Origin of the sequence: Shewanella sp. SM29, from assembly GCF_025654245.1 — a bacterium.
Classification (GTDB): Bacteria; Pseudomonadota; Gammaproteobacteria; order Enterobacterales; family Shewanellaceae; genus Shewanella; species Shewanella oncorhynchi.
Genome location: NZ_JAKKRN010000018.1, coordinates 1 through 57,671, shown reverse-complemented (window position 1 = coordinate 57,671; position 57,671 = coordinate 1). Strand labels below are relative to the sequence as shown.

42 protein-coding genes and 1 pseudogene (1 of these 43 running past the window's edge) are annotated in these 57,671 nt (G+C 46.7%); 25 read left to right on the top strand and 18 right to left on the bottom strand.

What is annotated here, in order from left to right; all coding sequences use genetic code 11:
* The 3 genes from metB to metF form a co-directional block, all read left to right on the top strand.
* On the top strand, positions 1–216 hold the final stretch of the coding sequence (gene metB / locus L5L77_RS13700; RefSeq protein ID WP_105251320.1) for a cystathionine gamma-synthase. Its footprint begins 948 nt before the window's first position; the window shows 216 of its 1,164 coding nt (coding positions 949–1,164); its start codon lies beyond the left edge, outside the window; it ends in the stop codon at positions 214–216.
* Between the two features lie 11 nt (positions 217–227).
* Positions 228–2,621 carry a bifunctional aspartate kinase/homoserine dehydrogenase II gene (locus tag L5L77_RS13695; protein WP_131524363.1) on the top strand — a complete coding sequence of 798 codons (2,394 nt, stop codon included), beginning with the start codon at positions 228–230 and terminating at the stop codon, positions 2,619–2,621.
* Positions 2,622–2,838: 217 nt separating this feature from the next.
* A complete protein-coding gene (gene metF / locus L5L77_RS13690; protein ID WP_263222929.1) occupies positions 2,839–3,726 on the top strand; it encodes a methylenetetrahydrofolate reductase in 888 nt (295 codons plus the stop codon).
* Between the two features lie 56 nt (positions 3,727–3,782).
* Here metF and L5L77_RS13685 read toward each other — a convergent pair whose 3' ends face one another.
* Positions 3,783–5,684: a methyl-accepting chemotaxis protein gene (locus L5L77_RS13685; RefSeq protein WP_263222963.1), complete on the bottom strand. Its 1,902-nt coding sequence runs from the start codon at positions 5,682–5,684 to the stop codon at positions 3,783–3,785.
* Between the two features lie 223 nt (positions 5,685–5,907).
* Between L5L77_RS13685 and slyA the strand changes: the two genes are divergently transcribed.
* From slyA to L5L77_RS13645, 8 genes are all read left to right on the top strand, one after another.
* Complete coding sequence (gene slyA, locus L5L77_RS13680) at positions 5,908–6,381, top strand: transcriptional regulator SlyA (protein ID WP_105251323.1); 474 nt, start codon at positions 5,908–5,910, stop codon at positions 6,379–6,381.
* 8 nt (positions 6,382–6,389) lie between these two features.
* Positions 6,390–7,448, top strand: a complete 1,059-nt coding sequence (locus tag L5L77_RS13675; RefSeq protein WP_263222927.1) for an HlyD family secretion protein — start codon at positions 6,390–6,392, stop codon at positions 7,446–7,448.
* Positions 7,449–7,662: 214 nt separating this feature from the next.
* Positions 7,663–8,691, top strand: coding sequence for a DUF2955 domain-containing protein (locus tag L5L77_RS13670; RefSeq protein ID WP_212600088.1), 1,029 nt, complete (start codon positions 7,663–7,665; stop codon positions 8,689–8,691).
* Positions 8,692–8,916: 225 nt separating this feature from the next.
* Positions 8,917–9,540 (top strand): c-type cytochrome, encoded by a 624-nt coding sequence (locus L5L77_RS13665; protein ID WP_212600089.1) that lies wholly within the window; start codon positions 8,917–8,919, stop codon positions 9,538–9,540.
* A 10-nt stretch (positions 9,541–9,550) separates the two neighbouring features.
* A complete protein-coding gene (locus L5L77_RS13660; protein WP_263222924.1) occupies positions 9,551–10,618 on the top strand; it encodes a c-type cytochrome in 1,068 nt (355 codons plus the stop codon).
* Between the two features lie 638 nt (positions 10,619–11,256).
* Complete coding sequence (locus L5L77_RS13655; RefSeq protein WP_011626036.1) at positions 11,257–11,628, top strand: DUF2750 domain-containing protein; 372 nt, start codon at positions 11,257–11,259, stop codon at positions 11,626–11,628.
* A gap of 110 nt (positions 11,629–11,738) precedes the next feature.
* The gene (locus tag L5L77_RS13650) at positions 11,739–12,161 is read left to right on the top strand and encodes a hypothetical protein (RefSeq protein WP_263186130.1); all 423 of its coding nucleotides are present in this window, start codon (positions 11,739–11,741) and stop codon (positions 12,159–12,161) included.
* A 671-nt stretch (positions 12,162–12,832) separates the two neighbouring features.
* On the top strand, positions 12,833–13,162 hold the full coding sequence (locus tag L5L77_RS13645; RefSeq protein WP_263186129.1) for a cysteine-rich CWC family protein: 330 nt from the start codon (positions 12,833–12,835) through the stop codon (positions 13,160–13,162).
* A 23-nt stretch (positions 13,163–13,185) separates the two neighbouring features.
* On the opposite strand, the gene L5L77_RS13640 is transcribed toward L5L77_RS13645, so the two are convergent.
* Both L5L77_RS13640 and L5L77_RS13635 read right to left on the bottom strand, forming a co-directional pair.
* A complete protein-coding gene (locus L5L77_RS13640; protein WP_263186127.1) occupies positions 13,186–14,301 on the bottom strand; it encodes an energy transducer TonB in 1,116 nt (371 codons plus the stop codon).
* A gap of 196 nt (positions 14,302–14,497) precedes the next feature.
* Positions 14,498–15,319 carry a hydratase gene (locus L5L77_RS13635; protein WP_263186126.1) on the bottom strand — a complete coding sequence of 274 codons (822 nt, stop codon included), beginning with the start codon at positions 15,317–15,319 and terminating at the stop codon, positions 14,498–14,500.
* 318 nt (positions 15,320–15,637) lie between these two features.
* On the opposite strand from L5L77_RS13635, the gene L5L77_RS13630 reads away from it, so the two are divergent.
* Both L5L77_RS13630 and L5L77_RS13625 read left to right on the top strand, forming a co-directional pair.
* Positions 15,638–16,612: a DMT family transporter gene (locus L5L77_RS13630; protein WP_113940039.1), complete on the top strand. Its 975-nt coding sequence runs from the start codon at positions 15,638–15,640 to the stop codon at positions 16,610–16,612.
* A 29-nt stretch (positions 16,613–16,641) separates the two neighbouring features.
* Positions 16,642–17,250, top strand: a complete 609-nt coding sequence (locus L5L77_RS13625) for an HAD family hydrolase (protein ID WP_263186124.1) — start codon at positions 16,642–16,644, stop codon at positions 17,248–17,250.
* A 56-nt stretch (positions 17,251–17,306) separates the two neighbouring features.
* Here L5L77_RS13625 and L5L77_RS13620 read toward each other — a convergent pair whose 3' ends face one another.
* From L5L77_RS13620 to uvrA, 6 genes are all read right to left on the bottom strand, one after another.
* Entirely contained in the window at positions 17,307–17,831 is a 525-nt protein-coding gene (locus L5L77_RS13620) for a hypothetical protein (protein ID WP_263186123.1), read from the bottom strand.
* A gap of 129 nt (positions 17,832–17,960) precedes the next feature.
* On the bottom strand, positions 17,961–18,320 hold the full coding sequence (locus L5L77_RS13615; RefSeq protein ID WP_198573411.1) for a hypothetical protein: 360 nt from the start codon (positions 18,318–18,320) through the stop codon (positions 17,961–17,963).
* Between the two features lie 67 nt (positions 18,321–18,387).
* The gene (locus L5L77_RS13610) at positions 18,388–18,543 is read right to left on the bottom strand and encodes a hypothetical protein (RefSeq protein ID WP_168825603.1); all 156 of its coding nucleotides are present in this window, start codon (positions 18,541–18,543) and stop codon (positions 18,388–18,390) included.
* 141 nt (positions 18,544–18,684) lie between these two features.
* The gene (locus tag L5L77_RS13605) at positions 18,685–20,607 is read right to left on the bottom strand and encodes a DEAD/DEAH box helicase (RefSeq protein ID WP_011847889.1); all 1,923 of its coding nucleotides are present in this window, start codon (positions 20,605–20,607) and stop codon (positions 18,685–18,687) included.
* A 194-nt stretch (positions 20,608–20,801) separates the two neighbouring features.
* Positions 20,802–21,956, bottom strand: a complete 1,155-nt coding sequence (locus L5L77_RS13600) for a M28 family peptidase (protein WP_219250634.1) — start codon at positions 21,954–21,956, stop codon at positions 20,802–20,804.
* 188 nt (positions 21,957–22,144) lie between these two features.
* Positions 22,145–25,027: an excinuclease ABC subunit UvrA gene (gene uvrA, locus L5L77_RS13595; protein ID WP_105251335.1), complete on the bottom strand. Its 2,883-nt coding sequence runs from the start codon at positions 25,025–25,027 to the stop codon at positions 22,145–22,147.
* A gap of 403 nt (positions 25,028–25,430) precedes the next feature.
* Here uvrA and L5L77_RS13590 point away from each other — a divergent pair, with 403 nt between their 5' ends.
* Positions 25,431–26,798, top strand: coding sequence for an MFS transporter (locus tag L5L77_RS13590; RefSeq protein ID WP_263176439.1), 1,368 nt, complete (start codon positions 25,431–25,433; stop codon positions 26,796–26,798).
* Between the two features lie 108 nt (positions 26,799–26,906).
* The gene (ssb, locus tag L5L77_RS13585; protein ID WP_131524379.1) at positions 26,907–27,614 is read left to right on the top strand and encodes a single-stranded DNA-binding protein; all 708 of its coding nucleotides are present in this window, start codon (positions 26,907–26,909) and stop codon (positions 27,612–27,614) included.
* Positions 27,615–27,790: 176 nt separating this feature from the next.
* Here ssb and L5L77_RS13580 read toward each other — a convergent pair whose 3' ends face one another.
* The 6 genes from L5L77_RS13580 to aspA form a co-directional block, all read right to left on the bottom strand.
* Positions 27,791–28,858: a porin gene (locus L5L77_RS13580; RefSeq protein WP_105251337.1), complete on the bottom strand. Its 1,068-nt coding sequence runs from the start codon at positions 28,856–28,858 to the stop codon at positions 27,791–27,793.
* 227 nt (positions 28,859–29,085) lie between these two features.
* A complete protein-coding gene (locus L5L77_RS13575; RefSeq protein ID WP_105251338.1) occupies positions 29,086–29,811 on the bottom strand; it encodes a fumarate reductase iron-sulfur subunit in 726 nt (241 codons plus the stop codon).
* Positions 29,808–31,817 carry a fumarate reductase flavoprotein subunit gene (locus tag L5L77_RS13570; protein ID WP_263186120.1) on the bottom strand — a complete coding sequence of 670 codons (2,010 nt, stop codon included), beginning with the start codon at positions 31,815–31,817 and terminating at the stop codon, positions 29,808–29,810. Before L5L77_RS13570 ends, L5L77_RS13575 begins: the two co-directional genes overlap by 4 nt.
* A 151-nt stretch (positions 31,818–31,968) precedes the next feature.
* Positions 31,969–32,694 carry a fumarate reductase cytochrome b subunit gene (locus L5L77_RS13565; protein ID WP_168825590.1) on the bottom strand — a complete coding sequence of 242 codons (726 nt, stop codon included), beginning with the start codon at positions 32,692–32,694 and terminating at the stop codon, positions 31,969–31,971.
* 139 nt (positions 32,695–32,833) lie between these two features.
* Entirely contained in the window at positions 32,834–34,135 is a 1,302-nt protein-coding gene (locus L5L77_RS13560; protein ID WP_105251341.1) for an anaerobic C4-dicarboxylate transporter, read from the bottom strand.
* A gap of 114 nt (positions 34,136–34,249) precedes the next feature.
* Positions 34,250–35,689, bottom strand: a complete 1,440-nt coding sequence (gene aspA / locus L5L77_RS13555) for an aspartate ammonia-lyase (protein WP_113940027.1) — start codon at positions 35,687–35,689, stop codon at positions 34,250–34,252.
* A 556-nt stretch (positions 35,690–36,245) separates the two neighbouring features.
* On the opposite strand from aspA, the pseudogene L5L77_RS13550 reads away from it, so the two are divergent.
* The 4 genes and pseudogenes from L5L77_RS13550 to L5L77_RS13535 form a co-directional block, all read left to right on the top strand.
* Positions 36,246–36,887: pseudogene (locus L5L77_RS13550) on the top strand (type II asparaginase); the annotation flags it as partial.
* 3 nt (positions 36,888–36,890) lie between these two features.
* A complete protein-coding gene (locus L5L77_RS13545; RefSeq protein ID WP_263222962.1) occupies positions 36,891–37,304 on the top strand; it encodes a hypothetical protein in 414 nt (137 codons plus the stop codon).
* A gap of 512 nt (positions 37,305–37,816) precedes the next feature.
* Positions 37,817–40,624 carry a M16 family metallopeptidase gene (locus tag L5L77_RS13540; RefSeq protein ID WP_263222922.1) on the top strand — a complete coding sequence of 936 codons (2,808 nt, stop codon included), beginning with the start codon at positions 37,817–37,819 and terminating at the stop codon, positions 40,622–40,624.
* A 271-nt stretch (positions 40,625–40,895) separates the two neighbouring features.
* On the top strand, positions 40,896–41,342 hold the full coding sequence (locus L5L77_RS13535) for a LysR family transcriptional regulator (RefSeq protein ID WP_263222921.1): 447 nt from the start codon (positions 40,896–40,898) through the stop codon (positions 41,340–41,342).
* Between the two features lie 17 nt (positions 41,343–41,359).
* Here the strand turns inward: L5L77_RS13535 and L5L77_RS13530 are convergent, their stop codons facing one another.
* Positions 41,360–44,077, bottom strand: coding sequence for a DEAD/DEAH box helicase (locus L5L77_RS13530; RefSeq protein ID WP_263222920.1), 2,718 nt, complete (start codon positions 44,075–44,077; stop codon positions 41,360–41,362).
* Between the two features lie 372 nt (positions 44,078–44,449).
* Between L5L77_RS13530 and L5L77_RS13525 the strand changes: the two genes are divergently transcribed.
* Entirely contained in the window at positions 44,450–45,820 is a 1,371-nt protein-coding gene (locus tag L5L77_RS13525) for a DUF4397 domain-containing protein (protein WP_263209443.1), read from the top strand.
* A 249-nt stretch (positions 45,821–46,069) separates the two neighbouring features.
* Positions 46,070–47,191, top strand: coding sequence for a sterol desaturase family protein (locus tag L5L77_RS13520; RefSeq protein ID WP_263181805.1), 1,122 nt, complete (start codon positions 46,070–46,072; stop codon positions 47,189–47,191).
* A 175-nt stretch (positions 47,192–47,366) separates the two neighbouring features.
* Here the strand turns inward: L5L77_RS13520 and L5L77_RS13515 are convergent, their stop codons facing one another.
* Positions 47,367–48,806, bottom strand: a complete 1,440-nt coding sequence (locus L5L77_RS13515) for a LysM peptidoglycan-binding domain-containing protein (protein WP_263222919.1) — start codon at positions 48,804–48,806, stop codon at positions 47,367–47,369.
* Positions 48,807–49,017: 211 nt separating this feature from the next.
* Between L5L77_RS13515 and L5L77_RS13510 the strand changes: the two genes are divergently transcribed.
* From L5L77_RS13510 to L5L77_RS13495, 4 genes are all read left to right on the top strand, one after another.
* Positions 49,018–50,373 (top strand): leucine-rich repeat-containing protein kinase family protein, encoded by a 1,356-nt coding sequence (locus tag L5L77_RS13510; protein ID WP_263222918.1) that lies wholly within the window; start codon positions 49,018–49,020, stop codon positions 50,371–50,373.
* A 296-nt stretch (positions 50,374–50,669) separates the two neighbouring features.
* Positions 50,670–51,884, top strand: a complete 1,215-nt coding sequence (locus L5L77_RS13505) for an efflux RND transporter periplasmic adaptor subunit (protein WP_317629709.1) — start codon at positions 50,670–50,672, stop codon at positions 51,882–51,884.
* On the top strand, positions 51,884–54,955 hold the full coding sequence (locus L5L77_RS13500) for an efflux RND transporter permease subunit (protein ID WP_263222916.1): 3,072 nt from the start codon (positions 51,884–51,886) through the stop codon (positions 54,953–54,955). Before L5L77_RS13505 ends, L5L77_RS13500 begins: the two co-directional genes overlap by 1 nt.
* Positions 54,956–55,154: 199 nt before the next feature.
* Positions 55,155–56,972: a sel1 repeat family protein gene (locus L5L77_RS13495; protein WP_317629708.1), complete on the top strand. Its 1,818-nt coding sequence runs from the start codon at positions 55,155–55,157 to the stop codon at positions 56,970–56,972.
* A gap of 158 nt (positions 56,973–57,130) precedes the next feature.
* Here L5L77_RS13495 and L5L77_RS13490 read toward each other — a convergent pair.
* Positions 57,131–57,671 (bottom strand): PPC domain-containing protein (locus L5L77_RS13490; protein WP_263222913.1); only part of this gene is annotated, 541 nt, incomplete at its 5' end.

Sequence of the window (57,671 nt, the reverse complement as noted above, 5' to 3'; positions counted from 1 at the left end):
GCACTCAGCTTATTTAGCGTGGCGGAAAGTTTAGGTGGCGTCGAAAGTTTAGTGGCAGTGCCCGCCACTATGACCCACAGAGCCATGGAGCCGCAAGCGCGCTTCGAGGCTGGTATTAAGGACACCCTATTGCGTCTATCGGTGGGTATTGAAGATGCCGCCGATTTAGTTGCAGATATTCAAGCAGGATTAGCCGCCGTTGCGGCTTGTCAGTAGAGGAATAATAGATGGCACGTTGTCACTTACATAAATTTGGTGGCTCCAGTTTAGCGGATGCCGATTGTTATCGCCGAGTCGCCCATATCCTGTTAACCCACGGTCATAGTGATGATCTCGTGGTGGTCTCTGCGGCGGGTAAAAGCACGAATTTCCTGTATAAATTATTAGCGCTGCGTGATGCGGGTCAGCTATGGCAAGAAGAGTTACAAGTGCTGATCAGTTACCAACAGGGGTTGATTGAGCAGTTGTTGTCGAATGAACAAGCCCGAGATCTGCGTGAGCGTTTGGCCACTGATAAAGCGCAGCTCATCAGCTTATTGTCCTTAGATACCCGCAACGATTACCAAATTAACCATGTGGTAAGCTTTGGCGAACGTTGGTCGGCACGCCTGATGGCGGCGCTGCTGCGTGAATCGGGCGTGGCGGCAAGCCATGTGGATGCCTGTTCAATTTTAGTGGCCGATGAAGCCGCTGTGCCGCAAATTCGGGTACAAGAATCCCGCGCTAAAGTACAAGCCCTATTAGCCGCCCACCCAAATGAACGGCTGGTGATCACCGGCTTTATCTGCGCTAACGAGCGTGGCGATACCTTGTTACTTGGTCGTAATGGTTCAGATTTTAGCGCCAGCCTGATTGCGAGTCTCGCTGATATCGAGCGCGTGACCATTTGGACCGATGTGGAAGGGGTGTTCAACGCCGATCCTAATAAAATCAACGATGCCAAGTTACTGAAAAGCATGTCACTTGCCGAAGCCGATCGCCTAGCGCGTTTAGGCTCGCCAGTATTGCATTCGCGCACTTTGCAGCCGTTATTCAATACCGAAGTGAGCTTAGCGGTGCGTTCAAGTTATGCGTCCCACACCGACTTTACCTTAATCGCGCCCCACAGTTCGTCGGCGAGCGCGCCTGTGGTGACTAATCTCAATGCTGTTGTCCTGTTCGGCTTTAAACTCACGGGTGAGTTAACCCGTTTATTAGATTTATTGATCGCCGCGGGTTTAACGCCATTGGCCCATTGGACCTCTGCCCATCAAAGGGTTGAACTTGCCTATACCGCTGAGAATCAAAAACAAGTTCAAAGATTACTCGATGCCGAGGCAGAAGCATTAGGGATCAGTGATCAGCAGATCAACACAGATTTTGGTTTAGTCGCATTAGTGAGTGCCGACGCCGAACATTATCGCCGCAGCTTCGCCCGTTTACTGAGCCGTGATGCTAAACCTTTGTTCAGTGGCGATTTAAGTTTAGTGACGTTAGTGCCCCAGTCACAGGTGAATCTGTTAACCCAAAAAGTTCACCGCCGCTGCGCTGGCCCGCGTAAACGCATTGGTGTCCTGCTGCTCGGTGTGGGTAATATCGGTGAGGCTTGGATCGATCTGTTTAAGTCGGTTTCACCATCATTGGACCATGAACTCGAAGCCAGTGTTGAGTTAGTCGGTTTGGTCAGTTCGAGTAAAGCCTTGATTAAATCCACTGGGATTAATCTTGCCGCGTGGCAAACAGAGTTTAATACTGAAGCCACGCCTTGGCAGTATGAACATTTATTCGAGCAATTAGAGCAAGTTAACTGCGATGAGCTGGTGGCCTTAGATATCAGTGCCAGCGCCAGTTTGACGCTGCAATATCCAGAACTGTTCGAGCGTGGCATCCATGTGGTGAGCGCGAATAAACTTGCGGGCTCGGGTCCACTGCCTTTCTATCGAGAGTTAAAGCAGCAACTGGGTAATCGTCGTTTGTTTTGGCGCTATAACGCCAGCTGTGGCGCTGGTTTACCTATCCAACATGCGCTAAATGATCTGCGTAACAGCGGTGATAGCGTTGAAGCGGTGGGCGGGATTTTCTCCGGCACCTTGTGTTGGTTGTTTGAGAAATACGATACTAGTAAGCCATTTTCAGAATTAGTGATTGAAGCCAGAGGCTTAGGTATTACTGAACCCGATCCCCGCGACGATCTCTCCGGCCGTGATATGCAGCGTAAACTGCTTATCTTAGCCCGTGAGATTGGCCTTGAAATCGAGCTTGAAGATATTGAGCTGCGCTCACTCGTACCAGCCGCTTTGGCGGATATTCCCTTAGATCAATTTCTCACCCGCATTGCCGAGTTAGATGCCGATCTGCTGCAACAGTATGGTGCGGCGGCGGAGCAAAATAAGGTGCTCAGATATGTGGCATCCTTAGACAACAGCGGCCCAGAGCTCAAGGCCGAGGTGGGTTTGCAGTGGATTGATACTCATCACCCTTACGCCAACTTAACCCCTGGTGATAATGTGTTTGTGATCCGCAGTGTCTTCTACCAAGGTAATCCGCTGATCATCCGTGGACCGGGCGCTGGACGCGAAGTGACCGCTGCGGCGGTGCAGTCGGATCTGACTCAGATCTGTCGCGATCTGCTGCAGGAATAACGCGATATCAAGCCTCTTAAAGGACTCATTCGAGTCCTTTTTTATTGGCTAGAATAAATCTATCGAATTAACTGAGATTAAATGCGGTTTATGGGTATTTTTGGGCTTGACTTACATCTCAGTTTCTCTAGTATATGGACATATAGACGTCCAAACGTCCATTTGAACGAATTCATACTAGCAAAGAGTAGCGCCAAGGGCGGTTGAGGAAATACACATGGCTTTTCATCACGCACAACATTCACAATCGCTGAACCAGAGCTTGTCTGAGCTTAATGGCGATATTAATGTTTCTTTTGAGTTTTTCCCGCCATCGACCCCCGAAATGGAACAGATCCTGTGGAACTCTATTCGTCGTTTAGAGCCGCTGAATCCTAAGTTTGTGTCTGTGACTTACGGTGCTAACTCAGGTGTTCGCGATCGCACCCATGGCGTGATTGAACGTATCCAACAGGAAACCGACCTCGTTGCCGCGCCGCACTTAACCTTAGTGGATGCCAGCGATGAAGAGCTGTTAGAACTGGCTAAGCATTACTGGAAGTCGGGCATTCGTGACATAGTGGCACTGCGTGGTGATTTACCCGCGAGCAGCCCAAAGCCAACCCGTTTTGCGGTCGATTTAGTGCGTTTACTGCGCTCTGTGGCTGACTTTGATATTTCCGTTGCGGCCTATCCAGAAGTGCATCCCGATGCGAGCAATGCACAGGCGGATTTGATCAACCTTAAGCGCAAGATTGATGCGGGTGCGAGCCGTGCCATTACCCAATTTTTCTTCGATGTGGAATCTTACCTGCGTTTTCGTGACCGCTGCGTTGCCGCTGGTATCGACGTTGAAATTGTGCCGGGCATCTTACCTGTGACTAACTTTACCCAGCTAAAACGTTTCGCTGGCATGACCAATGTGTCGTTACCTAATTGGTTACATAAGCAATTCGACGGCCTAGAAAACGATGCGGGTACACGCCAATTGGTGGGGGCAAACGTGGCCATCGACATGGTGAAAGTGCTGTCCCGCGAAGGCGTGAAGGATTTCCATTTCTACACCTTAAATCGCGCCGAATTGACCTACGCGATTTGCCACACTTTAGGCGTGCGTCCTAAATAAAACCTTATAAAATAAGCTAATAAAAACGCCGCAGAGAATGCGGCGTTTTGTTTTGTTTAAATTCTAAATTGAGCTAATAAAGTTGTTAAACGGGCTGCGAGTTGGGCAAGTTCATCGCCAGCGCGTGCAGTTTGTACCGCACTATCTGTCGCATTGGTCGCAATATCATTGATGTTATTAACATTTTTATTAATTTCTGCCGAAACCGCACATTGCTCATTTGCAGCGCTGGCGATCTGGATATTCATCTGGCTAATGGTGGAAACCGCATGGGTAATGGCTTCGAGTGCTTCACCCGCTTGGTGAACTTGGGATACACAGCTTTGAGTGGTGCGGGTGCTGGTTTCCATCGCATTGACTGTAGACTTAGCTTTATGCTGAAGCGCTTCGATCATCTGCTGAATTTCTGCCGTAGATGCTTGAGTGCGACTCGCCAGAGTGCGTACTTCATCGGCAACGACTGCAAACCCTCGACCTTGTTCTCCCGCCCTTGCGGCTTCAATTGCCGCATTGAGTGCGAGTAAATTAGTTTGGTCGGCAATATTACGGATAACCACAAGTACAGAATCGATTTCAGCGGTATTACGCTCTAATTCATTGATTTCACTCGCTGCTGTGGCTATTTCCTCGGCCAGTATGGCGATAGTGCTTACCACTTTTTGTACAACCAATTTGCCTTGTTCGGTTGAGTCATTGGCATGATTGGCGGCATCGGCCGCATCGGTAGCGTTATGGGCAACTTCTTGTACTGTTGCGGCCATTTCATTCATTGCGGTGGCAACTTGCTCAGTTTCGAGGTGCTGACGACTCGCCATCTTCTGGGTTTCCCGCGTAATGCTCGACATTTCTTCAGCAGAGGTGGCGAGCAGGCTTGTTGAGTCGGCTACGTGAGAAACTGTGTTGTGGATTTTTTCTACAAAGCGGTTGAATGCCATCGATAATTCAGCAATTTCATCCTTACCTTTTACCGCGATTCTGCGGGTTAAATCGCCTTCACCTTCAGCGATATCATTCATGGCTTGGGTGGTTTCAGCGATAGGGCGAGTAATCCCTTTGGCAATAAACCAAGCAATGGCAGTTCCAATGACCAGAGCCACTAAACCGATAAGGATCAACTTAAGGCGAATATCCGCTATCGCTTGTTCTGAATGGGTTCTATCCATCGCAATATCGAGTACGCCAAACACGTTTCCTGAGTAATCTTTTATGGCGTGGCGATACAGGGCGTAGGTTTTGTTATTTAAGGAAATAGTGCGTATGACTTCATGGCCTTGCATGACGTTATTGAGTTCATCTGTCGCTTGGGTATCAGGCGTGAATGTAGCGCCAAATAACTTATATCCAGAATCATCTGGCAAGATGAGGGCAATTTCTGCTTGATAGGCTTGTTTAAAATTATCAAAAAAGGGTTGACCAAAGGACATGCCAAACTCAACTGATCCTGTGTGTTGCCCGTTGTAACTCATTGGAACTAAACCACGAATACCTAATCCTTCCACTCCATATTCCAAGCCGTAAAGAGGGCGCTTTTGGCTATTTGTTTCAACTATGGTCTTGCGTATGCTGGTGAGATCATCGCCAAATTTTTCGGGACGATGCAAGCGTAAAAAAGAAGTGGCTGGTGGTCTATGGAATTGGAATTGCTGAACCGCAAAATCGCGCTTAAGTTGGGTAAATATAGGTAAGGTACGGGCGGTGAGTTCATCACGCTCGCCTGTTGCAAAGGTGCTTTGAACTTCTGGCGTGAGTGAGATGATGGTTGCCATTGCTTCGGCTAATTTGCCCGATGAGGCTATCTCGGCAACAGCGGTTTCATAGATCTTATGGAGTTCTCTTTGCTCGGATTCTGCAACTTGGCGACTGAATTCAGAGAGAACGAGCGGCATGATAAAGCTCATTACTGTTAACAGTAATAGACAGATCCCAATAACGATCCTCGTACTAATTTTTAGATTTATCAAAACAGCCTCCAATTCATGTGCAAATCAACTCAATTTATCCTTTTGATATTATAGAGATACAACTTGATAAGATTTGAGAGGGCGCGAACCTTTTTAAGTTATTTATTCCCTCTTACGCTCGTTTCGTGCCCTTGGACACAGATCTATTTTGGGCCTAAATATTTACTTAGCCTGCTAACTAAGTATAATGCTTAGCACGCTAACTAAATAGGTGAGCAAGATGCAAAAAGAATTAGAGCGACTAAAAGAGTTATCACTGGCGGAGCATTTAGGCCGTCTGCATCGACTGTGGCGTACCGTGGCCGATGTTGAGCTAGCACCTTTAGGATTAACTCATCCTCGTTGGACTGCCCTATGGAAACTGTTGCGTTTAGGCGACAGTGTTAGCCAAAAAGTGTTGGCCGATGCCTTAGAAATTGAATTGGCTTCGCTAATGCGCACCTTAGGGCAATTAGAAGAGCAAGGTCTAGTCGAGCGTCATTGTTGTGACAAAGATAAGCGAGCAAGAATTGTGAGCCTGACGCCAGCGGGATTAGATGTTTTAAAGCAAATGGAAGCGCGGATTATTCAAGTGCGCCGTGAGTTATTAGGCGGGATCAGTGCCGAAGAGTTGAGCGAATTTGAACGCATTATTAGCCTGATCAGCGACAACGCCAGCGCCAAATTAACCAAGGTTACAGACACCCTTTTGTGAGAAAGAAGATGACACCGGATCAACAGTTTGCCCGTTTAGTAAAATTTGCCATGTTTGGCTTTGTGATGGTTTTTGGCTATTTCATGCTGGCCGACACTATGATGCCATTGACGCCTCAAGCCATGGCGACCCGTGTAGTGACTAAAGTGACACCGCAGATCAGCGGTAAAATCCAGACCATAGCCGTGACCAATAACCAAGCGGTTGCCAAGGGCGATTTGTTGTTTCAAGTCGATCCAGCGCCTTATGAGTTAGCGGTATCGCAAGCTAAATTGGCCTTAGAGCAAGCCCGTCAAGATAATGCTGAGTTAGATGCCTCGCTACTAGCAGCTAAGGCCGAGGTCAATGCCAATAAAACCACCTCACAACAAAAACGCAGCGAGGCTAAACGTCTCGATGCCTTGTATGCCACCCATGGCGTATCGCAGCAGCAAAAGGAGCTAGCCGATAGCGATGCCGCAGCTGCTGAAGCCAATTTGCTTGCCGCCAATGCGCGTTTAGAAAAACTCAAAGTGAGTCGTGGCAGTTATGGCGAAGAGAATCTTAAAGTGCGTCAGGCGCAAAATCATTTAGCCCAAGCCGAGCTTAATCTGTCTTACACCGAAATACGTGCCGATCAAGATGGGATAGTGACTAACCTGCAGTTAGAAGTCGGTAGTTTTGCGACCGTGGGGCAACCTCTGTTGGCCGTGGTATCGGATAAAGTGGATATTATTGCTGATTTTCGTGAAAAGAGTCTGCGTGGCGTGAATGCTACTTCGACCGCTTTGATTGCGTTCGATGGCGAACCAGGGCGTTTATATCGTGCGACGGTGAGCAGTGTTGATGCGGGCGTGAGTGCAGGGCAATTCGATGCCAATGGCCGTTTAGCCGCGCCGCAGGAATCGGACCGTTGGGTACGTGATGCCCAAAGATTGAGATTACATCTAGTGTTAGATGGTATGGCAATGAACAGCTTACCTGCGGGTGCGCGCGCGACCGTGCAACTGCTGCCCGAGAATAGCCTGTTTAGTTTGCTCGCTAAGGTGCAGATTAAAGCAATCAGCTTGCTGCACTATATTTACTAGCCTATTTACTCGAATGTTTACTAGCGTATTTACCAGCATCTTTACCGGCATATCCATTAGTACTTATCTGTGTTGACGAGCACGAGTGACTCGCGGTTGGTTTGTATTTGCCGCGAGCGGCTTGAGTGAACGCTTCAAAGCAACATAAGTGTGAACACAGCATAAGCCAGCTAAACATCCTCATTTAATGTATCGATAGAATAAGGCGACGAGCATGTTACTACGCCATAGCCCATTGACGGCCAACGATTTACGCCAGTGTTTACGGATTGCGACTGGCGCGACCTTAGGTTTTACCCTGTGTAAAATTTTTGGTTGGAGCAATGGAGTCTTCTTCACTGTGACACCTATGCTACTACTCGGATTAGTGCCAGTGATGAATGGCCATGCTATGCGCCAATTATTAGCTTCATCTGCCATGGCTGGGTTAGAGGTTGGGTTACTCGGCGGTTTCTTTGGCAGCCATCCCGGTATGATGACTCCCATCGTTTTCCTATTATTTTTATACCGCTTTGCGGCCATGTCCCGCGGCAGTTTGTTTCTCTTTGGTGCCAACGGTGTGCTGAGTCTCAGTATCATGCTGCACTTTGCAAGCTATCCCGGCGTTGACTTAAACGACTTAGTTTTCAGTAATTTTTGGGCGACAGCACTGTCGGTGGTTATCGCCTACGCTATGACGGCACTCTGGCCCGATGTGGAACCAAGGGCGGCTTACAAGCCTGGACCTAAGGCGCCACATCGAATGCGCCACGAAGCGTTACTCGGCGCGACCATAGCGACCGCATCATTTCTGGTATTCCAAATATTTGATCTGCGGGATTCGATGTCGGCTCAAGCGACCACTCTTTTGCTATTGTTTCCTATGCATTGGAATGGTGCACTCGACTACGCCCGTAAGCGCGCCATAGGCACCCTGTTGGGGGTGTCGTTTGGGATACTCGTGCAGTTGCTGCTCTATGATTGGTCTGGGTTATTGATGTTAGTTGTCCCCTTGCTGTGGATTGGACTGATGATTTTTAGCCAAGCCCATGTGCGCGAGGCGAATGGCTCTGGCGTGGGTTTTGGTGCTATGACCACGTTAGGGATTTTGTTTGGGCAGTATTTGACCCCAGGTAACGACTTAATCTTCAGTGCTTTATACCGAGTGAGCAGTATTTTAATCGCTATCGTTGGCACGTTGCTTTTATGCTATTTGATACATAAGTTATTGAATCATTTCGAATCGACGCGATTTGGTTATTGAACAGGCCATTAAGTCTTGAAGGCTTGCAGCTTAACCTTGTACAGAGTAAGGTAAATTTATCCCGTTTGAATTGAACAATAAGTGACTCTTAATGAATGTTAAGGCTCATTTATTGGCTGTTTTAAAAATGAGCGGCTGATTTTAAAATGGGTTTAGTGTGTGAGCACAAACATAAATAACAATAACCCCTATGCTTTAGAGCTTAATTCTCTTCAAGGATAGAACATGAAGATTAAAACATTAGTCATAGGCTTAACGCTATGTAGCGGCTATGCCGCTGCCGCCGAGCCTTCTGACAAACAATTGATGAACGTTATGCCACAAGCTGCACAGTTATGTGTGTCTTGCCATGGGGCAGCGGGTGAGGGTATTGAACCACTCGGCCCTCGATTAGCGGGATTATCTAAAGAATATATCTCGACACAATTGCAGCATTTCCAAGCGGGCGTTCGCCAAAACGCGACTATGATGCCGATGGCAATGACGCTCCAAGGTGACGGTATTGAGCAAGTATCGAGCTATTTTTCAGCTAAGCCTGCCAATGACGTCAAGCCTGTTATCCGCGGTGAACAAGTTGTTTTTAATGACGACACCGCCCGTTTAGCCTATCAAGGTGATTGGTCCCGTGGTTTACCAGCCTGCGTGACCTGCCATGGTCCTTCTGCATTAGGTGGCGGCTTATTTCCTCGCTTAGCAGGTCAACAGGCGAGTTATATCAAAACGCAATTATTGGCATGGCAGTCGGGAACACGTAAAGGTGACGTCGATGGCATGATGGGGAGCGTCGCGAATAAGCTCACTGTCGCCGAGATTGATGCGTTAGCCAACTACTTTGCGAATTTAAAATAAGGAGCCGGCCATGAAATATTCCGCAATGTTATTACTGGCCGCGATGGGGTCGTTAACCGTTCAGGCGCAAGCTGAAACTGAGCCAGTACAAGAACGGCCAGATAAGCAAGCTCCGCTGCCTTCTTTCCCTAAGGTCGCAGATCAAACCTATCTTACCCCTAGACCTTTGAGTGCGATTCCCGAAGGCGCCTTTGGTGACAAAGTGCGTTTAGGTTATCAACTGTTTGTGAATACGCAACAGCTGCGTGATAAGTATGTGGGTAATGAGCTTAACTGTACCAATTGCCATATGGATGCAGGCCGTAAAGCCAATGCATCACCCCTTTGGGGTGCGTATTTTGCTTATCCGGCGTATCGTAAAAAAGACAATAAAGTCAGTAGCTTTGAAGAACGCATCCAAGGCTGTTTTAACTATTCGATGAATGGTAAAGCCCCCGCATCAAGTAGCCCTGAGTTAGTGGCGCTTTCTGCCTACGCCTATTGGTTAGGCATGGGCGGCTTGATGGATGAGGCTAATATCAGTGGCCCTGTTCCTGAGATCAGTGATGCTGAGTTAGTCAAAGGTGCTAAGCGGGATGACTTCCCACTACCAGAGGCATTAGCTAAGGCGATGACAGTTGAGCAACGTGCTAACTTGCCGGGTCGAGCTTATCCTGAGATCCCAAAACCCGAACAAGCCTATTCACCTGAACGAGGTAAAGCCGTGTATGTCGCCCATTGCCAAACTTGTCATGGTGTTGATGGGCAAGGTCAAGCCATTGCGGGTGTGTATGCACTACCGCCGCTGTGGGGATCTCAAAGTTATAACTGGGGAGCGGGAATGCACAGGGTCAATACTGCCGCATTTTTCATTTATGAAAACATGCCCTTTGGTAAGAGCATGCAGTTGACGAACCAACAGGCATGGGATGTTGCCGCTTACATCAACTCTCATGAGCGTCCGCAGGACCCACGTAGCAAGGGTGATGTAAAGCAAGCGCAGGAGAAATACCATAATGACAGCGATTACTATGGTCTCGCTGTTGATGGCAAAGTATTAGGCACTGAGTCCTATCCGATTTTTCCTAAGAAGTCATAGTTGAGCCGCTGAGATTAAGCGCTCGTGTGATGTTATAAAGCGAGTGAATAAGTTAGACAGAAAAGCCAGCAAGCATTTAGCTTTGCTGGCTTTTTTATTAATTAGCCCAAGAGTTTAGGCTTGTCATGGCACTTTCTCACCGACACGCAGCTAGTCCATCCGTGGATGCTCGACCGCCCCGTCCATGGGGCGGACGGTCGTCTCGCAAATCACCATGACTCACCTTTCGGACATCAGTGTTAACTGTCGCTTTAAAAGCATACGGAGATTTTCGCTATAAGTGGCTTATTCACTATCTCGAATGTGCAAAACGTATTGAGGGAGTCGAACCCTCTCTACGTTTTCTAAGAAGCTGATTTACGCTGGTTTTTGGTCAAAGGAAACAAACTCTTGTTACACCTTACTGTATTTCCTAAGTAAGAGGAAATACCAAATGATATCCACCTCATTTTTTAACAAGCCAAAATGCTTCTCGGTTAATAAGGACTCGATTTTTCAGGATGAAAAACGTTGATACCATACTGAGGTTAATGCTAACTTATTAGAATAATTAAATTATTTACTCAGCTAATTCCAATGTTCAACTCTATTCGTTGGTTTCTAGTAGAAGAGCGGGTAATACACTGTTAGGTGTTCTTATGAGTATGATGTCGCAGGTGGCAGCATTCTGCAGAGAGGTGTACAAGACGAAACTGCTTTGGACTATTGAATTTGAAGATGAATCTTTATTGCAGTGGTTTGAAGAAGATGGTTCACAGGTACTTCCATTTTGGTCTTCTGAATCCAGAGTAACAAAAGTGATTGAGCTCCTTAAAGATTTTGATAGCGGAGTACCGACTTCAATAGAACTCGATGAATTTGAAGCTGAATGGGTACTTGATTTGGTTGCGTCAAATATACGTATCGGACCAAATTGGACAGGAGAAAATCTTTCGGGTACTACGTTCGAAGCAAATGAAATGATTCGGCGTATCTATCGACAAGGAAAGCAAACTAGTAAAAACACCTAACGAGCGCATTAAGAGGCGGACATAAAAAGCTTGGCTTGTGTACGTTCCTCTCAAATTATAGCCAAGCATTTTGCCCCGTTTATGCGGGCGTTAGCTATACAGGGAGTTCTATGAGCGATCCGCAAAAAACTTGGGAAGAATATTACGCCCGAATCAAAAACAGAAAAATAGATGAAGCAACTCAATTATGGAATGCTGTTGTAAGCTCTGGAGCAAATGAGGAAACAGTTTTCGCTATAGATTTTTCTCATTTTTGTGACGTTTCATCGAAGTTAAATAAATTAGCCCAACAGCTCAGCGAAAACTATGAAATAGAGCTGAGTGAGGTTGACGAAAAAGGGTATCAATTCTTAACTGGTACAACTCGCCCTTATGGTAATGAATTGAGTGAAGAAGACTTCATAAACTGGGTATCTTTTATGTGTGACGTAGCTCAGTCATACACTTGCGTATTTTCAGAGTTTTCGCTGGAAAGTCCAGAGCTTGGTTTAGTATGGTCAAATACAGAATTTGAATCGGAAAAGTATAGTTAACAAGCACATTAAGTGAAGGGACTGCTAAAAGCTTGCTCGATTTTGCTTCGCTATACATTTTAGCAAGCTATTATCAGCCCCTTGTGCGGGTCCTAAAGGATTCCTCGAAATAAATACTTTATCTATTCAACCTTCGAATTAACAACAAAATGAGTTCACCGTGTATGCATCTGTGAACACACTTGCTATAGCACAGGAATGCGGTTCACTGAGCCAAATGAATACATCCAAATATCATTTAAGTTAGATAACTTGATGAATACAACCAATTGAACTTTATTGAAACATCCATTGTTAAATTTAGCGACAGGTATACTTGGGAATTAACGAGATTAAGTACTTGCATGGAAGTGACCGTTGGCGGCAAGGATGCCGTCGTCGAGCCCTCAGGGATGACTCATTTCTAAATCAAAGTTGGCGTGTCACTGGAGTGCAAGTGCTTAATCTTTTGGCAAATCAGAAAAGGACGCTTTACAGTATCTGACCGATAGAGGCATAGAGAATATCAACATAATGTGTCGAGCCTAGGGTAAACAATGACAATTGATACCAACGCAACTGATGATACAGTTATCTTTCTTTGTGGCAAAGCAACTCAACTTGAGTGGCTAAAAACCGTTATGATCGCCATCTCTAAGAATAAATAACCTATGTTATTTACGAGGATATTGATGTCCAAGTCGTTACAAGATTTAAGTGTTACGGAATCACAAATTTGCCCTCTGTGCCAAGGCGCGAATCAATGTGCTGTGATTGTTGGTAAGGGTATTGAGGATTGTTGGTGTACTAAGCAGGTGTTTCCGCCTTTGGCGGTGTTGCAAGCGCAAGCATCAGATTCGCTGCAAGGGGCAATCAGCCCCATTTTACCGTCTGCCGATGCGTGTATTTGCCAAACCTGTCTAAGCAAACTCAAGCAGAGTTTAAGTCAGGGGCTGATTGCAACACAGGATGAAAAAAGCCCATCGAGTGTGAGCGACGGGCTAGGTTATGAGGTGAAATAATCTGTTATAGGTTACTGAAAATATTAAGATTTATCAACATAGTAATCTATACGCACTGTGGTTTGAGCTGACACTGGTTTGCCATTGTCAAACTTAGGGGCATAACGCCATTCTTCGATCATTTTTAGTGTGGATTTCTCAAATAGCACACCGCCTTTGGATTCGAGCACTTCAGGGTTTTTCACAAATCCCATCTCATCAACAGTGAAGTTAAGGGTTACATAGCCGCTTTTACGTTGTAGGAGGTAGGACTTGGGGTATTTTGGTACCGTACGAAACAGCGGTTGTTGCTCCTGAGTGTCGGCCCAGGGGCTCATCTTGCCGATAGCAATACAGTGAGCGGTGGATTCGTCACGTTTTCCTTGACGCTCATAGAGTTCCACTAAATAAGCGTGGGCACTTAAGGCATAGGGATGGCTAAAGTTAAGGGCTTCAAACTGCTTAACGACTTCTAAAAGCAATGGAATCGCCTTGTCATCATGCTTTTCTGCATACTCAACGGCACCCACCACATAGGTTGCCTTGACTCTGTCTATGGCGTTCTCTGGTAAAATCTCTTTATAAATATCATAGGCATCGAAGGCATAGCTTCTTACGCTTTTGGTGTATAGCTCTGTATTTGATAAGCGGTTGAAGGCGGCCATTTTTACATCGGCGAGCAGTTTCTTTTTATCGGATTTTTCAGCAATTGCGATAGCAGTAAGCAAATCATTTTTCGCATCTTTGGCTTCAACGGCGGTTTGTGCAGCACCCAGTAAGGGATCGATAAGCTCAAGCGCTTCTTTGCCATAATGAACTTTATAGTTAGCCAGAGCGAGTTGATACAATTCATTCGCCTTAGCCGTTTTTGGCAGATTATTTTCTGTAAATGGGTAAGGTGCAACTTGCTTTTCTATCGCGCAGGCCCAGTTCATGGCTAGGTTAGCTAAGTCGACGCTGTCTTTGGCATATTGAGCTTCGCCGAGTTGATAAGCGGTTTTTGCGCTCGCTTCAATATTTGCAGCATCGCCTTTTTCTACGGCAGCTTGATAGTCACTATAGGCTTTGGTAAAGCTATTTTCTGAGGCATGCACGCTAAGAGAAGTGCCTAAAGTGAGGGCAAGAAGACAGGCGATTGGCAGCATTTTTCCGTGCGACATTCTATATATCCTTATTATTGATGAATTTAGATGATACATAGGTGTACATTTCGAGGCAAGTTAGTTTGGATTTTGTTAATGATGCTTGTGGTGAATGCAGATAACTGAGCACTGAGAACTGAGATTGAAAATAAGCGAGCCCAGCTGAAACTGAGTTCGCTTATTTATCAGTGTTTTGTCGTTTTACTCGCCGCAATCACTTAGTAGTGAAAGTCACGGCGAACTGTCCAAGCGCGCCGTATTCAAATTTGCAGATCTGTGCCAATGGCAGATCGAGGACGCCAGCGTAAGAGCCTGTGATCACATATTGCCCTTGAGTTAAGCTAATGCCTTGGGCGGATAAAAAGTTAACTAACCAGTAGAGTCCCGCCTTAGGGAAACCGTTAGGATGAATGGCGGATTTTTGCAGTGTGTCGCTTTGCTGGTGCTCGCCATTGGCAATATCAACGCTGAGTTCAAAACAGCTCGTCTCTAAACCTTCTTGCGGATTAAGCACTGGCCCTAACCACAGTCCTTGATTGACTAAGCCATCGGCGAGGGCATCAAAATGCGTCGCTTCACTGGGTGTGTGGTAGCGGCTTTTGATCAATTCCAAGGCTAAGCGTGTGTGGCCTAAGGCCTCGTCGATTTCAGCCTCTGTGTAAGGCGTGCTTCTTGGCGGTAAATCGCGAGCAATCTCGAAGGCGAGTTCGGGTTCGACTCGGGCCAGGCCTTTAGTCGATGGATAGAGTGGGCAAGTGGTCGATTGTTGATATACATCATCTTGATAAATAGGCGCTACGACGGTTTTTTCCGCCGTTGGTAATAGGCATTTCCACGCCGCGATAGGATTGTTATCGCTTGCTTTAAATATTTCTGCTACGGCTTGTTGAATAGCGAAGGCCTGTTCGAAGCTGGTTGGCCTCAGTTCTGGGATCAGTAAATCGCCGCTCGTGCCTGCTGCGCGGCGCTCGGCTAATTCTTTGGCTGCGGTATTAATATGCGTTTTAACTTGTTCGATCGTGGCGGTAGATAACATTAACTTTCCTATTTAAAGCGTTAGCTTAAAAAGAAGTGGCCTAGAGAGTGTGTGACAGAAGCCATTTTTATGGGCCAAATATACTCGGTTATTGGCAACGCGGGAAATGCCAATGTTGGCTTTCGGGGTAAATCTGCTGCAGTTGAATCAAGAGTGCGGCCAATATTCCAATTATCGTAAGATGTTGAAACTTGCCTCACATAAGTGTCAGCTAAAGTATCCAATCTAACGCGAATGTTTCCATGCTGATCCGCTAGATATTGTGTTGGCTCAGTGCCAGAATGGCTGTCCATTTTGCGGTTTCTACTGGACTCCTCCGTGAACCTTAGCCATAACGCCCCTCAGGCAAATAATCATGCTCAGCTTGGGCTCCTGTTCATCTCAGTTGCGGTTTTATTTTGGGGCATGTTACCGATAGCATTAAAGCTCTCTGCGGCCTTTATTGATCCCGTAACTCTTACTTGGTTTCGTTTTCTGGTCGCGCTTTTAGTCAGCATAGTGATCCAATGGAGTGCAGGTAGTCTTAAGCAATTTGCAGCACTCGATGCCAAAGTTTGGTTAAGGTTAGTGCTTGCTGGCATCTTCTTGATGCTCAATTATGTGTCTTTTGTTTACTCACTCGATTACCTCGCACCCGGCGCCGCCCAACTTAATTTCCAGACTTCACCCTTTTTCCTCGCGTTTGGTGGTGTGTTGTTTTTTAAGGAACGGCTTAATGCAGTGCAACTCAGCTGTTTTGCAACCTTAGCTTTAGGTATGTTGATGTTTTTCCATCCTAATTTAAATTTTTCTGGGGCTAATAATCATCAGGTTTGGATTGGGGTGATGATCATCCAGTTCTCAGCACTGTCGTGGACTAGCTATGCCTTATTGCAAAAATCCTTACTGAATCGTTTGTCGCCCGCGAACGTGCTCTTAGTGATCTATGGCTTAGGTATTTTCGTAATGGCTCCCTTTAGCGACTTTAGTCAGTTTGTCCGTATGGACAGCTTCGATTGGCAGATAGCACTGTTTTGCGCCGCCAATACCTTGATCGCCTATGGCTGTTTTGGCCAGTCGATGAAGTACTGGCCGACGGCGCAGGTCAGTGCCATGTTGGCCCTAACGCCAGTATTTAGCTTTAGTGCCACGGCGTTAGTGGTGAGCCTTGGCTGGTGGCCAGAAGTATTCCGCGCTGATGAATTAGATGGTTTATCTCTGCTGGGGATTGGCGTGATTATTGTGTCTGTGATGGTGGTGCAATTGCTGCCTATGTACCGTAATCGTCAGGCGAAGCGTTTGCAGGCTGTCTAACGCAGACATTTTATCTATGGGAAAGGCCAGTGATCACTAGACTCAGCGAATTAAAACTTCAGGATATCCGTGGTGTCATCTTCGATCTCGACGGCACCTTAGCGCATTCTAATCCCGATTTTGCTGGGCTGCGGCGTGAGTTGGGGATTCATTCTGGTACAGATATCTTGGCCCATGTCGAGAGTCTGAGTACTGATGAAGAACGGGCTCTGGCGCTGGAAATCGTCCATGAGTACGAAAGACAAAGTTCACTCAAGGCCAGCTGGATTGATGGCGCGAGGGAGCTTATCGAATACCTACGGGCCAAGTCACTGCCCTTGGCTATTTTGACTCGCAATATGCCAGAAGCGGCGCAAATCACTATCGATAAACTCGGCATAGATATCGCATTAGTATTAACGCGCTACGATGCGCAGCCTAAGCCGCATCCCGAAGGTATTCATCTTATTTGCCAGCAGTGGCAACTCGCCCCCGCAGATATCTTGTATGTGGGCGATTATCTGTTTGATCTGCAAACTGCGCGCAATGCGGGTAGTCACTGTGCCCTCTATTGTCCTGAAACCATTCCCGATTATGCCCAAGCGGCTGATTTACTGGTCTCTTGCTACCACAGCCTGATTAAAGCATGGCCTAAATAATTTATGCTTATGCGGTTAACCTGTTTAGCCGCATATATCTCAATTAACTCCTGTGACTACTTAGGTAATTGCTTACAAAGGTCATCAAATAGTGCAAAACTTTCCGTTAGCACCGTTTGTAATTGATCTTCGTTATAGCACCATGGCTGATGTTGTGTACGCCAGTCGTTATCCCAGTCAATCTCTTCACCTCGCGCTAAGCGCTCCGCCACGGCAATATTTTGATAAGAGCCGCCGCCGATGCGTTTATCTTCACGCCATAGGTTAAAACGGAAGGTAACCCACTGCTGCATCTCCATCATAAGCGTCATATGAGGGTAGGCGAACTTTTTCGCATTTAGCATGAAATATCCCCCCTCGCTTGTATAAAAACGAATCGGATATGGAAACTGGGCAACCAGTGCTTGTTGACGCTCGGACGGTACCTTAGGATTAAAATCGCCAGGAAGTTTAGGAAAGCGTGCCAACATAGAGGCATAGCGTTCGGCAAAATTGACCTCTGTAGCTATCGTTATCACAGGTTGTGACACTTCACTTAGGATAAAATTGTGTTGTTGCTCAGTTAACATATCGTCACTCATCTTGACTGTTTATGGTGTTATTTCCGCGGCAGTTAAAAACTAATATCAAATATTTCAATTGATTAAAAATATTCGGTCAATATCAAAATCGCTTTTGTCGCTACGGCCTAGCTAAGAGTCAAAAGATATTTAGCGGTTACTTTGTGTATCCAGCTTATCTTGTTTAAGCCCAAGCCGAATACTGTCGAGTAATGCCACTAACCAGCAGAGCAAAAAGCCATAGAGCAGCTCATTGGCATTGGCAATTGTGGTCTGGGTTTGTTGCGTGATTTCGGCAGAAATCACGCCGATATCAAGCGGTAAGGTGCCGTTTTGAATATCTAATGCGATCACTTGTGCCACTTGATAGATTTGCATGAGCAACAGCACAAGACTCACGACCGCTAAGCTAAAAAATACCAGTGCCGAGCGTTTATGTTTTAGGTAAAAATGGCCGCTGCCGGGGGCGACAAAGGCGGATAACAGGCCGGCGTTAAAGGCTTTTTTCATCGAAATACACTAGATGCGTTGCTAAAGACTAAGTCGACACTAATAGACATGTTGGCTTAACTGCAAGTTAATTTGCCATTGCGACTAACATTCCAATAAAGCCCGCAAACAGAGTGCAACCGACAAGTACCATGATTAATAAAGTTTTATCTTTGTGGCATGACTTAGCGAGTTCGGGCAGTGCCGAGGTAAATGGGGAAGTGATCAGTGCTAAAAAATCCATTTTATATCCTTAAACTAGGCGTTCTTGCACTGACTATATCAGCTTGAAATATCAACTGGCCAGTGTGCTTTGAGCTAGTGCGATGTTAAGACAACAAAAAAGGAGCCTAGGCTCCTTTTTTAGTCTCTAGCTTAAGCTAGATTAGTCTTCACGTGGTTTACGTGGCTTACGCTCACCGGCAGGTTTGTCTGCACGAGGTTTGCGGTCAGCAAATGGCTTGTCACCAGTAGACGCAGCGCGAGGCTTACGATCACCCGCTGGGCGGTCACCTGTTGGACGATCGCCACGTGGTTTACGGTCACCAGCAGGACGGTCTGAACGAGCACTACGGCCTGAATCAACAAATACTTGATCGCCAGCTTCGCGGATGTTCAATGGCTTGCCACAAACACGTACTTTACGTAGGTGCTGTAACACGTCTTTTGGCATGCCGTCTGGCAGGTCAACAGTGGTCACTGCATCGTAAAGTTGGATTGCGCCAATGTAACGGCTGTCGATGTTAGCTTCGTTCGCGATAGCACCAACGATGTTACCCACACCTACACCATTCTCACGACCTACGTCGATCACGTAACGGCACATTTTCAAATCTGGGTTGTCTTTCAACGCTTCAGCTGAGCCTAAGCTTGCTGGCATTGGACGCGGTTCGCGACTTCTGCGTTCACCACGCTCACCACCACGGTCATTACGATCACTTCCGCGGTCGCTACGTTCAGTGCGCTCACTGCGTTCATCACGAACACGTTCTTGAATGGCTGGCAATTGCAAAGGACGTTCTTGCTGAACTTGCTGTAATAATGCAGCGGCTAGCAGATCTGTATCGACTTCTAACTGTTGGCATAATTGAGCAACAGCTTCTTTCATGAAATCTAAATCGCCGTTGATTGTTTCAGCCAATTGCTCACCTAAGCGAGACAGACGACGTTCTGCAACTGTCTCTGGGCTTGGGATTTTCATTGGTGAAATACGGCTGTTAGTTGAGCGTTCGATAGTGCGCAGCATGCGCATTTCACGGCTAGTCACAAACAGGATCGCCATACCAGTACGGCCAGCACGGCCTGTACGGCCAATACGGTGTACATAAGCTTCGGCATCATACGGAATATCGTAGTTCACAACGTGACCGATACGCTCAACGTCAAGACCACGGGCCGCAACGTCAGTCGCGATCAGAATGTCTAACTTGCCACGTTTCAGTTGATCAACTGCACGCTCACGGGCTTGCTGGTTCATGTCACCGTGTAGTGGTGATGAAGCATAACCGCGGGCTTCTAACTTTTCAGCTAACTCAACACATGAGTTACGAGTACGGACGAATATGATCACACCTTCAGTGTTTTCAACTTCTAATACACGTACTAAGGCTTCAAGTTTGTTGTGTTGTGATACTTGTACGAAACGCTGTTCGATTGACTCAACCGTAGTTTGGCTTGATTCGATACGAACATGTACAGGATTACGTAAGTGCTGGTTAGCAACACGCTTAATTTGCTCTGGCATAGTGGCAGAGAATAACGCCAGTTGGCGTTCGCTTGGCGTGTGCTCAAGGATCCATTCGATATCATCGATGAAGCCCATTTTTAACATTTCATCGGCTTCATCGAGCACTAAAGCTTGTAATGAGTCGAGTTTCAAGGTGCCGCGACGCATATGGTCCATAACACGACCTGGCGTACCAACGATAACTTGTGGGCCGCGTTTCAGGGCATTCAACTGTTGTTGCATGCTTTGGCCGCCGTAAATTGGAAGAACGTGGAAATTCTTCATAAATTTGGCATAGCTACTGAACGCTTCAGCAACCTGCACGGCTAATTCACGTGTTGGTGCTAATACTAAAATTTGCGGTGTCGTTTGGCTGGTAACTTTGTTTAATAGTGGTAACGCGAAGGCGCCAGTTTTACCTGTACCTGTTTGCGCTTGACCTAAAATATCTTTGCCAGCCATAAGTGGATCGATACTGGCTGATTGGATTGGCGTTGGTTTTTCATAACCTAGCTCGTCAAGAGCACGCAACAAATTCTCGGATAGGCCGAGTTCACGGAAAGTTCTTTCATCGGATGACATTGGGTTGTAGCCTTGTGGATGCGCGCGCGAAATGGCGCTAAAGTTTCACAGACAGAAAATCAACCCCGTGTCGATTTCCCGCGAACGACGGATTATAGCAGCATGGCGGCCACTTTACCAATCAGAGTCACGCTATTTAACCTGTTTTCTGCATTTTTTTCGCTAAAACTGAGCAAGAAACGCGCCACTTCCCATTAATTCTTTAAATATTCAACATTTAATTGAAGTAACTCGAATGCTGACTCTGTCACTGCCGCAAGAAAAGTGATGTCGATTGTCGCGACGGTATCCTCTGGTGTGTGATATTGGGGATGGGTCGGCACACCAAAATACAGCCAAGGGATATTCGCTTTGTGGAAGGGGTAATGATCCGACGCCCGCAGCCAATCGGTACTTTGTATGCTTCGACCAACGGGTTTAGGGTGCGTGAGCTTAATGCAAAGTCGGTTCTGTTGATTCAGTAGGGGTTTAAATTGATTGAACTGAGTGAAGTTTCGACTGCCTTCGAGGTAAATCCCATAGGGCCTGCCGGGGTGACTCACCATATCTAAATTCAACATCAGCTCAAAAGTCGCTTCTGGCAGGCGGGTTTTGAGTTGCTCTACCAAGGCGATACTGCCATAGAGCCCGGGTTCTTCGGCATCGGTTGCCACAAACATCAGGTTTACCTTAGGCAAGGTATTGGGTTGTAGGGCAAATTGCTGTTGCCAATGTTTGGCAATGGCGAGCATAGCAGCGACGCCCGAGGCGTTATCATCAGCGCCGTGGTAAATCTTGCTGCCGCTCATGCCTAAGTGATCATAGTGGGCGACGATAATGCGCCATCGATTCGTCGGTTCTGCCGTCATCACGGTGGCGACCACGTTGGCGCCAGTTTCTTGGGTGAAGAAGGTTTTATATTCAAAGGGCACGATAAAGTCCGCTCCCCAAGGCTGTAAACCTAGCCCCTGAAATTGCTGCTTTATATAGTCACGACTTTTTGCCGCACCTTGAGTTTGGGTTTTGCGGCCTTCAAATTCATCCGAGCTTAATACTGTGACTGTCGCTTGTAACTCTGTGGGCTCGGCCCAAGTGAGTTTTAGCTCAGTGCGTGCACAAGTTTCGGTTGAGTTAGCGCAACCAGTGAGGGTCGTTGCAACAACGCAGGCCAGTGCTAATAAGCCAAGTCTTTGGGATTGATGTCTTATAAGGTGCGTGATCTTGAACTTGGCGAGCAGCTGACCGATACGACTGTGGTTGAATAGAGTCGATGCGCTTAGGTTTATGTCGCTTAGGTTTTTACTTAAAAGTGATTGATACTGCCTCGGTAATATAAGGTGAGTCACTGGGGACTGAGTGCTATCACGCATGGACATTCCTTATCGCTGAAGCCTTCGCCAGAAGATGAATATCATCTTTGCCTAAATCCGATTCTAATTCAATGAGATCTATATGTATGCGATAGCTTAAGCATATTGGATTGCTGAGCGAAAAAAAGCGCAGTGCTTAGGGCGACTGCGCTTTTATTATTCAGACCAACTGCGGCATGAGCCGAATGTTAAGCCTTAGCTTTATTGGCCTTTGCCAGCTCGATATCCCGTTTTAGCAGTGGCTTTAAGAAGCGTGCCGTGTGGGAGGTTGGATGCTCGGCGACTTCTTCCGGCGTGCCTGTGGCTAAAATCATACCGCCACCACCGCCACCTTCTGGGCCTAAGTCGATAATCCAGTCTGCGGTTTTGATCACATCCAGATTATGCTCAATCACCACAATCGTGTTGCCGTGGGATTTGAGACGATGCAACACGTCGAGCAGCAATTGAATATCGGCAAAATGTAAACCCGTGGTCGGTTCATCCAAGATATACAAGGTTTGGCCCGTGTCACGTTTGGACAGCTCTTTGGCAAGTTTCACCCTTTGGGCTTCGCCGCCCGAAAGTGTGGTTGCACTTTGGCCGAGACGCACATAGGACAAACCCACATCCATCAAGGTTTGTAGCTTACGGGCAATGGCAGGTACGGCATCGAAGAACTGACGCGCATCTTCCACTGTCATCTGCAGTACTTCGTGAATATTCTTGCCTTTATAGCGTACTTCTAAGGTTTCGCGGTTGTAGCGCTTACCTTTACAAGAATCACAGGGCACATACACATCGGGTAGGAAGTGCATTTCTACCTTGATCAAGCCGTCGCCTTGGCAAGCCTCACAGCGTCCACCTTTTACGTTAAAGGAGAAACGGCCGACTTGATAACCGCGAGTGCGTGACTCTTGGGTTCCGGCAAAAATCTCGCGAATTGGGGTAAAGATGCCCGTATAAGTGGCCGGATTTGAGCGCGGTGTGCGGCCAATCGGGCTTTGGTCGATATCGACCACTTTGTCGCACAGTTCCATCCCTTCGATACGATCATAGGGTGAAGGCTCATCCACTGTCGCCCCGTTGAGCATTCTATGGGCGATCTTGAAGAAGGTATCGTTGATTAAGGTCGATTTACCCGAACCCGATACGCCTGTTACACAGGTGAAGAGGCCAATGGGAATGGTTAAATCCACATTGCGCAAGTTGTTGCCGCGTGCGCCAAACAATTGAATGACTTGGTTTTTGTCGAAGGGAATGCGCGGCGTATCGATATGAATGCTGCGCTTACCGGAAATATACTGGCCAGTGACCGATTCTTCACAGGCGATGATCTTCTCAATCGGACCGTCACAAATGACTTCGCCGCCGTGTACACCTGCGCCTGGACCAATATCGATCACGTGATCCGCCATACGGATCGCATCTTCGTCATGCTCAACCACAATCACAGTGTTGCCCAAATCCCGCAGGTGGATCAGGGTTTGCAGCAGACGCTCGTTATCCCTTTGATGCAGACCAATTGAGGGTTCGTCGAGCACATACATCACGCCGACGAGCCCTGCACCGATTTGGCTGGCGAGTCGAATACGTTGGGCTTCACCACCGGAGAGGGTTTCTGCCGAGCGTGATAGGCTCAAATAATTGAGGCCCACGTTCACGAGGAAACCTAAGCGATCGCGGATTTCCTTTAAAATCTTCTCGGCGATCTGCGCCTTTTGGCCGCTAAACTCGACTTTCTCGAAGTAGTCCAAGGCTTCGCCAATCGACCAAGTGGTGAGTTGTGGCAGGTTGATATCACCTAAAAACACGTTACGTGCTTCTTCGCGTAAGCGCGAACCACCACAGCTTTGACAAGCTTGGGTATTGATAAACTTGGCTAATTCGTCACGTACCGAGTTGCTTTCGGTTTCGCGATAGCGCCTGTCCATGTTGTTTAGAATGCCTTCGAAGGGGTGATTACGCACCACCACATCACCGCGGTCATTAATGTATTTAAAGGCAATACTTTCTTTACCTGAGCCGTAAAGTACGATTTTGCGGACTTTTTCGCTAAGCTGCTCGTAGGGCACTTCGACATCGAACTTATAGTGTTCGGCGAGTGAGCTAAGCATTTGGAAATAGTAGAAGTTGCGCCTATCCCAGCCGCGAATCGCACCGCCCGCCAGTGACAGCTCGGTATTGGTGATCACTCGCTCAGGATCGAAAAATTGTTGTACCCCTAAACCATCACAGGTTTGGCACGCGCCAGCGGGATTGTTAAAGGAGAAGATCCTTGGCTCTAATTCCGCCATCGAATAACCGCAGTGCGGGCAGGCGAAGTTGGCCGAGAAGATCAGTTCTTCGCCTTTGGATTTACCAGTACCCGTGTCGTCTTCCATGCTGGCAACGGTCGCTATGCCGCCGGAGAGTTCCAGCGCAGTTTCGAAGGATTCCGCTAAGCGTTGCTTGATATCGTCACGCACTTTAAAACGGTCGACGACCACTTCAATCGTGTGTTTAACGTGTAAGTCTAAGGTTGGCGGATCGGTTAAGTCACACACTTCACCGTCGATACGAGCGCGGATATAACCCTGCGCTGATAGACCTTCGAGCAATTTAACGTGTTCACCCTTACGGGCGTTGACTACAGGTGCGAGCAGCATCAAGCGGCTGTCTTGGGGCATTTCCAACACTTTATCGACCATTTGGCTGACGGTTTGTGCCGCCAAGGGTTGATTATGTGTCGGACAACGCGGCTCACCCACGCGGGCAAACATCAAGCGCAGGTAATCATAAATTTCGGTAATCGTGCCCACGGTCGAACGTGGGTTATGGGAGGTGGATTTTTGCTCTATGGATATCGCCGGGCTTAAGCCTTCGATATGGTCCACATCGGGCTTTTCCATTAAACTCAAAAATTGGCGAGCATAGGCAGATAGGGACTCGACATAACGTCGCTGGCCCTCGGCATATAAAGTATCGAAAGCGAGGGAGGATTTGCCAGATCCCGATAAGCCCGTGATGACAATCAGTTTATCCCTTGGGATAGTCAGGTTGATATTCTTGAGATTGTGGGTGCGTGCGCCGCGTATTTCAATCTTATCCATCTATCGCTCTAATGCCATATGCTTAAAAAAATGAGCACAAGTATCGCACAGTTCCGCCGCTGAGTTTAGTTGATTCTGTGATCTGCACCAATCCTAGGGCTGGCACTGGCTTTAAGTCGGCCTGCTTTGCGGGATGTTGTGGATGGAATGGATTAACTAAGATTAATACTGTTGTTGCGCACTGACTCACAGGACAATTGTGAACACTATGTTAGACTCATACCCCTGTGCCTGAGCGTTAAAAATAAAGATTTTAACTCAGACATAGTCAATATAGGTCCGTGATAAACGGGATAAAAGCTAAGTGTATAGTCAGTGGTTTAGGCCACTATTTCCTTTTGAGCAAATCCTTTTGGGTGTGGTAACATGCGCCCCTTAAAAGACTTCAATCCAGGGCAAAATCATGGGTAACAACGGACTTTCGGGTACTGAGAAAAAAGTCGCGTTTTCTTTAGCCAGTGTATTTGGTTTGCGCATGATGGGCTTGTTTATGATCATGCCCGTCTTTGCACTTTATGGTCAGCATCTCGAAGGCTTTTCGCCTCTGTGGGTGGGTATTGCTATCGGCGCCTATGGCCTGACTCAAGCCGTGCTGCAAATCCCCATGGGGATTTTATCTGACAAATATGGTCGCAAGCCGATTATTCTCGGTGGCTTAGTGTTGTTTGCTATTGGTAGTGTTATCGCTGCTAACGCAGATACGATTTATGGCGTTGTCTTTGGTCGAGCTGTACAGGGTATGGGTGCGATTGCCGCTGCCGTGCTGGCGCTGGCCGCGGATTTAACCCGCGACGAGCAGCGCACTAAGGTGATGGCGATTATTGGCATGTGTATCGGGTTATCTTTTGCCCTGTCTTTGCTAATGGGGCCTATCGTCGCGCAACATCTTGGGTTGACTGGATTGTTTTGGTTAACGGCGGTATTGGCTATTGTCGGTATGCTGTTGATCCAGTTTTTAGTGCCTAATCCCATCACTCAGGCGCCGAAGGGAGACACTCTCGCAACGCCCGCTAAGCTCAAACGTATGTTCCTCGAGCCGCAATTATTTAGGCTTAACGCTGGGATTTTTATTCTGCATTTAGTGTTAACCGCGGTATTTGTGGCTTTGCCGCTGGATCTGGTGGATGCGGGGCTCGTGAAAGAAAAACACTGGATGCTGTATTTTCCCGCTTTTGTGGGAGCGTTTATTTTGATGGTGCCGTTAATCATCATAGGGGTTAAGCGCAAAAATACTAAGGCGATGTTCCAAATTGCCCTCGTGATCATGATAGTGGCATTGCTGTCGATGGCCGCATTTGCGAGCAATCTCTGGGTATTGAGTTTTGCTGTGGTGCTCTTCTTTACTGGGTTTAACTATTTAGAAGCCTCACTGCCAAGTTTGATTGCCAAATTTTGCCCCGTCGGCGAAAAAGGCTCGGCCATGGGCGTGTATTCTACTAGCCAGTTTTTAGGGGCTTTTTGTGGTGGTATGCTCGGTGGCGGTGCTTTCCAGCTCGTGGGCGCAGTCGGGGTATTTATTGTTGCCGTGATCTTAATGTCTATTTGGTTATTCCTGACATTAGGCATGCAAAATCCTGTGCTGTTAAAGAGTTACACCTTAGAAGCTGAAGTGAAAGACAAGGCGCAAGCGCGCGATATGGCAACCCAGTTATCCCAATTAATGGGCGTTGTTGAAGCCATAGTCGTGCTGGACGAGAAAGTAGCTTATCTCAAAGTAGACGAGCATTTCGATTTAAGAGAAGCACGAGCTGTGTTAGGCTCTGCTCAATAATATCTGGTCTGCCGTGTGGTATTTGGGGAAGCTGATTTTCCTCTATGGCAATAAAGATAAACAACATACTGAATTAATAGATTATTTAAAGAATCGCAGGAGATTTCAATGGCCAGTCGTGGTGTTAACAAGGTAATTTTGGTTGGCAATTTGGGACAAGATCCAGAAGTGCGTTATATGCCAAACGGTAATGCAGTCGCAAACATCACAGTAGCGACTAGCGAATCGTGGAAAGACCAACAGGGTCAACAGCAAGAGCGCACTGAATGGCACCGTGTGGTTCTGTTCGGAAAATTAGCTGAAATTACCGGTGAATACCTGCGTAAAGGTTCACAGGTTTACCTTGAAGGTAAACTGCAAACTCGTAAGTGGAAAGACCAAAGTGGTCAAGACCGTTACAGCACTGAAGTAGTTATCGACCAAAGCGGTAGCATGCAAATGCTAGGTAGCCGTGGTCAAGGTGGACAAGCACAAGGCGCGCCAATGGGCGGCATGCCACAAAACGCAGGTTATCAATCTGCACCACAACAAGCCGCGCCTGCGCAAAATCAATATGCGCCAGCGCCTCAAGCAGCACCTGCTTACCAAGCGCCAGCTCAGCAACAATATGCTCCGCCAGCACCTGCCCAGCAGCAAGGTTATGGTCAGCCACAGGCTCAACAACCACAACAAGGTGGTTATGCGCCTAAGCCACAAGCCGCTCCAGCGCCAGCTTATCAAGCGCCTGCAGCACCGGCACAGCGTCCAGCGCCACAACCACAGCAAAACTTCACTCCAGATTTGGATGATGGCTGGGATGACGATATTCCGTTCTAATTTGGAACGTATCGAAGCATAAAGACGGTATCGTCTTAAATAAGCAAAGCCACGCGAGTCGTGGCTTTGTTGTTTCTTGTCTTTATGTTTTTAAGTTTTGTGCTGTGAGGCCGTAGGCGAGGTTGTTAAACCCTTCACCTCGCTTGCTCACATAACGATACGTTTGAGATAGAAACTTAGAACGTATAATCGAAGTTATAACGCATGCCTAGCATGATCTGGTCATTGGTTTCGCGGTATTCAAAATCTGTTTTTTGATATTCGATGAAGGTGCTGAATTTCGGTGTTTTATGCCATTCCAGCGTAGTGTTATAGGCATTGTATTTCGCGGAGGTGATGTCATTGTCGCCATCGTCATATCTGGACACGCCTAGCTTGATTTTATAGCTGTCAGTGATGGGATAGCTTGCAACTACATCCAGTGTTGAACCATCCAATGTAGTGCCATCGACGCTGTCTTTTTCAATGTTTTGATAGGCTGCGGCGAGGAACAGAGAATTGAAATTTTTCGCTAGGGTTACACCGAATGTATTTTCATCCTTGTTGTCCTCTAACTCTTTATTATAAAAAGCCGCGGCAATGTAGATGAAGTCGGTTTTATAACGGATACCCGTGTTAACGAAGTCACTGCCGCCACTGCCTTTATTGCCGTCGAATTGTGCATCGGCCGAAAATAACAGGTCGCCAAACTCTTTACGATAGGTCACGAGATTATTGAGCCTGAATGGGCTCGCACTGTCATAGGCCAGAGGCGTTCCTGAGCGGTTAAAGATATCAACGGGATCGGAAATCATTTCCTGCGTGACGGCTTGTTTACCTATGGCAACGCTACCAAAAAATCCCTTTAATCCGACATAGGCTTTACGTGCATCGCCAAAGTCGCCGTCATCTTTGATATCGACCTTAAATTCCCCCTTCGCAAACCCGACTAAGCCATTGCCAAGCTGGTGTTCTGCGGCAAAGCCAATTCGCGAGTTCGCATCGCCTACATCCCACACATCGTCCGAGTTAGTGTGGGTCAGGCCGAAGGTTGGGCGTAAAGAACCATAAAAATTAAACTGGGTATCAGATGGCACTGATGGCTCATTTTCTTGAGCTTCGAGCATGGCGAGTCTCTGCTGAATTTGTTGTAACTCAGTGCGTAATTCGTCATTGGTTTCTGCTGTATTATTGGCTTGAACGGCAAAAATAGGTGTGGCAAAGCTCAGCACAAGTATGGCTGATGTAAGTTTAGACGGTTTCATTTATGTTTCCTTACATAACAACTACTCGCGTTACGCTAATGGATTTTGTTGCCGATTGAGCTGTATCGCTAGTAGTAAGGATTTGCACTTGTGATAGTGCTGGGGAGGCGCCTAGCTAAGAAATTAGGCTTCGTATCTCAGCAGCTGACAGATAAAAGCTGTCAGCTGGTTTTGGAAAGGTGCAATCCTATCAATCCCGCCAAAACAGCGGGACGTTAGAGGGAGGATTAGAGTATGGTCGCGGCCATTTTGCGGCGCAGGTAAGCGATTTGCTGCATGTGTGGCAAATCTTTGGGACAGTTATCTTGGCAGCCGAGTAGCGTCATACAGCCAAATACGCCATCTTGATTGCCAATCACATGGTAGAAATCATCCGCGCTGCGGCTGTCTCTGCTATCCATTTCAAAGCGGGCGATTTTCATCATGCCAACCGCGCCGACAAAGGTGTCACGCATTTGTTTGGTGGCGCAGGCCGACACGCAAACGCCACATTCGACGCAGCGTTCTAGCTCATAGATCCGTGCGGCTTCTTCGGGTGCCATTGGATTTTCGAGGCGATGAATGTCCTGATCATCGGGTCTAGGGTGCAGCCACAGTTTTAAGCGTTCGGCTAATTCACGCATAAATTTACCCGTGTTCACCGATAAGTCGCCAATCAGCTCGAAGCCGGGCAGCGGCATTAGGGTGATTTCGCCATTAGGATAATTTGCCGTTAACGTGCGACAGGCAAGCGTGGGGAAACCATTGATCACCATGGCGCAACTGCCACAGATGCCCGCGCGGCAGACAAAGTCGAACTGCAGTGACGGGTCTTGTAGCTCACGTAGTTGATTTAAGGCGATAAATACTGTCATGCCCGGTGTTTCAGTCAACTGATAACGTTCCATCTTTGGCTTGTCTTGGCCATCTTGCGGATCGTAGCGAAAGATATTAAAGCTGATTTGACGGCTCATAGTGGTTTGTTTCCTACCGGTTGGGCTGGAGTGATCGCTAAGGTATCGCTGAGGCGTTCATTAGGAGCCTGCAGGTGGCTTGGCAGCTCGTATGGCATCAGGGCTCGCTGCAGTGTGTTTCTATCGGGATCATCACCTAAGCTCGCGAGCACTTGATTGATTTCTTGTACGCGTTTTTCGGTATCTGGATGGGCGATAGTATTATCGTTACCGTAGCCACGGTATCCCGGTGGTAGCTCCATTTTCATCACATCTAGCGCTTCATAACGCAGTACTGGTTCAAGTGATTCGGCATCTGGCCAAGTTGCCAGTGTGCGGTTGAGCCAATCTTTATCATTGCGTTGTGGGTAATCTTCCCGTGAATGGGCGCCGCGGCTTTCAGTGCGAGCCTCTGCGCCACAGGCGACGGTTAGGGCCACTTTCAACATACGGGTGACGCGTAGCGCTTCGACTAACTCAGGATTGGCGTGACGTTTTTTACATTTAAGGCCAAGATTTTTTGCCCGCAGCAGTAAGTCTTTCAAGCCTTTGATGGCTTTATCTAACTCGGGTCCATTACGGAAGATCCCGACGTAGTTCATCATGATGCGTTGCATTTCTTTCTTTATTTGGAAGGGGTTTTCTGTGCCGTTGCCTTCGATCAGTCCATCGATTTCTTGCTGCAATTTATCGATGAATTTTTGAGTCAGCGCTGTATCAATTTCTAAGTCGTTATTCTGACAAAAATCAGCGACATATTTGCCGATGATCATTCCGCCGACCACAGTTTCTGCCACCGAATTACCGCCTAAACGGTTAAAACCATGCATGTCCCAACAGGCCGCTTCTCCGACACTGAACAGCCCTTTGAGTTGTGGACTCTCACCTGTGGCATTGGTGCGCACGCCGCCCATGGAATAATGCTGGGTAGGTCTGACGGGGATCCAGTCTTTACAAGGATCGATACCGAGGAAGTAATCACAAATCTCTTTCACTTCGCGCAGGTTGGTTTCGATATGCTCACGTCCCAGCTGAGTAATATCCAGCCACAGATGCGGGCCATAAGGGCTTTCGACCCCATTGCCTTTACGCATATGTTCCGTCATGCGGCGGGACACCACATCGCGCGAAGCGAGTTCTTTTTTCTCAGGCTCGTAATCTGGCATAAAGCGATGGCCGTCTTTATCGCGCAGGATACCGCCATCACCACGACAACCTTCAGTGGTAAGGATCCCCGCGGGCACTATGGCGGTAGGGTGAAACTGCACCGCTTCCATATTGCCTAAGGTGGCGACACCAGTATCGAGTGCTAACGCTTGGCCTATGCCTTCGCAGATGGTGGCATTGGTCGATATTTCATAAATCTTGCCATAACCGCCGGTGGCGATGGTGGTGGATTTGGCGACATAAGCGCGCAATTCACCTGTGACTAAACAGCGGGCAATGACTCCATGGCAACGCTTACCGTCATGGATCAGCGACAGGGCTTCAATCCGTTCATGTACTGGAATGCCCATGGAGATAGCTTGGTTATCGACGGCATACAGCAAAGAGTGGCCAGTGCCATCGGCGGTGTAACAGGTACGCCATTTTTTTGTGCCACCAAAATCGCGGGCATTGATCAGGCCGTGAGCTTCTTCGGCCTCATTGAGCGTTACCCTTTGCGCATTCATGATGACTTCACGCGGGCCGGCGGAAATCCTTGACCAAGGCACGCCCCAGTTGGTGAGTTCACGGATCGCTTTCGGTGCAACGTGGGCAAACATGCGTGCGACGTCTTGATCGCAGCCCCAGTCAGAACCTTTGACTGTGTCTTGAAAGTGAATGTCTTCGTTATCGCCCATGCCTTTAACGGTATTGCCTAGGCTGGCTTGCATTCCGCCCTGTGCGGCGGCCGAATGTGAACGTTTTGCGGGAATTAACGATAGCACTAAGGTATCTAGGCCTCGCTCTTTGGTGGCAATCGCGACTCTAAGGCCTGCCAATCCTGCGCCAATGACTAATGAGTCTGTATAAATGATTTTCAAATCAGATCCTTATCTAATAATTTAGATAACATTTCATGGATTTATCATTGCGCTCCTCGGGCATAGATGCGCTGCAACTATGTATCAGAGGAGGATCCGTATGTTGTTTGTCTTGCTATACAGGCTAGGTGCGCCGATAGCGTCATGCCCATTACTGAGGAATAAACGGTTGTACTGGCAAAACTAATTCGATACCAATATTGATATAGGTCACTAGGCTTAATGTGCCTAAACACAATAAATAGACGATCAATACTTGCGCGATAGTGCGGATAAGTGGACGGTTACTACTCACACCCCACTTTAATATCACTCGGTATAAACCAACGATGCCGTGGAATAACACGATAGGTAAAAACACCACGTATAAGAGCCAAGCGTTATCGTGGTAAACCCGTTCGGCCGAAAGGTGAGGGCCAATATCAGGGTTTAAAATCATAGTGGCAAGATGGGCTGACACTAAGAAAAACAGTAAGAAACCGGTGATCATCTGCCAGAACCATGCTTGGGTATCTCTATGCTTGATAGTCGACATGAAGCCACGCATCGCTCGCCATTGGCCTAATTGCACTGGAAAACGACGTAGTGCGGTGGCGGCATGTACTGCAACAATCACCAGCATAATGACTGAAATGATCTGGGTCACTATGGGGAAGCCATGACCCGTCGAGCTAAACATACTGCCTTCTAAGAATTGCACCATGTGAAAAAAGGTTTCTTTACCAAATAAAATGCTCGCCTCGAAATGCATATGAAATAAGAGGAAAATACCTAATATAAGCCCTGTCACACTTTGTAAGCAGTCTGCTTTAGCCGACCAAGCTTGGCCAAATGGTCCGCCGTTAATGGCGGTAGGAACACGCGTTTTTGCTGACATTAATTCACCTCTTACTCGATTTGCTATGGCGTGAATGTACCTGCATCACGCCAAAACAAAGCCTATAGATACAGATTAAAAGAAGAGGGTTAATCCATTTGTAGGCATTAGCCCTGAGAGCACTTAGGGTAAAATTGAGCTACAGCATCATGCCGCCAAACAGGAAGGCTAATGCCACACTGGTGGCAATCGTCACAACGCCAGGGACCAGGAACGGATGGTTAAATACCGCCTTACCAATCCGTGTCGAGCCAGTATCATCCATCTCGACCGCAGCCAGTAGCGTGGGGTAAGTCGGTAATACAAACAGCGCGCTGACGGCGGCGAAAGAGGCTACGGCTGTCAATGGACTTACACCAATCGCCAAGGCTGCGGGCATTAGCGCTTTTGTTGTCGCGCCTTGGGAGTAGAGCAGCATGGAGGCAAAGAATAAGGTTACCGATAATAACCAAGGCTGACTTTGCAGTAAGGTGCCGGCAAGATCTTTGATTTCCTCGATATGATTCGACACTAAGGTATCGCCTAACCAAGCCACACCTAACACACAAACACAGGCTGACATGCCTGACTTGAAGGTGGCCGCGTTAGAGATTTCACTTGCGTCTAACTTACAGAAAATCGTAATAGCGGCAGCTGCCGTGAGCATCAGCACCATAATGGCGGCGTCGCGTGGCAATACAGGGTCAACAATCAAACCGACTTTGTCTGATATCGCAGTGGCATAGGCCATGACAGCCGCAATCGCCAGCAAGAAAATCATCACAGATCGTTTCGCGCCGGCTTTAATTTTGATCTCCGTTTTACCGCGTGTTTTGACTAAACCTTTGGCTAAGCGTTCTTGATAGACAGGATCATCGGCCAGTTCTTTACCCATTAAGTTGGCAACAACGGCGCCGACCATGCAGGCGAGAAAAGTTGAGGGAATACAAACGGCTAACAGTACTAAATAATCTACGCCAAACGGCTCTAAGATGCCTGAGAAGAACACGACAGCCGCTGAAATCGGTGAGGCGGTAATGGCGACTTGAGATGCGACAACGGCAATAGATAAGGGACGAGAGGGGCGAATGCCTTGCTCTTTTGCGACTTCGGCAATAACAGGTAAGGTGGAGAATGCTGTGTGGCCTGTACCCGCAAAAAGTGTCATGAAATAGGTGACGACAGGGGCCAGAAAGGTGATTTGTTTGGGATGCTTACGTAATAATTTTTCTGCCAGTGAGACTAAATAATCCATCCCTCCAGACACTTGCATGGCCGCAATCGCGGTGATAACTGACATAATGATGAGGATCACGTCAATCGGGATATTGCCCGGTTTGAGTCCCATCCCCGCGGTCAGTATCAGTACCCCGACACCGCCAGCGAAGCCGACTCCCATGCTACCCATCCTTGCACCAAGGTAAATAGCCCCGAGGACGATAATTATCTCTAATATAATCATAGTGTTAACTCTATTTTATTTTTAATTTCAATAGCCTGCGCATATTCACTCTGCGCAGGCTTATTCTTGAATCATCGAGTTGTGAGCTGGGGAAGGCTCCCCAGCCCCACTGAGTTACACTTTGGCTTTGCTGGTGTTTTTTGCTTTGTACTTAGGATTCATCAGGTTTTCAACTGAGAGAATGTCATCGAGTTCTTCAACCGTTAACAAACCGCGTTCGAGTACCACTTCACGGACATTTTTACCCGTTTGGGCGCAAATCTTGCCTATGATGTCACCTTCATGGTGGCCGATGATTGGGTTAAGGTAGGTCACGATCCCGATAGAGTTCATCACATGGGCCATGCAGATCTCTGGATTGGCTGTGATACCTTCAACGCATTTTTCACGCAGGGAGATACAGGCATTGCCCATCAAACTGAGCGACTCAAACATCGCCTGTCCAATCACAGGTTCCATTACGTTAAGCTGTAATTGGCCAGCTTCGGCGGCCATAGTGATAGTGATATCGTTGCCGACAATCTTAAAGGCAACCTGATTGACGACCTCAGGGATCACAGGGTTAACCTTGGCTGGCATGATGGAGGAACCCGCTTGCAGCTCAGGAAGATTAATCTCCTTCAGACCTGTACGTGGACCCGATGAAAGTAAGCGTAGGTCGTTACAAATCTTGGACATTTTAATCGCCATACGCTTAATTGCACTGTGCAGCATAACGTAGGCACCACAATCGGATGTCGCTTCGATTAAATCTTCCGCTGGCACATAGGCGCGGCCAGTAATGTCTGCCAGATACTTAATGGCTAATGCAGAATAACCGACAGGCGTATTGAGCCCTGTACCAATGGCGGTTGCGCCTAAGTTCACTTCTAACAACAACTCTTGGCAACGCTTGATGGACTTAATTTCTTCTCGCAATGTAACAGCAAAGGCATGAAACTCTTGGCCTAAGGTCATAGGCACGGCATCTTGCAATTGAGTGCGGCCCATTTTTAAGATGGTTTTAAACTCTGTGGCTTTAGTGTCGAAAGCGCTGATAAGGTCGGTTAATGCATCTAACAGAATATCGGTACTGTTGATGACCGCAATACGGAAACCTGTTGGATAGGCATCGTTGGTCGATTGGCATTTATTAACATGGTCATTAGGGTTGATGACATCGTAACGGCCTTTTTCTAGCCCCATGATTTCCAGTGCAACGTTGGCTAATACCTCATTGGTATTCATGTTGACTGAAGTGCCTGCGCCTCCTTGATAAACATCGACCGGAAATTGATCAACAAATCGACCCGTTGTAAGTATCAGATCGCACGCTTCAATAATTTTGTCAGCGATTTCAGGACTTACAGCGCCTAATTCACTGTTAGCCATGGCAGCGGCTTTTTTTGTTAGCATCATGCCACGGACTAATTCAGGTACATCGGAAATTTTTTGATTACTCAGCTTAAAGTTTTCGATGGCACGCAGTGTATGTATGCCATAATAAAATTCATTGGAAACTTCTTTCGTGCCCAATAAATCTTCTTCGATCCGTACGCTATTAGTATCTTTCATTTCGATCCTATTAAATCCAATTAATAGTAAGATATATCTCCGAGTATTGAGTTGTGGATGTGTACAATAAGTATACGTAACACATCAAGAATAACTCATCGAAAACATGAAGGAGAATCGTCTCCTTGACTATCGAAGTAGATCTTAACGCTTTGGCAATAACAGGATTAGGATGGTGATCACTTAACTGTATGAAATAGTGTATTTCTTTTTTTTCTTAGATAAGTCTCTCAACTCGGATCACTAGTGTGAGCCATTACTTTTTGATGCAAATTAGCTATAGATTTGTTATTCGTTAACCAATCGGCGACATATTTATTCAAGTGTTTTTAAAATTAAATAAACCATACGATATTTAATTGTCACTGCGTCAATAGCGAATAATCATTGATTAGTTAAATCTACTCAATAATAAATGCATGGTGTTTTCCTTAAAGTTTAAATAATCAATTAGATAACGCTAAATATGTTATTTCATTTTAGTGAGAGCTATCACAGTGAGGCTTAGACAATAGTGCACACTGTGGGCGTTTATTATTAATCAAAGGATGTAAGCATGAATTTTCCAATGCGTAAGCTTTTGCTCTCGGTCACTTTAGGGTTATTTCTCTCCTCCGCGGCGCAGGCGCTTCCACAGGTACGTATTATTGCCACGGGTGGCACTATTGCGGGAGTCGGACAATCGGCTACTGAGTCTAACTATCAGGCTGGTGAAGTGGGCATTAGTAGCTTAATTGCAGCCGTGCCTGAAATGAAACAACTTGCCGATATTCAAGGTGAGCAACTGGTTAAAATCGGTTCGCAGGATATGAACGATAAAGTTTGGCTAGCCTTAGCCAAGCGCATCAATCTGCTATTGGCTGATAAAGATGTCGACGGTATCGTCATTACCCATGGTACTGATACCTTAGAGGAAACGGCGTATTTTTTAAATCTCACCATCAAGAGCGATAAGCCTGTAGTACTGGTTGGGGCAATGCGTCCATCAACCGCCATGAGTGCCGATGGCCCGATAAATCTGTATAACGCAGTCGCGACCGCCGCTAACCTCGAATCTAAAGGTTGAGGCGTGTTAGTGGTGATGAACGATACCGTATTGAATGCCCGCGATGTGACTAAGACTAACACTACAGGTGTACACACTTTTGCCGCGCCTAACTTTGGTCCACTGGGCGTTATCCATAACAGCAAGATTGAATACATGGGCAAAACTGAGCGTCAACATACTACGCAAACGCCTTTTGATGTCAGCAAACTCGACAAGTTACCGCAGGTAGGCATAGTGTATAACTACGCCAATGCCAGTGATGTACCTGTCAAAGCTATGGTTGAAGCGGGTTTTGATGGCATAGTCAGCGCCGGTGTAGGTAATGGTAATATTTACCACTCAATATTTGATACCTTAGCTAAGGCGAGTCAAAAAGGCACCTTAGTCGTTCGCTCTAGCCGAGTGCCCACAGGCGCAACCACGCTTGATGCCGAGATAGACGATGCTAAATATGGCTTTATCGCAGCAGGTAATCTTAACCCGCAAAAAGCCCGCATTTTACTGATGCTGTCGTTAACGCAAAGCAAAGATCCACAGCAGATCCAACGTTGGTTTCAACAGTTTTAAGATTCAACTGCGTGATAAAACAAAAGCCCTGCGAATATTCGTAGGGTTTTTGCATTTTGTCATTAATGGCTTACCTGTGAAGTGGTTTTTTCACGAGGCCATGAGCCGAAATATCTAAACAGTGTTGTGATTTTTAAAGCCAAAATTGTGAGGGTTCAACTCAGATTTTCAATCAAGATATTGCTCTGTAATTAGATTTAAGAAAGGGCTTGGCTAATTAAGCACTCAATATCTCACTAATATATGCATACCATTCCACAGTAACCATTAAATCCACAGCTGTTTCAGCTTCCTTCCTCGCTCATTATTTTTCGGCATATTCTGACTATATATCAAGGCGATAAACTATTTTTAGTACGGCATAAGGTATTGATTTTGTGACTTAAAGTGCTTTAGGTACTATAGTGAAAGCTTATTTTATCTGAAACATAGGTGAGCGCTTCCTAGGTTTCTTGTTTGATTTTGGGGGCAAAGTGCGAATTTTAATGAACAATTTCAAGGTAATTAGTTTTGTGCGTCAGTGGTTACTACTGGCGCTTTTGAGTATGGCGTTGCCACTGCAGGCGAGTGAAGATCCGCTGTGGATGGGAACGACAGGCTTGCCTATGAGTGAGCGGGTCCATACTGGTGAACTTGCCAATGGTATGCGTTATTTATTGGTGAGCAATAAGACGCCGGAGCAGGCGGTCATAGTGCGGATGCGGGTGGATGTAGGCTCTTTGGTCGAGTCTGATACCGAGCAAGGATTAGTGCACTTTCTTGAGCACATGGCTTTTAATGGCTCGACCGGATTGGCGGCGGGGGAGATGATGCCGACATTGCAGCGCCTTGGCCTGAGTTTTGGCGCCGATACCAATGCTGTGACTGAGTTTCAGCAGACGGTCTATCAATTCAACTTGCCAAGTAATAGCCAAGATAAAATCGATACTGCTTTGTTTTTAATGAGAGAAATTGGCAGTAATCTATTACTCGACCCAGCGCTAATTGAACGTGAAAAAGCGGTGGTGTTGTCTGAGCTGCGTGAACGTAGCGGTGCGGATCTTGAGAATTACCGTAACCAATTACAGTTTTTAATGCCAAACACATTGCTGTCAAAGCGCTTCCCCGTGGGGGAGGCGAACAGTATCAGTAATGCCAATCGCGAGGCGTTGCTGTCTTTATATCAGCGTTTTTATACGCCCTCACGCACCACTTTAATTGTCGTGGGTGATATCGAGGTCGCCGCGGTAGAACAAAAGATAAAACAACAGTTTGCCAGTTGGAAAGCCGCGCCTTTGGCCGCTAAAACCAAGGAACAAGCTATTGGTACTGTCGCAGAGCGCCAAAGTGTCGATGCGGCGGCATTTTTTGATCCAAGTCTGTCAACGTCAGTTTCCCTTGGCATGCTAAAACCCATCTCAGCGATTACCGATAGCCCTGCTGTGCGGGAGCAGGAAATGTTGCTCGAGCTTGCCCACGGCATCTTGTATCGCCGTATGGAGTCGCAATTACTGCATAGCCAAGGTTTATATGGTGTAAACCTGCAGGTTGGACCGCAGTTTGATATTGCCTATGGCACACAAATGAGCCTAGGTACGCAGGAAAATAACTGGCAAGAGGGAATCGCACTCTTGGAGAAAACCCTGCGTCAAGCAAAAGAGTTTGGTTTTAGCCAGCAGGAAATTGACCAGCAAATCAAACGTATGCATAAGGGATATCAGCTAAGTGTCGCGGGGAGCAGTACTATTCACAGTGTGAATATTGCCGAGAGTCTAGTGTATTCGGTGGCGGGCAATCGCGTCCCTGTCGAACCTGATTGGCAGCTCGCATTTTTTGAAAAAATAATGCCAACAGTGACACCGCAAAAGCTAAGCCAAGTGTTTAATCAAACGTGGAACGCTACGCCGTATTTGTATCTGACCAGCAATAAGCCCATTGAAAATGCTGAAAAACAGCTTATCGCCAGCTACGAGAAAAGCCGTAAACAAGCGGTGAGCGCACCAGCAATCAAGGCGATTGATGAGTTTGCTTATACTCAGTTTGGTGAGCAAGGCAAGTTAGTGGCTGACAGTCGCGATAAGGAAACGGGGATTCGCCAACTGCAATTTGCCAATGGCGTGCGGCTTAATCTTAAGCCTACCAACTTTAACAAAGGCACCACATTGGTCAGCCTAAACATTGGCTTTGGTGAAGTGCCATTCCCTGAGTTGGATGGTTTGTCTTATCTGTTTAACAGTGCGTTTGTGCAGGGTGGGCTCAAGGCCCATGATTATGACAGTCTGCAGGATATTTTTGCTGGGCAAGATATTTCCATCAACTTAGGCCTGCGTGAGCAAAGTTTTGGCGGCGAGATTAGCACTAATGCCGCAGAGCTACGCACGCAGCTTGGCTTAATGACGGCTTATTTAATTGAGCCAGGTATGGATAAGCAGGCTGAGCAATTGTTTCGTGAACAAGTGATTGCCGAGCAACAAAGTATTCATAGCAACCCACAATCTGAGTTTTCTAATCAGTTTGCCCGTATCTCCCATAATGGTGATAAACGCTATGGTTATGGTGAGCCTGAAGAAATTCTCAAACGTCACTTTGGAGAATTAGCGCCGAGTTTCCATTCGGCCGTCGAGCAAGGGGCGATTGAACTCGCTATTGTGGGCGATTTTGACGAAGCGAGTGCCATTACTGCTGTGGCTGAAACGCTTGGCGCCATTAAGCGTAGCCCTATTGCTAATGCTCAGTCGATAGTACCTGTGTTTCCGAAAGTGCCCGTTCAGAAAACATTAACGCATTATGGTCAACTGGATATGGCGGCACTTGCCATGGTGTGGCCTACAACGGATATGACTCACTTGAGTCAACACGCGGGATTGGGTCTGCTGGAGCAAGTGCTAAGCATTCTATTAACGGAAAACGTGAGGGAGAAAGCGGGTGCGAGTTATTCGCCATCGGCCTTTTCTTACAACGATTTCAATGCCAGCGGTTATGGTTACTTAGGTTTGTTTAGCGTGACGACTCAAGCCATGTTGCCAACGGTTGCCGAGTATTTCACCGCCGCAGTTAAGCAAGTTAAAGCGCCTTTGGGGATCAGTGAGGACTTACTTAATCGAGCCCGCCAACCTGTGCTTGAGTGGATGCAAGCTGCGCCGCAAACCAATGGTTTTTGGTTAGATCTCACCTCAACTGCCCAGAGTCATCCCGGTCGTTTTGCTGCCTTTAAACAAAGGCAAGCGTTAGCGCAGCAGATGACAGTTGCAGAACTTAATAAATTGGCGCAGCAATATTTGCAAGACGATAGCAGTTTAATGATCCAAGTCCTTCCTGCACCGCCAGAACCTCAGCAATGAGTGTTGGGCTCATAGAATAGTAGACTGATCATTCACCGACATATCCCCTGTGGTCGCAAACCGCAGGGGATATTTTTCTACCTCTTTCTTTCCCTATCTTCTGTTACCAACTTTTCTTTCACGTTCGTGGTGTTATGCCCTCCCATAGGTCGTCAATGGAAATACCTGTTGTCGAAAATGCCACTCACAGATCTGCGCGAGTGAAACTAGGCTAGGCGCAACTTATGTGTGAGATGGCTAATGGGGTGAGGTATATGTTTCGATATCTATTGTGCAGTTTTTATTTACCGATCTTCCCCAGGTGTATTTGCACTGCGATCATCCCGCCTTACAGGAAGAGTGGAGCATAGACACTTTTCTTAAATATCCGCATATCAATATCTTGTGGGAAAAGAGCGAAACCTGGGCCTTGGATGATGTGCTTATTGAGCTTGGGTTAAGTCGCAATATTGTGCTGACCTTGGCCAGTTTTGAGCAGTCACTGTTTGTCGCGGCAGAGCCTCACCACAGCATGATGGCAATAGCGCCGCAATATTGTGAGCAATATGCCCGCCAATTACACCCTGACTTAGTCACTCGCCCGATCCCGATAAGTGGCGAATATCTTAATAAACTCGCCATTCCTTTTACCTTGATTTGGCATAAGAGAAACAGCCATAACCCCAAAATCACTTGGTTGCGAAGCAAGATAAAAGCGATTTATCAACAGCATGATTAAGGCTGTTATTTACTGCATTAACTTGTTTGGGTAATACCCAATTGCTGACAAATATGTTGGATACAAAGTTCTCGTTGTTGGCACCATAGCCCGTAGCTGACGGGGATCAGTTTAATGCCCGCGCGCTGTAAGAGTTTATACAGTTCAATATCGAAAAAGTCCGCCCAAGGTCCTGGGTAACCGATTAAATCTATTGCTAAATATTGGTTACCATAGCGACATAAAATATCCAGTTCTAGCCCCGCCATATGGTAGGCTCGCCAGACAGTTATGCCTTTTTCTTCAATCGCGAGTGCCACAGACTGGCCGAAGGTATCGAGGGAATCGACATAATTGTGTGCCGCTTGAAATTGACCCGCCGATGCTAAGTAAGTTGCCAGTAAATTATTGTTGGGGAGTTCATGCGCTTGTACCGATAAAAATAGCCACTGTATCTGTTTAGCGCGGGTGATGGCGACATTGAACATATCTTCGCGATTTAAATACACGGCGGCGCGGCTGTCGTTGGCCGTAATGCTAAACGACAGCAGCATAATATCGCGCTCTTCCCCTTGAAAACCAAAGGGCGTGGCAATCCGTAATTGGTGACGCTCGAGTTGTTGTGCGCTAAAGCGCGCAAGGATTTGCTGGGATAAATACTCCGTCTGATTGCGAAAACAGGAGAGTACACCAATGCTGGAAGGCACTAATACATTTTCTTGTTCATCAATCAGTTGAGCTAACTTTTGAATTAATGCCTCCGCTTCTATGGCGTTAATTCCCTTACTATCACGGCTGCCGGTAACGTGGACTCTGTGTAAGTGCCCTGAACTTGTGCAAGGTCTGTGCTGCATAATCTTCAGCATGCCTTGATAAAACTGCTGATTACTAAATTGGATCAGCTCAGGTTTACTCCGAAAATGCTCATTTAAAAATACCACTTGGGATTGGCTTGCGAGGGATTGTGACGCTAAGTCGAGCATACTGGCATCACGGTAGCTCATTAGGCCGCGGCAATCCTGCGCGAGTCCGAGTTGGGTCTGGATTTGAGTTTGTTTTGCGCGGGATAAAAACGAGAAATGTCGCAGTTGTTTGCTATCTCCCACCACCAGTGCCGCCTTTGCTCGCTGCAAGGCCGGTAAACATGCGGCAATATTGGCTTGAGTGGCTTCATCAATAATCACTAAGTCAAACATTTGCTGCTCCATGGGCAGCACTTTATGCAAGCTGGCAAGGCTAGATAACCAAATGGGAAAGGTTTGTTTTAAGGCATCAAAATCCGTCTTGTAGAAGCCGTCGAGTTGCTTAGCGGACTGGCGAGCGCGTAACGCACTGGCAAAACTCACCAGCGTACTGCGCTTATGTTTGAGTAATTGGTTTAATCGATAGTGAGTTGCCAATTGTAAGTATTTGAGGCTTAAGTCTTCTTTTTGCGCGATGAGGGCCGTTAATTTATCGAGTTCATTCCATTGCTGGGCAAACCTTTTGATACCTGCACGGTAAGCACAATTATAAAATCCTAAGCGCCAACGGGATTGTCCTTGTTGTAAGGTCGCCAGTTTTTGGCCGCGACGTATGGCATGGCGGCAATGACGTATAAAGCCCGCTTCCATCTTGACTTGCTGACGAGTCACAGTATTAAGTTGCTGTTTTGCATTGAGTAGCAACCTATCCGAGACGGCTTCATCAGATGCTGGGTGCTGACCATGGAGCATTTCATCAATCTGGTTTTTAAGGACTTTTATAAACTGCGGCGAGCCTGCTCGAATAAGGCTGCTCCCTAGCTGGAATTGTTGCTGTAACTTATCGGCAATCACATCAACAGCAACATCAGTGTGGGCGACGATGAGGACAGATTTACCCCTTAATACCTGCTCTGCTGCCACTGTGGCTATGGTGTAACTCTTACCTGTTCCTGGTGGGCCTGAGATCTGCCCCAAAGTATGATTGGCCGCAATCTTTAAGGCCTGAATTTGCGCGCGGCTTAACAGCCCAGGAAGATAAGCCTCTTGTGTGTCTTCACTGGCGCTGATTGATGTTGTTTGTTGTGTTTCTGCGAATAGCGCTTTAAGCGGTGCTGATGGTTCAGGCGCTGTCATTAGTTTGTCGAGTTCGTGCAAAATGCCCCGACTTGCGATCGAACGTTCTGCCAAAATGATTTGGCTTCGACTGACAAGAAACTGCCCACGTTTACGGCATAAGCTAGTAAATTCAGCCTCATCGATCAGCTTGGGAAAATGCAATAAATGACTGGTATCAACATCGGCTTGGCCTGCCCGCAGCCAAGATATCCAGCCACTGACATCCGTTGGATTATCGCGTAAATCTTGGCTTAGGCTATGTCCTTCAACGACTAATTTTTCTAATAGAGCTTCATTGATAGTGAATGGTCCGCTGCCAGCTAGAGTGTTATTACTCTCTAGGTAGAGATTATCGCCGTCAGCCTGTAATTGGCATTCGCGATAAAGGAGTGGTGTCACGACTTTACGTTTTTCGCCATTAAGGTCGACTGCGCCGCAGAAAAACAGACAGCAGTGCAATAATACCTTTTCACGTAAATACAAAGTGCTACGTGCTAGTAATGCACTGGCGGGAGCAAATGGCACAGGCAAGCGGGGTAGGAAGCCACTGCTTAACTCGTCTTCATGTTGGAGTAATAGCTGATCTTGCTCGGCAAGCTTGTGGCTTGACCAGAGATTGATTTCGGCACTATCGTGTTGAAAACATTGTTTGTAGTAGTTGAGAATCCCTTGCAAATCCTATCCATCCCAAAGGCTTAATTGGCGATGCGAGAGTAACCTAATCGCATTAGTCGAACAAGGTTTGTACCGTCTGAGGATAGTTTATCCATAGTCGCTTTAAGCCTAAAAGAGAGGTGTTCGATAGAACAGTCATTTTCCACTGGAGCAGAATTTTTGAGAGGCGAGCAAAAGTATCAGCAGCCGCATTTGTATCAATTAAGGGCCTGAAAAGTGTGGTTTGTATCACTTTTTAGTGTGTTATTGAAATGTTTGTTAAGTGTTTGAGTTTGTAAAATATTTGTTTTTGTTTTTAGTGGAAATTGCCATTGTTGTCATTGTATAACTGCGTAGATTGAACTGAATTTTTGTCTGCTAATGAGGGAAACAATGATAAAAAGTAAGCTAAAGGGATTCGCTGCGGTGGCTGTTGCCTGTTTAGCGGTAACGGCATGTGGCTCAGATGATAATAATGAAGAGGGCACAGATCAAAATGCCACCTATGTGCAATTCTATAATGCTTCAGCTGGAAGCACTGCTACTGCACTCAAAGTTGCCGATAAAACCTATGAAAGTGTGATCTATGGGGACACTATGCCGCGATTTACGTCGACGGCTGGCGTGACTGCGATTGAAGTGATGGCTAAGGATGCCTCTGATAAAGATATCTCTATTTATAAAGAAAATATCGATTTGAAAGTTGCAACGGACCATTTCTTTGTATTACATGGTGATTTTGCCGAACCTAAATTACTTAATATCAACTATTCTCGCACTGAACTCGATAAGCTCAACGAAGTGGCTGAAAACAGTAAAATGCAGCTCTTGATTGCCAATACTGCAGTTCATGCCCAAGCCTTTGACGCTTATGTTTCTAAGTCGACCCAAACCTTTGCCGATGCCGTGATGTTAGGCAGTGTGGCCTACGGTGAAGTGTCGCAGCCGCAAGTGATGGATACGGGTGAATATAAGGTTTACCTCGCACCAGCGGGAACAACCAATGTTTCTTATACAACTGCGAACATTAAATTCAGTTCTAAGGTGCCTTATAAGCTGATCATCCGTGAAGGTTTTGGTGCTTCGGATTCAAAAATCACCTTGGACAGTGTCGATTCAACCACCAATGTTCGCAATCATGTAGCATTAGAAGCGAGTGTCGATTATCGCGTCTTTAACGGTTTAGGTTCGCACATTATCGATGTGAAAGTGGCCAGCAGTAAGCAAGATACTCTGTTTAGCGAAGTGCCATCTTTTGGGGTGACTAGCTATCAAGGTGCTGAGTTTAATGATTTTGGTGTGAGTGTGTTCGACCACGGTACGCAAAATAAATTGCTCGATAATGTGCTTATCACCCTGAACCAAGATGAGATTAAAACCATCTTCATCTATGAGCAAACGACCGAGCAGGGCAGCCAAGTGAAGGCGATGGAGATGAAGCAAACTAAGACGCCAAGTCCCTATAGCTTTAAGTTCGACATTGTGAGTTTTGCCGATAAAAGCAATCTAACCGTGTATTTCTTAAAGGCAAATGACACGATTGAAACGGCTGTAAATAAGATCACCGCGGTCAATCCTGCGAGCCCTCAGTCAGTGACTGTGCCAGCTGGCGAATATTCTATTAAAGTTATCGCTGTGGAAAACGGTACTAAAACCGTTGTCTATGCATCCGATTTAATGGATTTCAGCAATGAAGACAATGTGACTATGGTGCTGAATAAAGATCCTTCTACTAGCTTTGGTTATAACTTGATTAAGATCTAACCGCTAAGGTGAGTGAACGGCTCTAATAAAACAGCGCTACTTAGGTAGCGCTTTTTTTGGGCTGTTTTTGTGTGCTCGTTTTAGTGGGCTTAGTAGATTGAGCATTATTGTCTTAGCATTCACTTTTTATTGATTGTGGCTGCGGGGTTAATGTAGGCTGATCGGCAAAAATTAAGCCGAGCATTGCTGTGGTGTGAATAAGCTGTGGTATGAATAACGCGAGCAATATAGGAAAAGGAGTTCACTGTGATGAATAAAGGATTTAAAGACGGTCATTTCCAAATTGGTGAAGGCAGTATTAGCGGTACTATAGCGTGTATGTTAGCGATATTATCGTTTCTGGGTGTATTGGCGTTTCATTTTCCCGAATATCTCACCACTCCAGAATTACGCCAAAGCTATAATGTCGATGTTATTCGCAGCTTAATATTTGTCGCCTTAGTGGTATCGGGCAGTTTAGGTTTATTGAATTTTATTCGAAATAAAAATAAGCGTTTCGGCTTTGTGGCTTGGGTATTTGTGAGCTTAGCGATTGCCTTTGGTGGTCATCAAGTTGAGGTCGAGCCTTTTGCTAATCATAAGGTCTCACTGGGTTTAGATTGGTTTATTTTAGACTTATTAGGCTCAACCTTAATTTTCATTTTTATCGAGAAATGGCTACCCCATAAACCAGAACAAGCAATATTGAGACCCGAGTGGCAAGGGGATTTAAACCATTTTTTGGTGAATCACTTAGCGATTGGATTTGTATTATTGGTGGCAAACCAATTTGTGCAGTCGACCTTTTCTTGGGCTATTTCCAGCACAGTGCAAAGCTTTATCGCGGGTCTTCCCTTTGTGTTGCAACTGTTGTTGATTTTATTGGTCGCCGATTTAATGCAATATGCGGCGCACCGTGCTTACCATGAGATCCCTTTCCTGTGGCGCTTCCATTCGGTGCACCATAGCGCGAAACATTTAGATTGGTTGGCTGGTTCAAGGCAACATATGTTTGAGTTGATTGCTACCCGTTGTTTAGTGCTCACGCCGATTTTTATCTTAGGATTCTCCAAAGACATCATCAGTATTTATGTGATTATCGTTGGCGTGCAGGCGGTCTTTAATCATGCCAATGTGCAGGTTAACTTTGGCTGGCTACGTTACTTAATTGTCAGTCCGCAATTCCACCATTGGCACCATGCTTCCGATAAGGCGGCAATCGACCGTAACTATGCTGCCCATTTTTCTTTTTTAGATTACCTATTTGGGACTGCAGTTCGAGGTCAGAAAGAGTGGCCAGAGCAATATGGTGTCGTGGGCGATTACATGCCTGTTGGCATGTTTAAGCAGCAATTGTATCCCCTTGGTTTAGCGAAGAAAGACACAAAATAATGGCGTGCAATTAGAATGGTTTGTTTTGGAATGATTGTCCGGGAGTATTGGTTAGGTCAACTGAGTAGTAACGCTGAGCTGTGGCGGTTAACTCTGATATTGGGATAGAAACAAGCCCAACACAGCGCTTTGGAACCGCGCTTTGTTGGGCTTTTTGCCGTTCAAACTACAATCGTTATTCGGAAATTTTCAGTTCTTGGCCTGGCTTAATAATGCTTTTGCCATTGAGCTGGTTCCACTTCATTAAGTCAGCCAGTTTAACCTTATTCTTACGGGCGATTTTATCCAGCGAATCGCCGGATTTTACCTTGTACGTGGCCGCTTTCGTTGCCGGTTTATCGGCCGATGTTGAGTCGGTGGCAGTGCTATTCGCCTTGCTTGATGGCTTACTGCTGGCTTTCTTATCGGCCTTCGCCTTAGTTTTAGTGGGTTCAGGCTCATTATCATTGCCCGCCATTGGCGTTAACAGTGTGAGCTCTTGGCCGATTTTTAGGCGGTCCGATGTCAGATTGTTGGCCTGTTTTAATGCTTTCACTGACATATCAAACTTGGCTGCGATTGTGCCTAGGCTATCACCAGATTTGACGATATAGCTTTGGCTGTCATAGCGTTTTTGAGCGTATAGCTTGTCTTGATTTTCCTGATAATGACCTATGTTTTCCAGCGGTAAGGCGATTTGATATTTGCCTTTGCTGGGGATTACACCTTGGCGAAAGCCTGGGTTATAGGTTTTAAATTCTGCTTTGCTGAGCCCTGCTGCATTAGCAATCTGGCCAATATCTACGCCATTAGGTGCTGGCACTCTTTCCAAGAAAGGGCGGTTAGCAATAGGGGGGACTTTTAAACCGTAGTGGTTGGGATTTCGAATAATCTGAATAAATGCCAGCCACTTAGGGACTGTTTGTACTCGCTTAGCGGGGATACCCAGTGACCAAAAGTCCGTAGGTTTGCCCTTGGCTTTGTTTTTATCAATGGCGGCTTTGATCACTAGCTCACCGGTATTGTAGGCGGCGACGGCGTTGATCCAGTCTTTGTCTAAGGTGTCGTATAGGTGCTGTAGATAGTCGAGCACTGCATCGGTTGAGGCCAGCGCATCTTTACGGCCATCGTAGGCAGAATTCACCGTTAAGCCAAAATTACGTCCAGTAGCAGGGATCATTTGCCACAGTCCTGCGGGGCCGTTAGCTTGTGCTAAAGGGTTATAGCCACTTTCGACTATGGGCAATAACGCCAATTCTAATGGCATGTTACGCGCTTCGAGCTGGCTGACTATGTAATATAAAAATGGCTCGGCGCGATCGCCAACCTGATTCATAAATTTTTGTTTATCATCGAAAAAGTTACGCTGTTTACGTAGTTCGGCATCATCATGGACGTCAATGGTATTGGCGTGTTGGATCTTTTCCCACACGTCGCTGTACTGCTCAACCACTGCGGGTGGCGTTTGATGCTGTTGTGGCGAGTGGTCGTTATCGTTACTGACATCACTTGCTGTGGCATTGAATTCAGTGGTTGATGGGCTTGCTGATGTTGTAGCGCAACCGCTCAGTAGGGCTATTAGCATGGCAAGCATAAGCACTGTAAAAGAGTGCGTTTGGCGAAAATGTGTCCGCATGATTGTCCTGTGATGAGTTGACTGGGCATTCCATATTGGTGCACATGCTAATCTGTTTTCGAGTTTCTGGATAGCTCCCCCAAGTTTTACCTATCGTATCAAAGTTGTCTTAAGGCCGATTGTGCCGCCCTTTGATTGCAGATCCTGCGTTTAGCTTTGTCGATTTATACGCTACCATAGCCGCGATTTTTTCATTAACTTGGGTAGCAAAGTGCAGACGTTAGCGCAGTTAAGGGCAGGGCAGTTACAAGGGATTACACGTTTACAATTGGTTGAGGATTTAACCGAGTTCCCGCGGGAGATTTTTGATTTAGCCGATACCCTCGAAATCCTCGATTTATCGAATAATCAACTGAGCACTTTGCCCGAGGATTTACACCGCTTATCGCATTTAAAGATAATTTTCGCCTCGAATAATCGCTTTGAACATTTGCCTGAGGCATTAGGGCGCTGCACAAATTTAGAGATGATTGGCTTTAGGGCCAATCAAATCAAAACAGTGACTGCTGCGGCATTACCGCTGCAAACCCGCTGGCTCATCCTAACCGATAACCTCATTGAGACATTGCCTGCGGCCATGGGCGATTTACATCGTCTGCAAAAATTAGCTTTAGCGGGTAACCGTTTAACAACCTTGCCCGAGTCGATGGCCAATTGCCGCAACTTAGAGTTAGTGCGTTTATCGGCCAATCAACTCCACGCACTGCCAGCTTGGTTACTCAGTTTGCCCAAACTGACTTGGCTCGCCTTTGCGGGAAATCCATTCAGCCATACCTTAGTCGATCCCCACGCCGATGTGGCCACAGTGGCGAATGTGACTCTGGGTGATATCAAGTTGGCTGAAAAGCTTGGCGAAGGGGCTTCTGGGGTCATTTATCGAGGCGATTGGTTGAATCAAGCCATGATAGCCGCGACGGGGGCGGCGCAGATTGCGGTAAAACTCTTTAAGGGTGAAGTGACGAGCGATGGTTATCCTGCTGACGAGTTAGATTGCTGTCTCACAACGGGTGATCATCCCTGCCTTATTAAGGTCGTGGCGCACATTAGCCAAAAAGATCAATTGGGTTTAGTGATGGAACTTATTCCACCAGGGTTTAGTAACTTAGGGTTACCACCAAGTCTTGTCACCTGCACTCGCGATACCTTTAAAGACGGTAGCGAATTTCGCCTTGATGAAGTCGCCAAAATCACACACCAGTTGGCCGATGCGATGGCGCACATGCATGCTAAACAAGTAAGCCATGGTGATGTCTACGCCCATAATATTATGGTTAATCAACAGATGAGCTTATTGTTTGGGGATTTTGGTGCGGCATCAAACTTACGCAATCTATCGACAGCAGAACGCTTAGCGATAGAAGCTATTGAAGTGCGGGCGCTCGGTTGCTTGATTGAAGATCTGTTGGCCTATGTGGATGCATCGGCCTATGTGAGTGCCTCGATTGGCCCTCTGTACTACACACAGTTGAGTGCGATTAAAGACGAGTGCATGCAGTTAGATGTGGCTCAGCGCCCCTGTTTTGCAGACGTGAAAAAGGCCATCGGAGCCCTATTAAAAGGTAAATAGTGGCTTGCTAATAGGCTGGCTCTACACTTGTTTCAAGTTTGCTGTATTTTATGGTTGTTTGTGTGATTTAAGTGCTCACTATTAAGTTTATCGTTAAGTTATTGTTTTGTTTGGTTGTGTAACCGAGTTTTTACTGGCACTGACTGGGATTAAGCCTATAGGCTGTATACCCAAATAACCTCAAATTGCTGAAACAGGCACTTTGGGGGGACTTGGTATTAGTTTTGGGTTCAATCCGGTTTGCTGTTGTCGGATAGGATGTCCGTTGAATAGTAAGAACGATAGGTTTGCATACTATGTTTACACGAACGCTGTTTATACAAAGAGTAACTGAACGAGCACGCAGTGCATGCGATATGTCATTAAAAAGCCATCCCCATCATCTCCCAAAGGCGCCCTTATTCGCGCCTTTGCCGTTTCTACTGGCGAGTGTTTTCGCTTTAGCCCCTATGGCCGTGATGTCGGCGGACAAGGTTGACATTATCCCTGTGACGGTCGAGGCCGTTAAAGAAACGTCCTTTGCCGATGTAGTGAATGAAGTCGGTAAAATCAACGCTATCGATTCAGCCACACTGAACTTTAATGCTAGCGAAAAAATTAGCGCGATTCATTTTAGTAACGGCGACAAAGTGACTAAAGGTCAAGTGATTGCCGAGCAGGACAACATTAAAGCCAAGGCTGATTTAGACAAAGCCAAGAGCACCTTAGCACTGGCTAAAACTAAGCTGGAGCGTATCGAAGACTTACTGATTAAAGAACCCTTTGCGCTTGCTAAGCAAGATGTGGATGAGCTACGGGAAAATGTGAATCTGGCCGATGCAGATTTTCGCCAGAAACAAGCCACCATGAACGATTACCTGATCAAGGCTCCCTTCGATGGTCAGTTGACCAGCTTTAGTCAGTCTATCGGCAGTCAAATTGGTGCTGGTACGGCCTTAGTCACCCTCTATAGTTTAAATCCGGTCGAAGTGCGTTATGCCATCAGTCAGAAGGATTTAGGCAAGGCGCAAAAGGGCCAAAAGGTGAATGTGACTGTTGAGGCCTATGGTAATAAGGTATTCAAAGGGTTAGTTAACTATGTTGCCCCAGCGGTAGATGAAAGCTCAGGACGGGTTGAAGTGCATGCCGCCCTTGAAAACCCTGAGTTTAAGCTTGCTCCTGGCATGTTCGCCAACATCAAGCAGTTCTATAGTCTAGGGATTAAACGTCTATTAGTGCCGCAAAATTCGATTATTGCCAATAACGATGAACGTTTTGTCTGGCTAGTGCAGGGCGATAGCGTAGTAAAACAAGTAGTTAAACTCGCTCAAAATACAAATGACGGTTATGCCGTCGTGACTGAAGGTTTAGCCGAAGGCGATTTAGTCGTTAAAACGGGTATGCAAAACCTCAAGTCCGATAGCAAGATCAAAGTCGTGCAGGATAGAAACACTGGAGATAAAGCGGCAACATCAAGCGCTGATAAAGGTGCTGATTCAGGCGCTACTCCAAATATTGAGGTGGCTGAATAATGCGTTTACCCGAAGTCTGTATTCGTCATCCTATCTTCGCCTCCGTACTCAGTATTATGGCTGTGTTACTGGGCTTGATTGCCTTTCAAAAACTCGATATCCAATACTTCCCTGAGCATACCACCCACTCGGCATCTGTGAATGCGTCGATTGCAGGGGCGAGCGCCGATTTTATGTCGAGCAACGTGGCCGATAAGTTGATTGCTGCGGCTTCGGGCATAGATAAAGTCGATACTATGTCGACCGACTGTAGCGAGGGGCGTTGCTCATTAACGATTAAATTCAATGATGACACCAGCGATATTGAATACACCAACTTAATGAACAAGTTGCGTAGCAGCGTCGAAGGGATTAACGATTTCCCCCAGAGCATGATAGATAAGCCCACAGTCACCGACGATACCTCGGCCACGGATTCGGCCAGTAATATCATCACCTTTGTGAACGCGGGTGGCATGGAAAAGCAGGCTATGTACGACTACATTAGCCAGCAGTTAGTACCGCAACTCAAACAAGTTCAAGGCGTTGGTGCCGTTTGGGGGCCATATGGTGGCTCACAAAAGGCGGTCAGAGTCTGGCTCAATCCTGAGCAAATGAAAGCGCTGAATATTAAAGCTGCCGATGTGGTGGGCACGTTAGGCTCTTACAATGCCAGTTTTACCTCGGGTGCGATCAAAGGTAAGTCGCGGGATTTCTCGATTAACCCTCTGAATCAAGTTGAAACGCTTGAAGACGTGAAGGATCTGGTGATTAAGGTCAGCGAGGGTAAGATCATCCGCGTGTCCGATGTCGCCGATGTGGTGATGGGCGAGGAAAGTCTGTCGCCGAGTATGTTGTCTATCGGTGGACATAGTGCAATGTCATTGCAGATTTTACCGCTGAGCAACGCTAACCCAGTGACAGTGGCTTCGAACATTAAAGCCGAAATTGCACGCATGCAAAAACATTTACCCCAAGGCTTAGAAATGAACTTGGCCTACAACCAAGCTGATTTTATTGAAGCCTCCATCGACGAAGGGTTTTCTGCGTTGATTGAAGCAGTGATCTTAGTTTCGCTGATTGTGGTGTTATTTTTGGGTAGCCTGCGGGCGGCATCGATCCCCATTATTACCATTCCCGTGTGCGTGATTGGGGTGTTTGCTGTGATGTCGGCGCTCGGATTTAGTATCAATGTGTTGACTATTCTGGCGATTATTTTGGCCATTGGCCTGGTGGTGGATGATGCCATTGTGGTGGTCGAGAACTGCTATCGCCATATTGAAAACGGTGAAACGCCTTTCAATGCGGCGATTAAAGGCTGTCAGGAGATCATTTTCCCTATCATTGCGATGACGTTAACGCTCGCCGCCGTGTATCTGCCGATCGGATTAATGTCGGGCTTAACCGCCGATCTGTTTCGGCAATTCTCCTTTACCTTAGCAGCGGCCGTGATGATCTCTGGCGTGGTGGCGTTAACTTTGTCGCCTATGATGAGCGCTTATCTTATCAATACCACTGAGCAACACCCTAAATGGTTTAGCCGAGTCGAGAATGCGCTGCAGCAGTTAAATCATTTGTATATCAATGAGCTGAATAAGTGGTTTGTCCGCAAGCGTTTGATGTTTGGCGCGGCTGTGGTTTTGGTGGGTCTTGCGGGTATTGCTTACTGGCAATTACCCAAAATACTCTTGCCTGCGGAGGACTCTGGCTTTATCGATGTGGCGTCTAATGGCCCTACCGGTGTCGGTCGGCAGTATCATCTCAATCACAATGCTGAGCTTAATGGTGTGATGGACGAGCATCCTGCGGTAGGGGCTAACTTGTCCTATATCGAGGGAGAGCCAGTGAACCATGTGCTACTCAAACCTTGGGGTGAGCGCAGTGAGGGTATAGATGATGTGATCAGCGATTTGATTACAACATCAAAGGAAAACGTTTCTGCCTATAACATGTCGTTTAGCATTCGCTCAGCGAATAATCTCAATATTGCCAATAATTTGCGTTTAGAGCTGACGACCTTAGATCGGAATAAGGACGAACTCAGCAAAACCGCCGCCAAAGTGCAAAAGTTACTCGAGGATTATCCTGGCCTGAATAACGTGGGTAACTCAGTGCTTAGGGATCAACTACGCTACGATCTGTCTATCGATCGCAACGCCATTATCCTCTCAGGTGTGAGTTATGGTGATGTCACTAATGCGCTTTCTACCTTCCTTGGCTCAGTGAAGGCGGCGGACTTACATGCTACCGATGGTTTTACTTATCCTATTCAAGTGCAAGTAAACTTAGACAAACTGAGTGATTTTAAAGTGTTGAATAAGCTGTATGTCACTTCAGAATCTGGGCAAGCACTGCCATTGTCGCAATTTGTGTCGATTAAACAGACCACGGCGGAATCTAACATTAAGACGTTTATGGGTCTTGATAGCGCTGAATTGACGGCAGATATTATGCCCGGCTATTCAACTGATGAAATCAAAACCTACTTAGATGAACAATTACCGACATTGCTTAATGATGCCCAAGGCTTTAAATACAATGGCGTGGTAAAGGATCTTATGGATTCGCAGGCGGGCACTCAGTCGCTATTCTTGCTGGCATTGGTGTTTATCTATTTGATTTTGGCTGCGCAGTTCGAAAGTTTTGTCGATCCCTTAATTATCTTACTGACAGTGCCCTTGTGTATTGTCGGTGCGTTATTGACCTTAGCCTTGTTTGGCCAGAGTGTGAATATCTATTCGCAGATTGGTTTATTAACCTTAGTGGGGCTAGTGACTAAGCACGGTATCTTGCTGGTGGAGTTTGCCAATAAGCAACAAGACCAAGGTTTGAGTGCGATTGAGGCGGCGCGAAGCAGTGCCAAATCTCGTTTAAGACCGATTCTAATGACGTCTTTAACCATGATTTTAAGTGCGATTCCTTTAGCCTTGGCATCGGGACCGGGCTCGTTAGGGTTAGCTAACATAGGTTTAGTCTTAGTCGGAGGTCTGTTAGCGGGCACTTTCTTCTCGTTATTTGTAGTGCCTGTGGCCTATGTCGCTATGGCTGAATTGAAGGCCAAGGATGTGCTTGCTAGACTGCGAAGTGCTTAAGTTGAGTTTTATGCGCTGGGTTTATCGCCCCTAGGCTGAGAGGCATGGGTTCAACTTGCCTGTAAATACGTTATGATTTAAGCCAACGGCTAAACGCGTTGGCTTAATTTTTTGTCGATAACTTAATGATCTTTGTTGTATTTAAGCGAGTGTTTAAGTGCGAGTGGATTTGCCTCATCAGCGACGGAGAGCTGGCATTATGAGTTTGTTACATTGCTTTCATAGGGCTTTTTTATATTTGGTTTGCTCGGCTGGATTGATGTTTGCCTCTCCCGTCATGGCCTCTTTTTGGGATTCTTTATTTCGTAGTGAGTTGCCCGTCGATCAAGTGACTGCACCTGTAGACAGTCCGCGTTTCGAGTTCGTCGGTGTATTACCTGCTAATACGCAATTAGAACTTGTCGGTTATTACGTTTCATCTGTTTGCACCCGAAAGGAAATCCGTTTTCCCAGTGGTGATATTGCTAATCCTTACCGCGCGACATTCGAAGAAACCTCAGTGCTGCGGCAAGTGATTAGCAGTGGTAGCAAAGCGAGTGAGTTTTCGCTGCCCTTAGCTTTAAATGGTGGCGGCGATTGTCAGTGGCGGCTTGAGGATTTAATGCTCGATGTGACAATACTGCCGAACCATCCGTTGTGGCAAAGGGCTAAAGCACTTAAACAACAATACCTTGCTAAGTTGCAGCGCACTTCTGTTGTGAATGCGGCACAAGTTGCTAGCCAAACGACGTTGCCGACTCAAGTGTCACCCCACGATGATTTTTATTTAAGTCATGAACTTAATATCGATCCTATTCATGCGGGTAGCGAGGCGGATAATTCGTTGCTTGCGACTACGCCTTTATCTTTAGCGCCAGTTTACTATCCAGTATTTATTCATTCTCCTAAGGAAGACAAACCCTTCGAGGCTAGGCTGAAAAGTAGTTTGCAGCAAATTTCTAGCCTATGGGCTAGTCCTTATACTCAAGCGATTCGCCGCGGTGATGAGGCTGTGATGCGGGTGAATTTTAATCCACAGATTGCCGAGCAGTATGAGGTCAATGTCTGGTATCAGCCTGATACGGTTGAAGTGAATTATCCCGATGGTACTCAATATACTTATGCTAACGGTGATGTGGAATTGTATGCCTATGGTAAACCTGAATCACAAATCAATACCTTAGCTCAGAGTGCAAAGGCTGCTGATAAACGATTGTTAGCACGTATCTATGAGCTTGGGCACGCCTTACCCAAGGATAAAATTAAGGCACAGAAATATTACCGTGAAGCCGCTGAAGCTGGCGATATTGAGGCGCTGCATTGGATGCGAGATCAAGCGGGTTACGCGGGGCGTGCCGATGAAAAGATCTATTGGCTGGAGCGCGCCGCGAGCTTTGGCGATAACGCGGCAAAGCTTGAGTTAATCCGTTTACCTTTATCGGTTATCGAGCGTGGCTTGGTTAATACAGGTGCGGATAAGGTCCGTGAAACGCAAGCATGGCAGCAGTTAAATCAGCTAGTTGACCAAGGGTTGCCTGAGGCAAGAAGTCTGATGGCGTTTTATCAAGTGTTATCTTGCTCGCCCTATTTTAATGCTACAACGGCATTGGAAAATTATCGCCAAAGCGTTAAAGCTCAACCTGATTTAGCGCGAGATGCTGCCGAAACCTATTACTACTTTAAAGAGGATTTTGAGCAGAGCGAAGAGTTTTGGAACATTGCCGCCGAGCGAGATCTTTACGCCGCCGCTGAACTTGCCAATATCCTGTTATTGGAACCCTATCGAGATACGGTTAACGCGCGATACTGGTTAGAAAAAGTGACAACCTTGGGTGCTAAACAAGGTTTGCAGGCGGATATTCTAGGCAATGCTTACTTTCAGTTCGCAACCTTATTAGATAAAGGCGAGGGTGGACCGGCCGATGCTAAAGCAGCGTTAACGCTTTATCAGCAGAGCATTGAAATGGCAGAGTGGTTTTCAAACGACTATGCAGTAAGGGCCAAGGAGAGAGTGCAAGTGCTCGAAGGGATGCGCTAATAACGTATTGTCGCTAAAGACTCTATGACGTCAGTGTCGCTTATTCAGCTTATCTTCAATAAAAATCCCTGCCGAAGCAGGGATTTTGTTATTTATTCAAATGCTTGATTTATGCGTAATGGCTAAAACTGCTTATTTAAGTAATGCGAGTCATCAAACTAGCGTAAATCAACCAGCAGTGCGACTCCTGAACTCTGGGGTTCACTTTGCACTGTGATGTAATACCACCCCACGTTTGGCGCATTGACTGTGATGCTTTCCCGCGTGTTGGCGGGTGTCACAGAGGCTGCATCGAAGTGTTGAGCATTCGCCCAAGTCGTCCCCGAAAACAGGCTAACATCACCACTGCCGTGGGCGGAGTTGATGCTTAGCTGATTCGTTCCCTCTGGTACCCAAAGGTAATAATCGTTGCGCCCATCGGCGGTGCAAATGGCTTTGCCAGCACTGAGCTCACCATAACTTAAAGGTGATTGCGTCGCGCAGGCGTTGGCAATGAGCACCGGATCGGGTGTGTTACTCGTGCCTGTGCTTAAGGTCAGTGTTACGCCGCTAAACTCAGTGGCAGTATCAATCGTGATATAACGCCAGCCACGATTGGCGCTGAAGCTAAGCGATTCTTGATTTCCTGCTTGAGCGCTCTTTGCATCGGCATTATCTGCGTCGGCCCACTGACTGGCATTGAAGTAAATATTGGCATCC

Coding starts and splice junctions, on each gene's coding strand:
- L5L77_RS13575 (WP_105251338.1), bottom strand. CDS start 29,811: ATGAGCCGTCAAATCAGCTTTAATATCTTTCGCTACGATCCGCAAGAT.
- uvrA (WP_105251335.1), bottom strand. CDS start 25,027: ATGGATAAGATTGAAATACGCGGCGCACGCACCCACAATCTCAAGAAT.
- L5L77_RS13545 (WP_263222962.1), top strand. CDS start 36,891: ATGGGCAAAACTGAGCGTCAACATACTACGCAAACGCCTTTTGATGTC.
- L5L77_RS13580 (WP_105251337.1), bottom strand. CDS start 28,858: ATGAAACCGTCTAAACTTACATCAGCCATACTTGTGCTGAGCTTTGCC.
- L5L77_RS13565 (WP_168825590.1), bottom strand. CDS start 32,694: ATGTCAGCAAAAACGCGTGTTCCTACCGCCATTAACGGCGGACCATTT.
- L5L77_RS13655 (WP_011626036.1), top strand. CDS start 11,257: ATGAGTATGATGTCGCAGGTGGCAGCATTCTGCAGAGAGGTGTACAAG.
- L5L77_RS13525 (WP_263209443.1), top strand. CDS start 44,450: ATGATAAAAAGTAAGCTAAAGGGATTCGCTGCGGTGGCTGTTGCCTGT.
- L5L77_RS13695 (WP_131524363.1), top strand. CDS start 228: ATGGCACGTTGTCACTTACATAAATTTGGTGGCTCCAGTTTAGCGGAT.
- L5L77_RS13650 (WP_263186130.1), top strand. CDS start 11,739: ATGAGCGATCCGCAAAAAACTTGGGAAGAATATTACGCCCGAATCAAA.
- L5L77_RS13500 (WP_263222916.1), top strand. CDS start 51,884: ATGCGTTTACCCGAAGTCTGTATTCGTCATCCTATCTTCGCCTCCGTA.
- L5L77_RS13640 (WP_263186127.1), bottom strand. CDS start 14,301: ATGTCGCACGGAAAAATGCTGCCAATCGCCTGTCTTCTTGCCCTCACT.
- L5L77_RS13645 (WP_263186129.1), top strand. CDS start 12,833: ATGTCCAAGTCGTTACAAGATTTAAGTGTTACGGAATCACAAATTTGC.
- L5L77_RS13675 (WP_263222927.1), top strand. CDS start 6,390: ATGACACCGGATCAACAGTTTGCCCGTTTAGTAAAATTTGCCATGTTT.
- L5L77_RS13590 (WP_263176439.1), top strand. CDS start 25,431: ATGGGTAACAACGGACTTTCGGGTACTGAGAAAAAAGTCGCGTTTTCT.
- L5L77_RS13515 (WP_263222919.1), bottom strand. CDS start 48,806: ATGCGGACACATTTTCGCCAAACGCACTCTTTTACAGTGCTTATGCTT.
- L5L77_RS13670 (WP_212600088.1), top strand. CDS start 7,663: ATGTTACTACGCCATAGCCCATTGACGGCCAACGATTTACGCCAGTGT.
- L5L77_RS13505 (WP_317629709.1), top strand. CDS start 50,670: ATGTTTACACGAACGCTGTTTATACAAAGAGTAACTGAACGAGCACGC.
- L5L77_RS13600 (WP_219250634.1), bottom strand. CDS start 21,956: ATGCGTGATAGCACTCAGTCCCCAGTGACTCACCTTATATTACCGAGG.
- L5L77_RS13635 (WP_263186126.1), bottom strand. CDS start 15,319: ATGTTATCTACCGCCACGATCGAACAAGTTAAAACGCATATTAATACC.
- aspA (WP_113940027.1), bottom strand. CDS start 35,689: ATGAAAGATACTAATAGCGTACGGATCGAAGAAGATTTATTGGGCACG.
- metF (WP_263222929.1), top strand. CDS start 2,839: ATGGCTTTTCATCACGCACAACATTCACAATCGCTGAACCAGAGCTTG.
- ssb (WP_131524379.1), top strand. CDS start 26,907: ATGGCCAGTCGTGGTGTTAACAAGGTAATTTTGGTTGGCAATTTGGGA.
- L5L77_RS13520 (WP_263181805.1), top strand. CDS start 46,070: ATGAATAAAGGATTTAAAGACGGTCATTTCCAAATTGGTGAAGGCAGT.
- L5L77_RS13605 (WP_011847889.1), bottom strand. CDS start 20,607: ATGTCATCCGATGAAAGAACTTTCCGTGAACTCGGCCTATCCGAGAAT.
- L5L77_RS13495 (WP_317629708.1), top strand. CDS start 55,155: ATGAGTTTGTTACATTGCTTTCATAGGGCTTTTTTATATTTGGTTTGC.
- L5L77_RS13660 (WP_263222924.1), top strand. CDS start 9,551: ATGAAATATTCCGCAATGTTATTACTGGCCGCGATGGGGTCGTTAACC.
- L5L77_RS13610 (WP_168825603.1), bottom strand. CDS start 18,543: ATGGATTTTTTAGCACTGATCACTTCCCCATTTACCTCGGCACTGCCC.
- slyA (WP_105251323.1), top strand. CDS start 5,908: ATGCAAAAAGAATTAGAGCGACTAAAAGAGTTATCACTGGCGGAGCAT.
- L5L77_RS13620 (WP_263186123.1), bottom strand. CDS start 17,831: ATGAGTGACGATATGTTAACTGAGCAACAACACAATTTTATCCTAAGT.
- L5L77_RS13665 (WP_212600089.1), top strand. CDS start 8,917: ATGAAGATTAAAACATTAGTCATAGGCTTAACGCTATGTAGCGGCTAT.
- L5L77_RS13560 (WP_105251341.1), bottom strand. CDS start 34,135: ATGATTATATTAGAGATAATTATCGTCCTCGGGGCTATTTACCTTGGT.
- L5L77_RS13615 (WP_198573411.1), bottom strand. CDS start 18,320: ATGAAAAAAGCCTTTAACGCCGGCCTGTTATCCGCCTTTGTCGCCCCC.